Genomic DNA, 53,597 nt, shown 5'->3' with positions numbered 1-53,597 from the left:
CATGCTGGCGGACCTGATCCTGCTCGACGTCGACCAGATGAAGTTCGCCATGATGGACGCCACGGACTTCGGCTCCGTCGCGTCGTTCGTGACGAACCACGCGAACGGCAACGACGTCGCCTCGACGATGGTGGCCGGCGAGTTCGTCATGCTGAACGGCGAGCTCACCCGTGTCGACGAGCGGGAGATCAAGGCGAACCTGCGCAGCTCCATGGCCGCGGCCTTCTCACGCGCGTAGTGCGACGGACGCGACGGTCCGCTCCAGGGTGGGAGCCGTCAGGAGCTCGAGCCGCTCGGCGACGTCGAGCACCAGGAGGTCGCGCGCCCAACCACCGACGACCTGGAGCCCGACAGGGAGTCGGCCCGGCCCCAGGTCCACCGGCACGGTGACGGCCGGCTGGCCCGTGATGTTGAACGGATACGTGTAGGGCGTCCACGTGATCCAGGGGAGCTTCGCGTCGGCCTCGCCGCCGGCCGGGACCTCCTGATCCGCGCCGAAGGCCACGAGCGGCATGGTCGGCATGATCAGGGCGTCGTACCGTTCCAGGAGGGTGAACATCTCCGCGTTGAAGGCGCGGCGCAGTTGCAGGCCCTCCAGGTAGTCGGCGACGTCGTACTCGCGCGCGAGCGGCAGGAGCCGCGTCAGCCCGGGGTCCATGGCATCGCCCCTGTCCTCGATGAGCTCCGCGAACGTGAGCCCCCGCCCCGAGACCCACAGGCGCTCGAACACCTCTCGAGGCACCGCGGTCGCGACATCGACGTCCTCGACGAGCGTGCCCTGGGCGGTCCAGCCGCGCAGCGCGGAGAGCGTGGGCTCGAGCCGCTCCGAGACCTCCGACGACGGCGCGATGCCGAACGGCGCGCGCACGACGCCGATCCTCAGGTGTCCCGTGAGCGTACGGGCGGCAGGCGTCGCGAAGAACGACTGCGGGTCGCGAGGGTCGGGACCGGCGGTGATCTCGAGCACCGCCCGCGCGTCCGCGACGGAGCGCGTGATCGGTCCTGCGTGCGAGAGAGACTCGTTGGCGGTGCCGGGCCACACCGGGATCGCGCTGAGCGTGGGCTTGAGGCCCACCGCTCCGCAGAACGCCGCAGGGATGCGGATCGAGCCGCCCGCGTCGGACCCGGTCGCGATCGGCACGGCGCCGGCGCCCACCGTCGAGCCGGAGCCGGCGGACGAGCCGCCCGAGTTCCGCGACGTGTCCCACGGGTTGCGGGTCACCCCGGTCAGCGGCGAGATGCCGGTGCCCTTCCAGCCGAACTCCGGCGTCGTGGTGCGGCCGATGATCACCGCGCCCGCCGCCTGCAGGCGCTCGACCATCGGCGCGGCGTAGGTCGAGGGCTTCGCCGCGGAGGTGCGGGAGCCCTTGAGGCACGGCTCGCCGATGATCGGCATGTTGTCCTTCGACGCGATCGGCACGCCGTGGAGCGCGCTCCTCACGCGCCCGTCGCGTGCCTCAGCCTCGAGCTGGGACGCCTCGGCGAGCGCGGCGTCACGGCGCAGCTCGACGTACGCGTTGAGATCGGCGTCGTCACGCGCCGCCAGCTCGAGCGCGGACTCGGCCAGGTGGACGGGCGAGACCTCACGCGCGGCGACCATCCGCCCCAACTCGACGCCGGAGAGTGCCTGGTACTCGGCCAGCTCGAGCTCTCGGAACCCCGTCATCGCGCCGCCTCCTGCGCCAGCGTGGTCCACGCCTCGCTGAAGCGGTCCACCCAGTGCTCGGGCACGGAGGTGGAGATCTTGACGAACCGTGCGCCGAAATGCGGCGACTGGTAGGTGCCCGGCCTGATGAACACGTCCTGCGCGAGCACCCTGGCGCAGACCTCCTCGGAGTGCAGCCCGGTCGCGGAGACGTCCACGGCGAGGAAGTTCGCCTGCGACGGGGAGACGACGATCGAGCCGAACCCGGTGTCGGCCACCACCCTCTCGACGGCGGCGATGTTGCGCCGGTTCACCTCGCGCAGCATCTGGAGCCACGGCCCGCGGCCCTCGAGTCCTGCGATCGCCGCGCGCTGCGCGAGGATCGGTGCGCCCAGCGGGTTGGCGGGCACGGCCGTGAGGCGGGTGAGCAGCTCGGGCGCGGCGACGACCGCTCCCAGGCGCAGTCCCGCGAGGCCAAGCCACTTGGAGAAGCTGTAGGTGGTGAAGGTGCGCTCCGGGTAGAGCTCGGCCACCAGGCTGTGCCCCTCGGCGAAGTGCCGGTACGTGCAGTCGTGGACGATGTACGACTCCGTCTCGCGCGCCAGGGCGACGATCGCCTCCAGCTCCGAGCGCGAGTAGAGGCTGCCGAGCGGGTTCAGCGGATCGATCAGGTAGATCAGGCTGCGAGGCTCGATGACCTCGGCGATCTGGGCAGCGGAGAGCTTCGCGCCCGGCTGGTCGTACACGTCGAGCACGGTGAGGGGCCGTCCGCCGATCCCGACGAACCTGCCGGGCCACGGCCAGCCGGGGTCGGAGGTGATGAGCTGCGAGATCTCCGGAGCGAGCACCGTGCACAGGTGGTAGAGGCCGCCCACGGCGCCGTCGGTCACCCACGCGTCGGCCTCGGCGAGACCGAGGTCCTCGAGGATCAGCTCACGGAGCCGCTCGAAGCCGAGCGGCGGCGCATAGAGCTGGAACTCCCGCGACGCGACGCTTGCCGTCATCGCCGCGACCACCGCGGCGGGCGGCTCGAGGTGGGTGGTGTTCTGCCCCATCCACGCGAGCGTGGGCCGCGCGAGGAGCTCTTCGAAGGTGGGTGCCGGCATGGGTGTGCCTCATCTCTGGCTGGGGACTGGCGGGGAGGGGGTGTGGTCAGGGCTCGACGAGCTCGCCGGCGACGATGCGGGGCACGCCGTCCAGGTGGACCGTCGCGTCGCGCATCACGCAGTCGAGGTGCGCTGCCGCGTCCACGGTGCCGCCGTAGGCGATCGAGTTGCCGAAGGCGATGTGCGCGCTGCCCTTGGTCGACTCGGTCTCCATCGGGACCGAGCAGACGGAGCCCCGCGGGTTCAGCCCGACGGAGACCTCCGCCAGGTTCACCATGCGGGGGTCGTCGACGCGCGCCATCATCTCGAGCAGGCGGGACGCCTCGGAGCCCTCGGTCGCGAAGAGCGCGCCGTCGCGGATGTCGAGCGACACCGGCGCGGCGACGGGTCCGGGACCCATGAAGAGGAAGTCGCCGTCGATCACGACGGTGCCGTGCGACGACAGCTCGACCGGCGCGGTGCCCGACTCGATGTCAGGAGGGGCCATGTACGACCCGGGCTCCCGGGCGACGCCGGTGAGCGCGCGCCCCTTCCGCCCGCGCACGGATCCGTGCAGATCGGTGCCGGCCGGCGTGGTGATGCGAAAGGTGTCGGCCTCCTCCCATGCGCGGGCCAGGCGGCGCACCGTCGTGGCGATCGCGTCGAAGTCCACGTCGTACGGGCCTCCGAGCCGGAAGGTGTCTGCGATCACGGCGGGCATGCTCACGTACCGGGTGCCCTGGCGGCACGCCTCCTGCCGCGCGCGGCTCGAGCCGATGAACGCCGTCGTGAGCTCGATGCCCGCCGCCGCATCGGCCAGGTCGGCGGCGATCGGTGCCGGGGGCTCGGCGCCTGGCATCGGGATCTCAGGGAGCGCACGCACCAAGGCGATCGCGCGTCGATCCTCGAGCCCCGCGACGATCCCGGCGACGACCGCGGGGTCGCTCCCGGGGTCGGTGAGCACGACGACCTTCTCGCCCGGTGCGACGCCGAGGCAGGTGTCGAGCACCCGGGAGACGGTGCGGTCGGGCAGCGGTGTCAGCACGGTCATCGCCTCACTCCGCGCGGAAGTCGTCCACGCACTGCGCGAAGGCCTCGATCGTGGCCGTGCGCGTGTGGATGTCGCCGCCGATCGGGAAGAGCGTCATGCAGTCGACGCCCAGGCCTTCGAGCGTGCGCATGTGCTCCAGCACGGACGCACGGTTGCCTGCGAGAGCCATGCGCCGCACGAAGTCGTCGGGCAGCATCTCTGCGACCTTGCCGGCTTCCTGGAACTCGCCGCCGGAGTACTCGCGTTGCACACGCGCGATCAGCTCCTTGTCGAGGCCGGCGATCTCGCAGTACATGGGTGCGGTCTGGGGGAACCATGCGGCGATCGTGCGCGCGGATGCGAGCGCCTTGTCCTCGTCCTCGTTGATCTCGCCGTAGGCGAAGACCGAGATCTGGGGACGCTCGCTGCGTCCCGCGGCCTCGACGCCGCGGTCGATGTGCTCGAGCGCGTACGTCAGGCCGTCGGGGTGCAGACCTGCCAGGAGCACGACGCCGTCGGCGACGCGTCCCGCCATCTCGAGCGTCCTGGGACCTGAGGCCGAGACGTACACGGGGATGTCCGCGGGCACGTCGAAGCGCATGTGCGCGTCGTCCAGCTCGAAGCCGGCGCCCTTGAACGTGACGTGCTCGCCCGTCCACAGCGCTCGCATGGCGTGGATCGAGTCCTCGAGCTGCTGGAGCCGCGCGGGCTTGTGGCCGAGCGCGAGGAGCGGGCGGTCTCCCGCACCGATGCCCATGATGGCGCGCCCTCCGGAGATCTCGTCGAGCGTGGTGGCGGCGACGGCGGCGAGCGCAGGGTGGCGCGTGACCGGGTTGGTCACGGCCGTTCCCAGCGTCATCCGGCTCGTCCTCATCGCCGCGATCGTGAGGTACATGTAGCTGTACCGCGAGTGCAGCGAGGAGTCGGTGAGCCAGAACTCGTCGAAGCCGAGGCCCTCGATCCGCTCGACCAGATCTCCGAACTGGTCGGACGGGTAGACGGGTTGGAGGGCGACGCCAGCGCGCATCAGGACTCCGCGGTGAGCGCGAGCGCGGCGAACGTGGCGTAGACCTTGGTGGCCTCCACGATGTCGTCGATCGACAGGTGCTCGTCGGGGCAGTAGACGGGCTCTCCGCCAGGGCCGAAGATGATCGTGGGGATGTCGCCGCCGAAGCTGGCGGTGTCGCCCAGCCAGCCTGCGACCTGGAGCTCGGCCTTCTCGCCGCGGACGGACTCGACGGCCTCGCGCATCAGCATCGTGACCTTGGCCTCGGGCTCGGCGAGGTAGCCGGACTTGACGTCGGCCAGCACGACCTCGGCCTCGAAGCGGGGCTCCCGCTCCTTCGCCTTGGCGAGGCAGCGGTCGATCTCGGCGCGCACCTCCTCGAGCGTGACGCCCGGCTGAGGGCGGCAGTCGACGCGGATGACGCACTCGTCGGGGATCATCGACGGGCCGCCCGGCGGAAGGCCGCCGTAGACGCGGCCGGGCGACATGTACGTCTCAGGGCCGAAGAGCTCCGTCACCCATTCCTCCAGCTGCGGCTCGAGCTTGGACTGGTCGAGCTCGATGATCGCATGCGCGGCGAGCATGTTCGCGTTGACGGCGAGCGGCTTGTGGCAGGTGTGGGCGGAGATGCCGCGGACGATGATGTCGTAGTAGTAGCGGCCGCGGTGACCCAGGAAGATCTCGTTGTCCGAGAGCTCGCCGAGGACGCAGAGGTCGCCGGGGTGCTCCTTGAAGTAGGTGATGGCGCCGGTCTGGTCGCCCATGTGGTCGGAGACGGCGGCGAACGAGACTCGGCCGTCGAGCTCGAGGCCTGAGGCGCGCAGCGCCTCCATCGCGATGATCTGGCAGACGAGCGCGGCCTTCATGTCCATGATGCCGTGACCGTAGATCGAGCCGTCGATGAGGTCGCCGGAGAAGGGCTGGCTGACCTCCCAGCCGTGGGACACGGGCTTGGTGTCCATGTGGCCGGTGAGGACCACGTTGGGGCCGTCGCCGGTGCCGAAGTCGAGGTGGCCGATCGCGTTGGGCCGGTCACCGATCACGGGCTGGAGCTCGACGCCCGCGAAGCCGGAGTCGTTCATGACGCCTGCCAGGTAGGTGGCCAGGGGGCCTTCCTCGCCGAGGATGCTGGGGATCCGGCACACCTCCTGGACGAGGCGGACGAGGCGGTCCTCGTCGATGTGCTGGGCGACCTTGGCGGCGAGGCCTGCGTCGATCTCGGTGGTCATGTTCCATCCTCTCGGACTTCGATCTGGTACATGAGATCTTATATACCGAGCGAGCGACGTCAAGACGATTCCGGCGACGGGGCTGTTAACTCTGTGTAACGTCTGTGCGCGTCAGGCGGACGGGTCCTCGCCTGACGCCGCCGACAGCTCGGCGATCTGCACCTCGAGCACGCTCGCCAGGTGGGAGTCCAGCACCGCGATCGCCTCGTCCGTACGGCCCGCCTCGAGGGCGCCGACGATCGCAGTGTGCTGCGCGAGCGACTCCTCGAAGCGGCGCTGGCCGGCGCCCATCTTGCCCAGACGTCGCAGGTGGAGCGACAGCCGGTCGATCAGCTCGCCGAGCATGCGGTTGTCGAGCGCCGCGAACATGATGTCGTCGAACTCGTCGAGCCCCACCGCGGCCGCTGCGAGGTCGCTCGACTCCAGCGCCTCGCGGGTCGCGTCGATGTTGGCGCGAAGGCGGCTGAGGTGGCCGTCGCCTGCGGCGGCGACCAGGCGGACGCATTCGCGTTCGAGGATGCCGCGCGCGGCGAACAGCTCCCGCGCGTCCGCGACCGAGTACACCCGGGCGCGGGCGCCGCGGTATGGCGCCACCTCCACGAGGCCGTCGTGCTCGAGCCGGACGAGCGCCTCGCGGATCGGGGTCTTGCTCACGCCGTAGCGAGCGGAGAGCGTCACCTCGCGAAGGGAGGTGCCGGGCGGGAACTCGTGCTCCACGAGCGCGTCGCGCAGCTTGCGGTAGACGATCTCCTTGACCTGCAGCGGCTCGACGGTGTCGAAGGTCGTGGTCACCTGGTTCCTCCCCCTGAAGCGGCGTGGGTGCGTCCTGTCACGGGGGTGACGCTACTCCTGCTCTATGGAATATGGAATATCACCCGGGTGTGCCGCCTGACATCGCGCCCGGGGTGCTCGCGTTAAATCCATGTAACGACTTGTTGATATGTCTTGGACCACTCCTTCGGGCGGCCTAGAGTGCGGTTATTGCATATGAGATCTCATCTACCGCCAGGAGGCGCAGTGACCGTCATCGCACCCACCCCTCTGCTGCCGGAGGTGGCGGCCTTCCTCTCCAAGGAGCACGGCCTCCTCATCGACGGCCGCAGCGTCCCCGCGTCCGACGGCGGCACCTTCCCGGTGCACAACCCGGCCACCGGCGAGCTGCTCGCCCACGTGGCCGCGGGCACCGCGTCGGACGTCGATGACGCCGTCGCCGCCGCCCGCGCGGCGCTGCCCGTGTGGAACGCGATGGCGCCCGCCGCGCGCGCCGACCTGCTGTGGCGGCTGGGGGACGAGCTCGAGCGTCGCGCCGACGAGTTCGGCCAGCTCGAGACGCTCGACAACGGCAAGCCCACCGGCGAGGCCGGCGGGCTCGATGTGCCGCTGTGCGCGCAGCTGTTCAAGTACTACGCGGGCTGGGTGACCAAGATCGAGGGTGACACCATGGCGCCGTCGAGCGGCATGGCCATGCACGTCTACACGCGCCGCGAGCCCGTCGGCGTCGTCGGCGCGATCATCCCCTGGAACTTCCCGCTCCTCATGTGCGGCTACAAGCTCGGGCCCGCGCTCGCAGCGGGCTGCACCATGGTGCTCAAGCCCGCCGAGCAGACCCCGCTGTCCGCCCTCAGGCTCGTCGAGCTCATGCACGAGATCGGCTTCCCGGCAGGCGTCGTCAACGTGGTCACCGGAGACGGGCCCGGCGCAGGCGCGCCGCTGTCGGCTCACATGGACGTGGACAAGATCACCTTCACCGGCGAGAACGCCACCGGCCAGAAGATCCTCGAGGCGTCCAAGGGCAACATGAAGCGGCTCTCGCTCGAGCTGGGCGGCAAGTCGCCCAGCCTGGTCTTCGCCGACGCGGACCTCGACGCCGCGGTCGAGGGGACGTTCGGCGCCGTCTACTTCAACCAGGGCCAGTGCTGCATCGCGGGCGCCCGCGTCTTCGTGCAGCGGGACGTCTACGACCGCTTCGTCGAAGGTCTCGCCGGCAAGGTCGCGTCGATCAGGCTCGGGAACGGGCTCGCGGAGGGCACCACCATGGGCCCCGTGGTCAGCGCGGAGCAGCGCGACCGGGTCAACTCGCTCATCGCGTCGGGCGTCGCGCAGGGCGCCGTCCCGGTCGTCGGCGGAGGCACCGTCCAGGCGCCCGAGCTCGCCGACGGCTACTACGTGCAGCCCACCTTGTTCACGGATGTCACCACCGACATGGAGATCATGCGCAAGGAGATCTTCGGTCCTGTCGGGATGGTCGGCGTGTTCGACACCGAGGAGGAGGCGGTCGCGCTCGCGAACGACACGCAGTTCGGGCTCGCCTCCGGAGTGTGGACCACGGACGTCAAGCGCGCGCACCGCGTGGCCGCGCAGATCCACGCAGGCGTGGTCTGGATCAACACCTACGGCATGTTCGACGTGGCGATCCCCTACGGCGGGTTCAAGGCGAGCGGGTACGGCAAGGAGCTGGGTCGTGAGGCCCTCGAGCCGTACCTGCAGACCAAGACCGTCTGGGTCGACCTCGGGTGAGGCTGCGGATCGTGGAGGAGGCTCACTGCAGCGATCGCGGCCAGCAGGCCGGCGTGCAGCCGCTGCTCGGCCCCGACGGGATGCCGTCGCCCGGCGTGCTGGCGTCCGCATGGCTTGGCGACCCGACGCCCGACACTCTGAAGGCCGCCTTCGGTGCGTTCCCTTCCGGTGTCGCGGCGCTGTGCGCGGAGGTCGACGGCATGCGCCGGGGCCTCGCGGCGACGTCCTTCACCGTCGGCGTCTCGTTCGATCCTCCGCTCGTCGTGTGCAGCGTGCAGAACACGTCGACGACGTGGCCGCACCTGCGGACCGCGACGCGGATCGGGGTCTCGGTGCTCGGCGCGGGCCACGAGAGCGTGTGCCTTGAGCTCGCCAAGCGCGCGGAGGACAAGTTCGCGAACCTGTCGTCGGTGTCCAGCGGCTCGGGGGCGGTGTTCATCGCAGGCGCGCCCGTGTGGCTCGAGTGCTCGGTGGTCACGGAGACGCCCGTCGGGGACCACACCCTGGTCGTGCTGAAGGTCGACGCGCTGAGCGTCCTGCCGGAGCAGGACCCGCTCGTCTATCACGCCAAGCAGTTCCGACGCCTGGCCGGGTGACGGGCGCCGTCGGCTCCCGTGCCTCGCGTGAAACCGCGCCGCAACAACTGATCAACACCTGCGCAACAGACGTTGCGCATACTTCAAACCCCGAATCGAGAAGGACATCCCCATGACCGGCTCATCCACCCGCCAGATGCACCTCAACCTGTTCATGAGGATGTACGGGCACCACCCGTCGGCGTGGCGGCGCCCGTCGACGGAGCGGGCGGAGGCCTTCGACCCCGACTACTTCGTGAGCCTTGCGCGGGTGTGCGAGCGCGGGCTCTTCGACGCGGTCTTCCTCGCCGACACGCAGATGCCCATGTGGGGGCGCGCGGACATCTCCATGGGCTCGGTGTTCGAGCCGATGTCGCTCATCTCCTACATGGCCGCGAAGACCGACCGGATCGGTTTCATCGGCACCGTGTCGAGCACGCTCAACGATCCCGCGAACGCCGCCCGCCTGGTCGCGTCCGCGAACCTCATCTCCGGCGGCCGCGTCGGGATGAACCTCGTCACCTCGCAGAGCGACCCCGAGGCGCTGCTGCACGGCATGGATGCGCTTCCCGACCCCGAGAGCCGGTACGCGCGCGCCAAGGAGTTCGCCGAGGTCCTGTTCGCACTGTGGGACTCGTACCCGCGCGACGCGGTCGTGATGGACAAGGAGACCGGCACCTTCTTCGACGAGTCGGCATTCCGCACCGTCGACCACGACGGCGACTTCTACAAGGTCAAGGGAACGCTGTCCGTGCCCGAGTCCGCGCAGGGCCGCCCGGTGCTCGTCCAGGCGGGAGCGTCGCCCGCGGGCCGCGACCTGGCCGCCCGCTACGCCGAGGTGATCTACGGCATCGGCTCCACCCTCGACGACGCGCAGGAGTACTACGCCGACATCAAGCGCCGCACGCTCGGCCACGGCCGCGCAGCGGACTCGATCGCCGTCCTGCCAGGAGTCGTGACCGTCGTGGGAGACACCGAGGCGGAGGCCAAGGACAAGAAGGCCTACCTCGACTCGCTCAAGGAGCTGTCCAAGCAGCTCGACACGCTCGGCACCTACATCGGGATGGACGTCTCGCGCCTGAAGCCGGACGACACGATGCCGGCGCTGCCGTCGATCGAGGAGTTCGCGGGGCCGAAGGGCCGCTACGTCATGATGCAGACCCTGTCGCGCGGGGCCGACGGCCGGCTCGTGACGGTCGGCGAGATGCTGTCCAGGATCTCGGCGGGCGGCGGCCACTTCACGACCGTCGGCACGCCCTCCCAGATCGCCGACGAGCTGGTGACGTGGTTCCAGGGCGGCGCCGCGGATGGCTTCAACGTCAACGCCTCCACCATGCCTGAGGGCATCGAGGACTTCGTCGATCTCGTGGTCCCCGAGCTGCAGGAGCGTGGTGTGTTCCGCACGGAGTACACCGGATCGACCTTGCGTGGGCACCTGACGCAGGACGGGGCCGCCTGATGCGGGGCCTCGGCTCGTCCCACGAGATGCGTGACGCCGCCGGTGTCGCGTGGACCGCGCTGCTGACGCACGGATTCCCGGTCGCGCTCGCCGACGCCACGCTCCCGCCCGAGCGCTTCCGCTTCTACGTCTCGCAGAACCTGCTGTACCTGCCCGAGTACGCCCGCGTCATCGCGTTCGCGGCGGCACGCAGCGCGGACGGCGCGGAGCTGGCGGAGCACACCGAGTCGCTCGTGAACATCGTCGCGACGGAGCTTCCGCAGAATCGTCGGCTGCTCGACGCGATCTCGCAGCTTGCGCCCACGGCGATGCCCGGCGAGGGTGTCAAGGCGCCCGCGACGCTGGCGTACACCTCGTGGCTGCTGTCGACAGCCGCGACCGGCACGAGCCTCGACATCGCCGCGGCGATCCTTCCCTGCGCGTGGAGCTACGGCGAGATCGCCAGAGGCCTGGTCGGGGGTGCCGCGGAGCACCCCGTGTACACCGAATGGCTGCGCTTCTTCGCCTCCGACGAGTACGACGCGGTCGTCGTCCGCCAGCGCGGGGCATTCGACGCGGCGCTCGCGACGCAGGACGACGACGCCCGTGCGCGGCTTGCCGACATCTTCCTGATGGGGTGCCGGCTCGAGAGGTCCTTCTGGGATCAGGGGCTCGCCATGCAGCACTGGGACGACGTCGCGGCCTGAGCCGCACCAACAAGGAGGCTCACCGTGCCGATGCAGATCGACGCGCACAACCACATCCTCTCCATGGGCACCGACGCCGAGTTCACGCTCGGCTACGGCCGGGAGGGATCGCTGTGCATCTACCGCTCGCAGGACAAGCTGCCCACCCACCGCATGCCGACCGCGGGGGAGTGGGAGCACATCGAGGCGCAGGACGGCAAGGACGGCTTCGGCGTGATCGGACCGGATGAGATGGTCGCCGCCCACCCGGGCTTCGACAAGATGGTGGTCCTCGCGGTCAGCCCTCAGTACCTGGACGGCCGCCTGATGGGCACCGTCGACGTGTTCGACGTCACGGGCGTCGGAGGGGACCCGTCGCCCGAGCGCTGCAACGAGTACATCGCCGGCTGCGTCGCGATGCAGCCGGACAGGCTCATAGGGTTCGCGTCCGTGAACCCGAGGCTCCGCGGCCCCAAGGTTGCCGTGGAGGAGCTCGGGTACGCCGTCGAGACCTTGGGCCTCAAGGGCGTCAAGCTCTACCCGATGTACCAGCATTGGTCGCCGGCCGACCGCGAGCTGGCCTTCCCCGTCTTCGAGGCCGCCCGGGACCTGGGGATCCCCGTGATGGTCCATCAGGCAGGCTCCACCCGCATCGACGCGAAGATGGAGTACGCGCGCCCCGCGATGCTCGACGACGTCGGCAGGGAGTTCCGCGACCTCAAGGTGATCCTGGCCCACTGCGGCATCCCGTGGATCGACGAGGCGATGTTCATGCTCACGAAGCATCCGAACTTCTACACGGAGATCAGCTATCACATCGCCACGGTGACCCGCCGCGACCTGTTCCAGTTCCTGCACCGCGCGGAGCCGTTCTTCGTGCCGCTTGAGAAGATCATGTTCGGCACCGACTTCCCGGGATTCCTGTACGACCCCGTGATGCTGCGCGAGAAGCTGCTCACGGTCAACGAGGAGGCCGCGCCGCTCGGCCTTCCTGAGATTCCCCAGCACAAGATCGACGGCGTGATGGGCGACAACTTCGCGCGTCTCGTCGGCCTCATGGAGGAGGACGCATGACCAGGCCCCGCATCGTCATCATCGGAGGCGGCAACGGAGGGCTGCTCGCCGCCCACCGCCTCGCGGACCACGCGGATGTCACCATCCTCGAGGCGGGCGTCGATCCCGGCGACCCGGTGCCGTACGAGTTCCTCCACGAGCACGCCTTCCCAGAGCATGACTGGGAGTACACGAACGAGGACTCCGGCCATCACCTGGTGCGCGGGCGCGTGCTCGGCGGCGGTTCGAGCGTCAACGCCGCCGCAGGCTCGCGCGGTCAGCCCGCAGGGTTCGAGGCGTGGGGCGAGGGCTGGCGGTGGGACGACCTGCAGCCGGCGATGCGCGCGCTCGAGACGGACGAGCAGTTCGGCGCAGAGCCGTACCACGGCGACGAGGGGCCGATCCGGATCACGCGGCTCGAGCCGGGCCCGCTGGACCTCTCCTTCTACGAGGCGTCCCGCGTGCTCGGCTACGAGGAGTGCCCCGACCACAACGCGCCCGGCACCCAGGGCTACGGACCGTGGCCCACCAACCGGGTCGACGGCGGCCGCTGGGGTGCGCTCGCGGCGATCGCGCCGCTGGTGCGGGACAGGGTGACCTTGCGTCCGTCGACCGTGGTCGACCGTATCGTCATCGAGGATGGGCGCGCGGTCGGCGTGGAGGTGGACGGGGGAGAGGAGATCATCCCCGCCGACCTGGTGATCCTGTCGGCAGGGGCCTATGGAAGCCCGGAGGTGCTGTGGCGCTCCGGCATCGACGCGCCGCAGATCGGTGAGGGTCTGCAGGACCATCCGTGGGTCATGATGAATGTGCTCGCGCGCGATGAGGACGATGTGATGGCGCGCCCCGTGAGCGGCTCGCTGCTCCGTGCGGGCGTGGCCGACGACCCGTCGGACGAGTTCCAGGTGTTCCCGTTCTCCACGTGGCTGTACGACCGCTCTGCGCCCAGGAACAGCTACAGCGTGTCCGTGGCGCTGATGCAGCCCGAGAGCCGTGGCCGCGTGTTCCAGGGGGCGGATGGCGGTACGCGCATCAGCCTCGCGCACCTCAAGGAGCAGACGGACCTCGATCGGATGGCGGTGGCCGTCTCACGGACGGCGGAGCTCATCGACGCCATGGCGGAGACCGGCATCGTGACCGTGCCGGACGACGCGTGGTGGAAGCAGGGCGACCTCAAGGAGTCGTTGCGGGAGCGGGTGGAGACGTACAACCACCCGGTCGCGTCCTGTGGGATCGGCCGCACCGTGGACCGGCGCCTCAACGTGATCGGCGTGGAGGGGGTGAAGGTGATCGACGCGTCCGTGATGCCGAGGATCCCCGACGGCGGACCCAACCTCGTGACCATGGCGATCGGTTGGATCGGCGGCGGGATCGTGCTGGAGGACCTCGGTCTCTGAGCGTCGCGTTTCGCTCACGTTACGGCGTGTAAACATCTCGCGACATGGCTTGTCGGGCGTTCCGAGCCCCTCTAGGGTAATTGAAATATAAGATCTCAAACTTTCTGACCGGCGGATGTCGCCGGAGAAGAGGAGACCGGCGATGCCACGCACCCTCATCCGTCACGGCATGATCCTCACGCTCGACGCCAAGGGCACGTACCACGAGAGCGGCACGGTCGTGCTCGAGGACGACCGCATCGTCGAGGTGGTGGCAGGGGACATCACGCCGGCGATCGGCGAGACGAGCATCGACGCGACCGACATGATCGTGATGCCGGGTCTGGTGGACCTCCACTTCCACACCGCGCTCGGCAAGGGCTACAACGACCACCTGCCGCTCTGGGAGTACCTGGACGAATGCTGGTACCCCATGATCCGCGCGCTCGACTACGACGCCGCCTACTGGGCAGCGCAGGCGTCGTACACGGAGGCGATCAAGGCGGGCGTCACCACCGTCAACGACATGTACCGCAGGCTCGACGCGCTCGCGGACGCGGCGGACGAGATCGGGATCCGCGCCATCCTGTCCAACGACGTCGCCGACGACGAGCACGACCTCGACACGCTGCAGGACAACGTCGACGCCTTCCATCGGGACCACGGCCGCGCGAACGACCGCATCCAGGTGCGGTTCGGCCTCGAATGGCTCCCGCTCGCCTCGCCCGAGCTGCTCCGCGACATGCGCGGCCTCGCGGACGAGCTCGGCATCGGGATCCACGCCCACCTCAACGAGTCGCTGTCCGAGGTGGAGAACTCCGTCGCGCGCTTCGGCAGGAGGCCCACCGAGATGGCGTACGAGGCGGGCCTGCTCGGCCCCGACCTGGTCGCCGCGCATTGCGTGCACCTCAGCGACGACGAGGTCCGGATGATGGCCGAGACCGGCACTCACATCTCCCACAACCCCAGCTCCAACGCGAAGCTCGGCAACGGCATCGCCCGCGTACCCGAGTACCTCGCCGCAGGCATCAACGTCGGCCTGGGCCACGACGCCGTCGAATGCAACAACAGCGGAGACATGTTCGAGGTCCTCAAGTACGCCTCGCTGATGCACCGCGCCAACCGGATCGACGCGTCGCTCATGCAGGCCGAGCAGGTCCTCCGCATGGCCACGAACAACGGAGCCAAGGCGCTGGGCGTCAACGTCGGCAGCCTCGAGGCAGGCGCCAAGGCAGACATCGTCCTCGTCAACACCAACAGCGTCGAGTTCACCCCGATGCTCCGCGACAGCGCGACCCACCCGATGAGCCACCTCGTGTTCGCCGCCAACGGGTCCGCAGTCGACACCACCATCGTGGACGGGAAGGTGCTGATGCGTGGACGTCAGCTCCTCACCGTCGACGAGGGCCGCGTGGTCGCCGAGGCCAACGCAGCCTTCCGCCGCACCATCGACCGCATGACGGTGGTGCGGCGCGCGCACTAGTCCCGCCCGCTGGTGCCCCACCCCACACGAAAGGTAATCCCCGATGAAGCACACCCGCCGCCTCCAGGCGACGGTCGGTCTCGCAGCGAGCTCCATGCTCGTGCTGGCCGGCTGCTCGTCCACCGACGCCGCCACCACCGACACCGCGAGCGACGGCTCGACCGCCGCCATGACGACCGTCCGCTTCACGCTCGACTGGACGCCCAACACGAACCACACCGGCCTCTACGTCGCGATCGCGAACGGATACTTCAAGGACGCGGGCATCGACGTGGAGGTGCTTCCGTACAACAGCTCATCCGCCGAGACCCTGATCGATGCCGGCAGTGCCGAGTTCGGCATCACGAGCGAGGGCGGACTTCTCTACGCGCACGCCGCGGGCGGCGACGTCGTCTCCGTGATGTCCGTCCTCCAGCACGGCGCGACCGCGCTGAGCATCAGTGCGGACCGTACCGACATCACGAGCCCGGCTGACCTGGACGGCACCGTCTACGGCGGCTTCGGCACGCCGACCGAGGACGCGGTGAACAAGGCCGTGATCCAGGCCGCGGGTGGAACGGGCGACTACTCGTCCGTGATCCTCGGCACGAGCGCATACGAGGCCCTCTACTCGGGTGACGTGGACTTCACCCAGGCATTCGTGACGTGGGAGGGCATCGAGGCTGACCTCCAGGGCACCCCCATGTCGTACTTCTACCCGACCGACTACGGGTTCCCCGACGAGTACTCGATCGTGGTCGCAGGCTCCGAGTCGTGGATCGCGGCGAACCCTGAGGCGGCCTCCGCGTTCGTCGGTGCGCTTCAGAAGGGATACGAGTACGCCGCGGAGAACCCCGACGAGGCGGCGCAGATCCTCATCGACCAGAACCCGGACGTCCTGACCGAGCCGGAGCTCGTCACCAAGAGCCAGGAGCTCATCTCCTCGGACTACCTGCTCGACGCCGACGGCGCGGTCGGGACCCAGACCGCCTCGATGTGGTCGGACCTGGGCAGCTTCTACTTCGACAACGGCCTGCTCGCAGACGCCGACGGGAACGTCCTCACGGAGGAGCCCGACTGGTCCGGGTTCTACACCAACGACCTCATCTCCTGACCCGCGTCCGCCGCTCGGGGCCCATGAGCGCTCTCATGGGCCCCGGGTCGGTGGGCTCCTACAGAAGGATCGCCATGCCCGCACCCGCATCGCTCGCCGCCCAGCTGAAGGCGCGAGTCGAGCAGGCCGCGTCACAGTGGCCCTCGCTCGCTCTGCTGTCCGGGATCACCGACGGGACGCTCGACCCTGCCGTCTTCAGGCACTACCTCGAGCAGGACTACCTGTATCTGCGCTACTACGCGCGTCTGTACTCGCGCCTGGCCGCCGCCGGTCCCGAGCAGGATCTCGAGCATGCGGTCCGTCTGGCGAACGGCATCTTCGCAGTCGAGCTCGACCGACACATCGCGAACGCCAAGCCCTTCGGCTGCGACTTCGCCGCCGCGGTGGCCTCTCAGGAGACCGCGGCATACATGCGCTTCTACGACTCGCTCGCAGACGATCGTGCAGCCACCCTCGTCGCGATGCTCCCGTGCCTCTACGGCTACACGGTCGCGCTCGCCCAGGTCGACGTGGCGGACCCCTCCAGCGCGTACGCAGCGTGGGTCGCGGTCTATGCGAGCGGAGACTACGCGGACATGATCGAACGCCACTGCGCGATGATCGACGACTCCGGCATCGACCCCGCGCTCGCCGAGAGCGTGCTCACCCGAGGTCTCCAGCACGAGATCGCGTTCTGGAACCAGCAACCCGTCCGACTGGAGGCCGTCACGTGACCGCAGCTCCTGCTCAGCAAGGAATCCCGATGACCGACGCACCCGCGCGGAGAGCCCGCCGGGCGCGCCTTCCCGCATGGATCGGCGCGGTGCTCCCGCCGGTGCTGATCACCCTGGCGGTGCTCGCCGCGTGGCAGATCATCGTCGACACGTTCGACGTCCGCCCGCAGATCCTCCCTTCCCCGATCAGGATCGTGACGGCCGGGTGGTCGCAGGCGGACATCATCTGGGGTCACGCCTGGGCCACCCTGCAGGTCACGTTCGTCGGATTCACCGCCGCGCTCGTCGTCGCGTGGGTCATCGCTGTCGCGATCGACTTCTCGCCGTGGCTGCGGCGGGGCCTCATGCCGCTGCTCGTGGCTTCCCAGACCATCCCGATCATCGCGATCGCTCCTCTCATGATCATCTGGTTCGGCTTCGGCCTCCTGCCCAAGGTGATCGTGGTGGCTCTCGTCACCTTCTTCCCCGTGACGGTGGGGCTCATCGAAGGCTTCGCGAAGACCGACCGTGAGGCGGGCGCACTCCTCAGCTCCATGGGGGCAGGACGGTGGAAGCAGTTCCGCTACGCCCGACTCCCTTCCGCGCTGCCGTCGTTCTTCACCGCCCTGCGCATCTCGATCGTCTACGCCGTGACGGGCGCGATCTTCTCCGAGTACGTCGGCGCCCAGAGCGGGCTCGGCATCTACATGTCGATGCAGAAGAACGCGTTCCGCACCGACCTCGTGCTCGCTGCCGTCGCCGTGACCGCCGTCGTCAGCATCACCCTGTACCTGTCCACCTTCCTGGTCGAGCGGCTCGTCATCCCGTGGGCCTCCAAGGAGAGGAGAGCCCGTCGTGGCCACTGAGATCAAGTCCCCGAAGATTGAGCTCGTCGATCTGCACAAGCAGTTCTCCGTCCCCGGCGGTGAGCGACGCGTGGTCGACGGCGTGTCCTTCTCGGTGAACAAGGGCGAGTTCGTCGCGGTCATCGGCCCGTCGGGCTGCGGCAAGTCGACCATGTTCAACATCATGGCCGGGCTCGAGGAGCCGACCTCGGGCGAGCTCAAGGTGGACGGCAAGGACGCCATCGGTGTGCGTGAGAACGTCGCCTACATGCCGCAGAAGGACCTCCTGTTCCCGTGGCGCACGATCGCGGAGAACTGCGCGCTCGGGCTCGAGGTGCAGGGCATGTGGAAGCTCGAGGCCCGCAAGCGGGCACGGGACCTGTTCCCGACGTTCGGCCTGTCCGGCTTCGAGGACTCGCACCCGTTCGAGCTCTCCGGCGGCATGAGGCAGCGCGCGGCGCTGCTGCGCACCGTCGTGCAGGGTCGGGACATCCTGCTGCTCGACGAGCCTTTCGGGGCGCTCGACTCGCTCACGCGCATCGAGATGCAGAACTGGCTCCAGGGCGTCTGGGCCAAGCACGAGTGGACTGCTGTGATGATCACCCATGACATCCGCGAGGCGATCTATCTGGCGGACCGGGTCATCGTGCTGAGCGCCAGGCCCACGCGCGTGCGCCTGAACGTCGAGGTGGATCTTCCTCGCCCGCGGGAGCTGTCGGTGATCACCTCGCCCGAGTTCGCGGCGATCGAGGCCCAGCTCATCGAGACGCTCCACGAGGAGTCGCGCAAGGCGCTCGAGCTGCAGGGGACCCTGCTCTAGCCGTTGACCGCTCGCGTGGACTTCGTGAGCCGACCGTCGGAAGGATCCGTGCCGATGCCCGACCCGTTCGCGCCCTACGTGCTCGGAGGCGTGCCGCTCGCCAACCGCATCGTCATGGCCCCCATGACGCGCTGCCGCGCGGGCTCCGGCGGCACGGCGACCGAGCTGATGGCGCGGTACTACGCGCAGCGTGCCGACGCCGGCCTGATCATCACGGAGGGCATCCAGCCTTCCGAAGTCGGGCAGGGCTACCCGTGGACGCCCGGCCTGCACACGGCCGAGCAGGCGCGCTCCTGGCGGACGGTCACCGAGGCGGTCCATGCCCGCGGGGGGCGGATCGCGGCTCAGCTGATGCATGCCGGCCGAATCTCGCATCCGAGCGTGCAGCGCGGCGGTGCCGTGCCGGTGGCGCCGTCGGCGGTCCGTGCCGACGGCAAGGTCTTCACGCCCGCAGGCATGAAGGACATGGTGACCCCGGTCGCGCTCGACGAGCCGGGGATCCGGGCCACGATCGCGGACTTCGTCGCTGCGGCGAGGGCTGCCATCGGAGCAGGCTTCGACGGTGTGGAAATCCACGGGGCGAACGGTTACCTGGTCCACCAGTTCCTCGCGGAGGGCTCGAACAGCAGGACCGACGCGTGGGGTGGCGGGGTCGCCGGTCGGCTCCGGTTCGCGGTGGAGGTCGCCGCGGCCGTGGCGGGCGAGATCGGCCCTCGACGTGTCGGCATGCGCCTGTCACCCGGAGGCGGGACGTCGAGCGACATCCACGAGGATCCCGAGGACCTGCCCGCCACCTACGTCCCGCTGGCTCACGCGTTGAGCGATGTCGGCCTCGCGTGGCTGCACCTCGTCGACACCGGCGGCCCGGCTCTACGGCTCCGGATCAGGGAAGCCTGGCACGGCGCGCTCATCGTCAACCCTGCCCTCGGAGCGGGCGCGGAGGCGGCACAGGCGGGGCTGCAGGCCGTCGAGGAGGGGCAGGCCGACCTGGTCTCATATGCCGCGCTGTTCCTCGCGAACCCCGATCTGCCCACCAGGCTGAGGCGGGGAGGTCCGTTCAACGCGCCTGACCGCTCCACCTACTACGGTGGCGATGAGCGGGGGTACACGGACTATCCGGAGCTCGCGTCATGAGGTTGCGGCAGGGACGGGGAATGCTCTTCGGCGCCGGCGAGCGCGTGGGAGCGGACGAGGGTAGCATCGTGTTCGCTCCACCTGCGGTAGCCGTGCCCATGAGCCGGCCCGGTCCGCTTTGACGGCGGCCGCCCCTGCAGGTACAGTTGACGTTCGTGCCCGCGTCATCGGGCCCTCACGCGCGCCCTCTCGGGCGCATCCCAACCAGGTTCGACACGCCCGGGCGCGGGGGTCGGACGCCGCCCGCCAAGTTTCAGAAACGATTCGAACAAGTTCGGAGATGTAGTGCCTACGATTCAGCAGCTGGTCAGGAAGGGCCGCCACCCCAAGGCGTCCAAGACCAAGACCCCGGCTCTCAAGTCGAGCCCCCAGCGTCGTGGCGTGTGCACCCGCGTGTACACCACGACCCCCAAGAAGCCGAACTCGGCGCTGCGCAAGGTGGCTCGTGTCCGCCTGTCGTCCGGCATCGAGGTCACGGCCTACATCCCGGGCGAGGGCCACAACCTGCAGGAGCACTCGATCGTGCTGGTGCGCGGCGGCCGTGTGAAGGACCTTCCCGGTGTCCGCTACCGCATCGTCCGTGGCTCGCTCGACACCCAGGGCGTCAAGGGCCGTCAGCAGGCGCGTAGCCGCTACGGCGCGAAGAAGGAGAAGAAGTAGTGCCTCGCAAGGGACCGGCGCCCAAGCGCCCCATCATTAACGACCCCGTCTACGGCGCGACCGTCGTCACCCAGCTGATCAACAAGGTCCTGCTGGACGGCAAGAAGTCCGTCGCCGAGTCCATCGTCTACGGCGCCCTCGAGGGTGTCCGTGAGAAGTCCGGTCAGGACCCCGTCGTCGTGCTCAAGCGCGCGCTCGAGAACATCCGTCCCGCGCTCGAGGTCCGCTCTCGCCGCGTCGGTGGCGCCACCTACCAGGTGCCGGTCGACGTCCGTCCGGTGCGTGCGACCACCCTCGCGCTGCGCTGGCTGGTGGACTTCGCGCGTCAGCGTCGCGAGCACACCATGACCGAGCGCCTGATGAACGAGATCCTCGACGCCTCCAACGGCCTCGGTGCCGCGGTGAAGCGCCGTGAGGACATGCACAAGATGGCCGAGTCGAACAAGGCGTTCGCCCACTACCGCTGGTAGTGGCGAGCAGTCCTCGACCGAAGACCCAAGGAGAACCACTCGTGGCACAGGACGTGCTCACGGACCTCAAGAAGGTCCGCAACATCGGCATCATGGCCCACATCGATGCCGGCAAGACCACCACCACCGAGCGCATCCTGTTCTACACGGGTGTGAACTACAAGATCGGTGAGACCCACGACGGTGCGTCGACGACCGACTGGATGGAGCAGGAGCAGGAGCGCGGCATCACCATCACCTCCGCCGCGGTGACCTGCTTCTGGAACGACAACCAGATCAACATCATCGACACCCCTGGCCACGTGGACTTCACGGTCGAGGTGGAGCGTTCGCTGCGAGTGCTCGACGGCGCGGTCGCCGTGTTCGACGGCAAGGAGGGCGTGGAGCCCCAGTCCGAGACCGTGTGGCGTCAGGCCGACAAGTACGACGTTCCCCGCATCTGCTTCGTCAACAAGATGGACAAGCTGGGCGCCGACTTCTACTTCACGGTCGACACGATCATCAACCGCCTCGGCGCCAAGCCGCTGGTCATCCAGCTGCCCATCGGCTCGGAGAACGACTTCGTCGGCATCGTCGACCTGGTCGAGATGAACGCCAAGGTGTGGCCCGGCGACGCCAAGGGCGACGTGACCATGGGCGCCAAGTACGACGTCACCGAGATCCCCGCCGACCTCAAGGACAAGGCGGACGAGTACCGCGCCGCCCTGCTCGAGGCCGTGGCCGAGGCCGACGACGAGCTGCTCGAGAAGTACCTGGGCGGCGAGGAGCTGACCACCGCTGAGATCAAGGGCGCGATCCGCAAGCTCACGATCTCGTCGCAGCTCTACCCGGTGCTGTGCGGCTCGGCGTTCAAGAACCGTGGCGTGCAGCCCATGCTCGACGCCGTGATCGACTACCTGCCGGCCCCGGTCGACGTGCCTGCCATCCAGGGTCACGACGTCCGCGACCCCGAGGTCGTCATCGAGCGTCACGCCGACGCGAGCGAGCCCTTCTCGGCCCTCGCCTTCAAGGTCGTCGCTCACCCGTTCTTCGGTCGCCTCACCTACGTCCGCGTCTACTCGGGTCACCTCGAGACCGGTGCCCAGGTCGTCAACTCGACCAAGGGCAAGAAGGAACGCATCGGGAAGCTGTTCCAGATGCACGCCAACAAGGAGAACCCGGTCGACTCGATCCACGCCGGTCACATCTACGCGGTCATCGGCCTCAAGGACACGACCACCGGTGACACGCTGTGCAACCCGGACCACCAGGTGGTCCTCGAGTCCATGACGTTCCCGGACCCGGTCATCGACGTGGCCATCGAGCCCAAGACCAAGGGCGACCAGGAGAAGCTCTCGCTCGCCATCCAGAAGCTCGCCGAGGAGGACCCCACCTTCCGCGTGCGCCTGGACGACGAGACCGGCCAGACCGTCATCGGCGGCATGGGCGAGCTCCACCTGGACATCCTCGTGGACCGCATGAAGCGCGAGTTCAAGGTCGACGCGAACGTCGGCAAGCCGCAGGTCGCGTACCGCGAGACCATCCGCAAGACGGTCGAGAAGTACGACTACACGCACAAGAAGCAGACCGGCGGCTCCGGCCAGTTCGCGAAGGTCCAGATCACGCTCGAGCCGCTCGAGGCCGACTCCGAGGTGCAGTACGAGTTCGTGAACGCCGTCACCGGTGGTCGCGTGCCCCGTGAGTACATCCCGTCGGTCGACGCAGGCATCCAGAACGCCATGGAGCTGGGCATCCAGGCCGGTTACCCGGTCGTCGGTGTCAAGGCCACCCTGGTGGACGGCGCCTACCACGACGTCGACTCGTCGGAGATGGCGTTCAAGATCGCCGGTTCGATGGCCTTCAAGGAGGCCGCTCGCAAGGCCAGCCCCGTGCTGCTCGAGCCGATGATGGCCGTCGAGGTCCGTACGCCCGAGGAGTACATGGGTGACGTCATCGGCGACATCAACTCCCGCCGTGGACAGATCCGCCAGATGTCCGACGCCCAGGGCGTCAAGGTCATCGACGCGCTGGTTCCGCTGTCGGAGATGTTCGGCTACGTCGGTGACCTGCGCTCCAAGACCTCTGGTCGCGCCGTGTACTCGATGCAGTTCGACAGCTACTCCGAGGTCCCGAAGGCAGTCGCCGACGAGATCATCGCAAAGACCCGGGGCGAGTAGTCCCACCGGTCGCAAAAACAGGTAAGAATAACGACCAGTAGGGATGAAGCCCCCGATGGCCATGCGCCATCGATCGGACTAGCATTCTTACCCGAGTCTCATCAATTCAGGAGGAACACCTCATGGCTAAGGCCAAGTTCGAGCGGTCCAAGCCGCACGTGAACATCGGTACCATCGGTCACGTCGACCACGGCAAGACCACGCTGACCGCTGCGATCTCCAAGGTCCTGCACGACATGTACCCGGACCTGAACCCGTTCACCCCGTTCGAGGACATCGACAAGGCTCCTGAGGAGCGCGAGCGCGGTATCACGATCAACATCGCGCACATCGAGTACGAGACCGCGAAGCGCCACTACGCCCACGTCGACGCCCCGGGTCACGCTGACTACATCAAGAACATGATCACCGGTGCCGCCCAGATGGACGGCGCGATCCTCGTGGTCGCCGCGACCGACGGTCCGATGGCCCAGACGCGTGAGCACGTGCTGCTCGCCAAGCAGGTGGGCGTCCCCTACCTGCTCGTCGCGCTGAACAAGTCCGACATGGTCGACGACGAGGAGATCCTCGAGCTCGTCGAGGTCGAGGTCCGTGACCTCCTGTCCTCGCAGGGCTTCGACGGTGACAACGCGCCCGTCATCCAGGTCTCGGCGCTCAAGGCGCTCGAGGGCGACGAGAAGTGGGTCAAGTCGGTCCAGGACCTCATGAACGCCGTGGACGAGAACGTCCCGGAGCCCGTCCGTGACATGGACAAGCCCTTCCTCATGCCGATCGAGGACGTCTTCACGATCACCGGTCGTGGCACCGTCGTCACCGGCAAGGTGGAGCGCGGCAAGCTCAAGATCAACTCCGAGGTCGAGATCCTCGGTATCCGTGAGCCCCAGAAGACCACCGTCACCGGCATCGAGATGTTCCACAAGTCGATGGACGAGGCGTGGGCCGGCGAGAACTGCGGTCTGCTGCTCCGCGGCACCAAGCGTGAGGACGTCGAGCGCGGCCAGGTCGTGGTCCAGCCCGGCACCACCACGCCGCACACCTCGTTCGAGGGCAAGTGCTACATCCTCAACAAGGACGAGGGCGGCCGCCACAACCCGTTCTACACGAACTACCGCCCGCAGTTCTACATCCGCACCACGGACGTCACCGGCGTCATCTCGCTGCCCGAGGGCACCGAGATGGTCATGCCTGGTGACACCACCGAGATGACTGTCGAGCTCATCCAGCCCATCGCCCTCGAGGAGGGCCAGGGCTTCGCGATCCGCGAGGGTGGCCGCACCGTGGGTTCGGGCACCGTCACCAAGATCCTGAAGTAGTTTCAGAGTCTGCCGCAGCGTCACACGCTGCTCACGAAGGCCCCCGGCGTATGCCGGGGGCCTTCGTCGTATCTGGAGCCCATTCGCGCCTTCGGTGGATTCTGAGGAACCTCTCAGAACCATTCGCTATCTTCTTCTCAGCGCGTCCCCCAGTGCGAAAGGTGCTCATGTTCCCGTTCCGCGTCCCCGCCGAGTGCCATGGCCTGGTGATGAGGGGGAGACCGTGCCCGCGTTGCTGACCCGGGCGGAGCGGCTCGCGCGATCAGTCGCGGTATGGGACCCGTACCACGACACGGCGCATGCTGCGCTTCTCAGCGGCAGCGGCAGGTCCGGCACCACATGGCTTCTCGAGGCGTACTCGCGCGCGGGGGAGCTGCGACCGGTCTTCGAACCCTTCCGACCTGACCTCGACGCGCGGTTCAGCGATCTGCGGCCCGGTCGCTACGTGCCGGTGGACGCTGCACGCCTGCCGTCGCAGGAGGCGGTCGAGGATGTGCTGACGGGCCGTTACAGGCATCCGTGGGCGGATCAGGAGGCCTCGCTCAACCCGTTGAAGCGGTATCGAGGCAGGCTCATCAAGGAGATCCGCTTCCCGATGTGGGCAGGATGGGTCGCTCACCGGCATCCCGACGTTCGGATCGTCCACGTGATCCGGCATCCCCTAGCGACCCTGGCGAGCCAGAGCGTGCTCGGGTGGTCTCCCGAGCGGATGCATTACATGATGGCGCAGCCGGAGCTCGTCGACGGGCTGCTGGGGGATCTGCCGCTCCGGGAGCTGGCGGTCGTCGACGATGCGACGGCGCTCGTGACGCGCTGGGCGGTGGAGAACGTCACAGCCGCGCGCACCTACGGTGCCGACAGGTCGGCGCTAGTGTCCTACGACGTCGCGGTGGAGGACCGGCGGGAGCTGGGCCTCGGGGCGGAGCGCCTCGGCATCGCCCCGGACCGGCTGACCGACCTCGACAAGCCGTCGAAGATGACTCACGCGAAGAGCTCGAATGCTCATGCCACCAAGGACCCGCGTGGCTGGATGAGACGGATCGACGACTCGCAGAAGGCGGTGGTCGCCCGGGTGCTCGACGCCGTGGGTCTGGAGGAGGCGTTCCCGACCGATGGCACCGTCGATCGGGGCGCTCTTCAGCGGTGGTGGGACGCCTGCGGGCGACCGTGACGGTACTGGCTCAGGTCCAGCCCTCTGCGGCCTCCCGCTCGTGCACCAGCAGAGACACCTCGCCTTGCGACCCGCCCAGCACGCTCGCTGAGGCCGCCTCCAGTCCTGCCGCGAGCAGCACGCCTGCGGCGTCCACGTCCCTGACGGTCTGACCCGGAAGCAGGCGGGCTCGAGCGACCACGCCGTCGCCGTGCTGGGCGACGCCCGTGAGCACCGGGCCCGAGTAGATGCCGCGCTCGTCGTATCTGCCGAGCTCCGCGACGACCATCGCATGCTCCCACCGCCACCGCAGGTCACGCGCGTAGACCTTGAGCCGCGGGTCGGTCACGGTGTTCGGGAACCGGTCGACCCGATGGGGAAGCCACGGCTCGATGCCGGAGCCGTGGAGGCGCCAGCCGACCACCGTGGCCGGCGCCAGGACGGCGAGCGAGGCGACGGGGTGGAGCAGGCCGAGGAGCGTCGCCGGGATGGCGACGGCGAGCGCTGTGGCGACGGGGCGGCGCCATGCCAGAAGGCCGTCCCCACGACGCGTGGGTCCCGCGTCGACAGCGCTGTGCAGGGTCGTCATCAGGAGCCTCCGTCTCAAACGATGCGCGATGTGCGCATCACGCTCGATCACGATACCCTGGAGCACGTTCGCCAGAACGGTCGCCGTGTTGCGGGAGACCCGTTGATCTGGCACACTATTCAGGTTGCCCATTGCGGGTAGCCACACGCCACCCACGACTCACCGAGAGATCGGCAGGTCGGAAGTGCGCCGAAGTCTGGCGACACGCCCGAGCGCGGGGGTCGGGGGTGGAGACCACAGTTGTACGAGAGAAAAGGCAGAACCACGCCATGGCGGGACAGAAGATCCGCATCAGGCTGAAGAGCTACGACCACGAGGTCATCGACTCTTCCGCCCGCAAGATCGTCGAGACGGTCACGCGTGCTGGTGCGTCGGTGGTGGGCCCCGTCCCGCTGCCTACCGAGAAGAACGTGTTCTGTGTGATCCGTTCGCCCCACAAGTACAAGGACTCCCGCGAGCACTTCGAGATGCGCACCCACAAGCGCCTCATCGACATCGTGGACCCCACGCCCAAGGCCGTCGACTCGCTCATGCGTCTCGACCTGCCCGCGGTCGTGAACATCGAGATCAAGCTCTAACGCTTCGTTAAGGACTTTTACCATCATGACTACGACTTCCAATGCCCAGCGCAACGTCACTGCGCTGCTTGGTACGAAGCTGGGCATGACGCAGGTGTGGGACGACGAGGGGCGCATCGTGCCCGTCACCGTCGTCCAGGCTGACACCAACGTCGTGACCCAGGTGCGAACCGCTGACGCCGACGGCTACGAGGCCGTCCAGCTCGCGTTCGGCACCGTCGACCCCCGCCGTGTCACCGACCCCCTGAAGGGCCACTTCGAGAAGGCTGGCGTGACCCCGCGCCGCCACGTCGCCGAGGTCCGGACCGCCAACGCCTCCGAGTTCACGCTCGGCCAGGAGCTCACCGTCGAGGTGTTCGAGGCAGGCCAGAAGGTCGACGTCACGGGCACGACCAAGGGCAAGGGCACCGCTGGTGTCATGAAGCGCCACGGCTTCAAGGGTGTCGGCGCCTCCCACGGTGCACACCGCAACCACCGCAAGCCCGGTTCCATCGGTGGCGCGTCCTACCCGGCCCGAGTCTTCCGCGGCATCAAGATGGCCGGCCGTATGGGCAACGCGCGCAAGACCGTGCAGAACCTGACCATCCACTCGGTCGACGCCGAGAAGGGCCTGGTGCTCGTCAAGGGCGCCGTCCCCGGCAACAAGGGCGGCGTGGTCCTCATCCGCACCGCCGTGAAGGGTGCGTGAATCCCATGGCTGACACGCTGACTGTCGACGTGGTCGACGCGAAGGGCAAGAAGTCCGGCACCGCCGAGCTTCCCGCCGAGATCTTCGACGCCGTCACCAACGTCCCGCTGATCCACCAGGTCGTCGTCGCCCAGCGCGCCGCGGCTCGTCAGGGCACGCACGCCACCAAGACCCGCGGCGAGGTCCGCGGTGGTGGCCGCAAGCCCTACAAGCAGAAGGGCACCGGCCGCGCCCGCCAGGGCTCGACTCGCGCACCGCAGTTCGCCGGCGGTGGCACCGTGCACGGCCCGCAGCCGCGTGACTACGCGCAGCGGACCCCCAAGAAGATGAAGGTCGCCGCTCTTCGCGGTGCGCTGTCGGATCGCGCCCGCGCCGGTCGCGTGCACGTCCTGACCTCCATCGTCGCGGGCGAGGTGCCTTCGACCAAGGCCGCCATCGCCGCCCTCAACGCGGCGACCGCCGGACGCTCGGCCCTCGTGGTGCTCGAGCGCACGGACGAGGTCTCGTGGAAGTCGCTGCGCAACGCGGTCGACGTCCACGTCATCGCGGTCGACCAGCTCAACACCTACGACGTGCTCGTCAACGACGACACGGTGTTCACCTCGGGTGCGCTCGAGGCGTTCCTCGCCGGTCCGGCCACGGGCAAGTCTGCCAAGGCCGTCGCGACCGCGTCCGAGGCGGAGGAGAACTAATCATGACCGCTCTGAACAAGGACCCCCGTGACATCCTCATCCGACCGATCGTGTCGGAGAAGAGCTACGGCCTGATGGACGAGGGCAAGTACACGTTCGAGGTCGCGCCGAGCGCCAACAAGACGGAGATCAAGATCGCCGTCGAGCAGGTCTTCGGCGTCAAGGTGACCTCGGTGAACACCATCAACCGCAAGGGCAAGGCGCGTCGCACGCGCTTCGGGCTCGGCAAGCGCAAGGACGTCAAGCGCGCGATCGTCACCGTCGGTGGCGGCGCTGCGCTGGACATCTTCAGCGGCCGGGTCGGCTAGGCAAGGAACAGGACTCGAACCCATGGCTATTCGCAAGTACAAGCCGACGACGCCGGGACGCCGCGGCTCCTCTGTCGCCGACTTCGTCGAGGTGACCCGTTCGGAGCCCGAGAAGTCGCTGGTCCGCCCGCTTCACAAGAAGGGCGGCCGCAACAACACGGGCCGTATCACCACCCGTCACCAGGGTGGTGGCCACAAGCGTGCCTACCGCGTGATCGACTTCCGTCGCCACGACAAGGACGGCGTTCCCGCCACCGTCGCTCACATCGAGTACGACCCCAACCGCACGGCTCGCATCGCGCTGCTGCACTACGCGGACGGCGAGAAGCGCTACATCATCGCGCCGGACAAGCTGAAGCAGGGCGACCCGATCGAGGCCGGTGCCACGGCTGACATCAAGCCCGGCAACAACCTGCCGCTGCGGAACATCCCCACCGGTACGGTCATCCACGCGATCGAGCTCAAGCCCGGTGGCGGCGCCAAGATCGCGCGTTCCGCCGGTGCCTCGGTCCAGCTCGTCGCGAAGGACGGCCCGTACGCCCAGCTGCGCATGCCGTCCGGCGAGATCCGCAACGTCGACGCGCGCTGCCGCGCGACGATCGGCGAGGTCGGCAACGCCGAGCAGTCGAACATCAACTGGGGCAAGGCCGGCCGCATGCGCTGGAAGGGCAAGCGCCCGACCGTCCGCGGTGTCGTCATGAACCCGGTCGACCACCCGCACGGTGGTGGTGAGGGCAAGACCTCTGGTGGTCGTCACCCTGTCTCGCCGTGGGGCAAGCCCGAGGGCCGGACCCGCAAGGCAAACAAGGAAAGCGACAAGCTCATTGTTCGTCGCCGCAAGACTGGCAAGAACAAGCGTTAAGGAGCACCTGAGACATGCCTCGCAGTTTGAAGAAGGGCCCCTTCGTCGACGACCACCTTCAGAAGAAGGTGGACTCGCAGAACGAGGCGGGCACCAAGAACGTCATCAAGACCTGGTCGCGCCGCAGCGTCATCACGCCGGACTTCCTGGGTCACACCTTTGCCGTGCACGACGGCCGCAAGCACGTCCCGGTGTTCGTCACCGAGGCGATGGTCGGTCACAAGCTGGGCGAGTTCGCCCCGACGCGCACGTTCAAGGGCCACGTGAAGGACGACCGCAAGGGCCGCCGCTAAGGCGCCCGAGCGTAGGTAAGAGGAGTTAGAGATGGAAGCCAAGGCGCAGACGCGGTACCTCCGCGTGACCGCCCAGAAGGCTCGCCGCGTCGTGAACCTCGTCCGTGGTCAGAACGCCGTCGAGGCAGCAGCCTCGCTGAAGTTCCAGCCTCAGGCCGTGGCGCCCGACGTGCGCAAGCTCATCGAGTCCGCGATCGCGAACGCTCGTGTGAAGGCCGACCAGGCCGGCGAGCGCTTCGATGAGCGCGAGCTCGTCATCAAGGAGATCTTCGTGGACGAGGGTCCGACCATGAAGCGCATCCAGCCGCGCGCCCAGGGTCGTGCCAACCAGATCCTGAAGCGCTCGTGCCACATCACCGTGACCGTCGCGACCCCGGTCGCCGTCAAGGAAGGGGTGTAACCCGATGGGCCAGAAGGTCAACCCCCACGGCTACCGCCTGGGTATCACCACCGACCACCGTTCGCGCTGGTTCGCCGACTCGACCAAGCCGGGCGAGCGCTACCGCGACTACGTGGCCGAGGACGTCAAGATCCGCAAGCTCATGTCGCAGGGCCTCGAGCGCGCCGGTGTCTCCAAGGTGGAGATCGAGCGCACGGGCGGCCGTGTCCGCGTGGACCTGCACACCGCACGTCCGGGCATCGTCATCGGTCGCCGCGGTGCGGAGGCCGACAAGCTGCGCGCCAACCTCGAGAAGCTGACCGGCAAGCAGGTTCAGCTCAACATCCTCGAGGTCAAGAACGCCGAGGTCGACGCTCAGCTCGTCGCCCAGGGCATCGCCGAGCAGCTCGCGTCCCGCGTCTCGTTCCGTCGCGCCATGCGCAAGGGCATCCAGTCGGCGCTCCGCGCTGGCGCCAAGGGTGTCCGCGTGCAGTGCTCGGGTCGCCTCGGCGGCGCCGAGATGTCGCGCTCGGAGTTCTACCGCGAGGGTCGTGTGCCGCTGCACACGCTCCGCGCCAACATCGACTACGGCTTCTTCGAGGCCCGCACCACGTTCGGTCAGATCGGCGTGAAGGTGTGGATCTACAAGGGCGACATGACCGAGAAGGAGTGGGCTGCCGAGCAGGCGAAGGCCCCGCGTCCCCAGCGCGGTCGTGGCGACCGCGGTGGCCGCGGCGACCGCGGCCCGCGCCGTGACTCGGCTCCGCGCTCTGACGCCCCGAAGGCCGACGCGCCCGCCGAGGCCCCTGCGGCCGACGCTGGGAAGGAAGGCTAGACATGCTCATCCCTCGTCGAGTCAAGTACCGCAAGCAGCACCACCCGGGTCGTTCGGGCGCTGCGACGGGCGGCACCGAGGTGTCGTTCGGCGACTTCGGCATCCAGGCTCTTGAGCCCGCCTACGTCACCAACCGCCAGATCGAGGCGGCCCGTATCGCGATGACCCGTCACATCAAGCGTGGCGGAAAGGTGTGGATCAACATCTACCCGGACCGTCCGCTGACCAAGAAGCCTGCCGAGGTCCGTATGGGTTCCGGTAAGGGTTCGCCGGAGTGGTGGGTCGCCAACGTGAAGCCGGGCCGTGTGATGTTCGAGCTCGCCGGTGTCCCGGAGGAGCTGGCCCGTGAGGCCATGCGTCGTGCGCAGCACAAGCTGCCGATGAAGACCCGTTTCGTTTCCCGTGAGGGTGGTGACATCTGATGGCTATCGGTACCAAGGGCCTCCAGCCCACCGAGCTGGACGCCATGGAGGACGAGCGCCTCGTCGAGGAGCTGAAGAAGGCCAAGGCCGAGCTCTTCAACCTGCGCTTCCAGTCGGCCACGGGTCAGCTCGAGAACCACGGCCGCCTCAAGGCCGTCAAGCGCGACATCGCCCGCATCTACACCATCCTGCGCGAGCGCGAGCTCGGTATCCGCACCGCCCCGACGGCGAAGCAGTAAGGCGAAGGTAAGAGACAATGTCGACCAAGCACACGACTGCCACCGAGAGCCACCGCGCGAACCGCAAGACGCGCCGCGGCTATGTGGTGTCCGACAAGATGGACAAGACGATCACCGTCGAGGTGGAGGACCGCGTCAAGCACCCCCTCTACGGCAAGGTGATGCGTCGCAGCAGCAAGATCAAGGCCCACGATGAGGCCAACACCGCCGGCATCGGCGACCTCGTCGTCGTGATGGAGACCCGCCCGCTTTCCGCTTCCAAGCGGTGGCGCCTGGTCGAGATCGTCGAGAAGGCCAAGTAACTAGGTTCGACCAGGCTCGTGGCGTGAACCGCCGCGAGAACCAGACGACAGGAGACAGACATGATTCAGCAGGAGTCGCGACTGCGAGTCGCCGACAACACGGGTGCGAAGGAAGTCCTCTGCATCCGTGTGCTCGGTGGCTCCCACCGTCGCTACGCCGGCATCGGTGACGTCATCGTCGCCACCGTCAAGGACGCGATCCCCGGCGGAAATGTGAAGAAGGGCGACGTCGTCAAGGCGGTCGTCGTGCGCACCACCAAGGAGCGCCGCCGGCCCGACGGCTCGTACATCAAGTTCGACGAGAACGCTGCTGTGATCCTCAAGGGCAACGACAGCACGGACCCTCGCGGTACCCGTATCTTCGGGCCGGTCGGTCGCGAGCTGCGTGACAAGAAGTTCATGAAGATCATCTCGCTGGCACCGGAGGTCATCTGATGGCGAAGATCAAGAAGGGCGACCTCGTGGTCGTCATCGCCGGACGCGACCGTGGCCAGCAGGGCCGCGTGCTCGAGGTCCTCACCGAGACCGACCGCGTGGTCGTCGAGGGTGTCCAGCGCGTCACCAAGCACATCAAGCCTGGTACGCGTCGCGACAACCAGCAGGGTGGCCTCGTGACCGTCGAGGCGCCGATCCACATCTCCAACGTGATGCTCGTGGACCCGGAGACCAAGAAGGGCACCCGTGTGGGCTTCCGCACGGAAGAGGTCGAGCGTGACGGTCGCAAGCGCCAGGTGCGCGTGCGTGTCGCCAAGCGCTCGGGGAAGGACGTCTGATGGCCACCACCACCAGCACGCTGCCGCGTCTCAAGGAGAAGTATCGTGGCGACATCGTCGCGGCGCTCCGCGAGGAGTTCGGCTACGAGAACATCAACCAGGTCCCCGGCCTGACCAAGATCGTGGTCAACATGGGTGTGGGCGACGCCGCCAAGGACTCGAAGCTCATCGAGGGCGCCATCGCCGACCTCACCGCGATCACCGGTCAGAAGCCGCAGGTCACCAAGGCCCGCAAGTCCATCGCGCAGTTCAAGCTGCGTGAGGGTCAGCCGATCGGCGCGCACGTCACGCTGCGCGGCGACCGCATGTGGGAGTTCCTTGACCGCCTGCTCTCGATCGCGCTTCCGCGTATCCGCGACTTCCGCGGGCTCTCGCCCAAGCAGTTCGACGGCAACGGCAACTACACCTTCGGTCTCAACGAGCAGTCGATGTTCCACGAGATCGACCAGGACAAGATCGACCGCGTGCGCGGCATGGACATCACCGTGGTGACCACCGCGACGAACGACGCCGAGGGCCGCTCGCTGCTGAAGCAGCTGGGCTTCCCGTTCAAGGAGAAGTAAGCATGGCGAAGACCGCGCTGAAGAACAAGGCGGCTGGCAAGCAGAAGTTCGCCGTCCGCTCCTACACCCGGTGCCAGAAGTGCGGACGTCCGCACTCGGTGTACCGCAAGTTCGGCCTGTGCCGCGTGTGCTTCCGTGAGATGGCGCACGCGGGCGAGCTGCCGGGTATCACCAAGAGCAGCTGGTAACTACTACGTCGCAGGTCCGTCCACGACGGAAACCACGGCGAGGAAGAGTGATTCACTCATGACGATGACTGACCCCATCGCAGACATGCTGACGCGTCTGCGCAATGCGAACGCGGCCTACCACGAGACCGTGTCGATGCCGCACTCGAAGCTCAAGGCGAACATCGCCAAGATCCTCGAGTCCGAGGGCTACATCGCCGGCTCGAGCGTCGAGGACGCCGAGGTCGGCAAGACCCTGACCCTCACCCTGAAGTACGGCAACAGCCGCGAGCGTGCGCTCGCCGGTGTCCGCCGCATCTCGAAGCCGGGCCTGCGCGTGTACGCGAAGTCCACCAACCTGCCGAAGGTTCTCGGCGGACTCGGCGTCGCCATCCTGTCCACCTCCTCGGGTCTGCTGACCGACCGCGAGGCCGAGAAGAAGGGCGTCGGCGGCGAGGTCGTCGCCTACGTCTGGTAACCGGAAAGGAGAACGCAGAACTATGTCGCGTATCGGCAAGTACCCCGTTCCGGTTCCCGCCGGAGTGGATGTCACCATCGACGGCGCCGTCGTCACGGTCAAGGGGCCCAAGGGCACCCTGACCCACACGGTCGCCGAGCCCATCACCGCTGAGCAGGGTGCCGACGGCATCGAGGTCAAGCGTCCCGACGACGAGCGCATCTCGAAGTCGCTGCACGGCCTCACCCGCACGCTCATCGCCAACATGGTGCAGGGCGTCACCGAGGGCTACGAGAAGAAGCTCGAGATCGTCGGCACGGGTTACCGTGTCGCGCTCAAGGGCTCGGACCTCGAGTTCGCCCTGGGCTTCTCGCACCCCGTCGTCGTGAACCCGCCGGAGGGCATCACGTTCGCCGTGGAGTCCCCGACCAAGTTCTCGGTCTCGGGCATCAGCAAGCAGCAGGTCGGCGAGGTCGCCGCGAACATCCGCAAGATCCGCAAGCCCGAGCCGTACAAGGGCAAGGGTGTGCGTTACGCGGGTGAGCAGGTCCGTCGCAAGGCCGGAAAGACGGGTAAGTAAGCCATGGGTATCACTGTCAAGGGCAAGGGCAAGGCGATCTCGCGCAAGCGTCGTCACTTCCGCCTGCGCAAGAAGATCTCGGGCACCACGACGCGTCCGCGTCTGGTCGTGACCCGCTCGAGCCGCCACATGGTCGCGCAGATCGTGGACGACACGGTGGGCAAGACCCTCGTGTCCGCCTCGACCCTCGAGGCCGACGTCCGTGCGCTGGATGGCGACAAGACGGCCAAGGCCACCAAGGTGGGCTCGCTCGTCGCCGAGCGTGCGAAGGCTGCTGGCATCGACTCCGTCGTGTTCGACCGTGGCGGCAACAAGTACCACGGCCGTGTGGCTGCGGTGGCCGACGGCGCCCGAGAGGGCGGCCTGGCCCTCTAGGCCCGGACCGGTTAGGAAAGAGATATGGCTGAGAACAACAACGGCCGTCGCAGCAACCGCCGCGACAGCGAGCCGGACAACAAGTTCCTCGAGCGCGTCGTCACCATCAACCGCGTGTCCAAGGTCGTCAAGGGCGGCCGTCGCTTCAGCTTCACCGCTCTCGTGGTGGTGGGCGATGGCGAGGGCAACGTCGGCATCGGCTACGGCAAGGCGAAGGAGGTGCCCGCTGCGATCTCCAAGGGTGTCGAGGAGGCGAAGCGCAACTTCTTCCGCGTGCCTCGTATCCAGGGGACGATCCCGCACGTCGTGCAGGGTGAGGCCGCAGCAGGCGTCGTGTTCCTTCGTCCCGCGTCGCCGGGTACCGGTGTGATCGCCGGTGGTCCGGTGCGCGCGGTCCTCGAGTGCGCTGGCATCCACGATGTGCTGAGCAAGTCGCTCGGCTCGTCGAACGCCATCAACATCGTCCACGCGACCGTCGATGCCCTCAAGCGCCTCGAGCGCCCCGAGGCCGTTGCGGCTCGTCGCGGCAAGTCCGTGGAGGACGTGGCCCCGGCCGCGATGCTCCGCGCCCAGGCAGCGGGGGTGGCGCACTGATGGCACGCCTGAAGGTCGTTCAGAAGAAGTCCACGATCGGTACGAAGCCGCAGCACCGTGAGACCATGCGTTCGCTCGGTCTCAAGCGCATCGGCGACATCGTCGTGAAGGAGGACCGTCCCGAGATCCGCGGGATGGTCAAGGCGGTGGACCACCTGGTCTCCGTCGAGGAGGTTGAGTGATGGCTGACGAGACGACGGAGCCCAAGAAGGCTCCCGCCAAGAAGCCGGCCGCCAAGAAGCCGGCCGCCAAGAAGCCTGCCGCGGAGAAGGCGGAGGCTCCCAAGGCCGCTGCCAAGACCGCAGCTGCGAAGTCGACGGCCGCCGACAAGAAGCCGGCTGCCAAGACCGCTGCCGCCAAGAAGCCTGCCGCGGAGAAGGCGGAGGCTCCCAAGGCCGCTGCCAAGACCGCAGCTGCGAAGGCCGACGCGGCCGAGGCCCCTGCGGCCAAGGTCTCGACGCTGAAGATGCACCACCTGCGTCCCGCCGATGGCGCCCACACCAAGAAGACCCGCGTGGGTCGCGGTGAGGGCTCCAAGGGCAAGACCGCGGGCCGTGGCACCAAGGGCACCGGCGCGCGCTACCAGGTGTCGGCTGCGTTCGAGGGTGGCCAGACGCCGCTGCACATGCGCATCCCCAAGCTGCGTGGCTTCAAGAGCCCGTTCAAGATCACGTACCAGGTCGTGAACGTGTCGCAGATCGCGGAGCTGTTCCCGAAGGGCGGCGAGGTCACCAAGGCCGAGCTCGTCTCGAAGGGCGCTGTGCGCAAGAACCAGCCCGTGAAGGTGCTGGGCAACGGCGACATCGCCGTCAAGGTGACGCTGGTCGACGCGGACAAGGTCTCCGAGTCCGCGAAGGCCAAGATCGAGGCCGCCGGCGGCTCGGTCGCCCAGGGTTAACATCGGTGTCGGGCCCGCTCCACATGCGAGCGGGCCCGCTCCGTGCCCTGACCCCTTGCATCTGACGCCACCAACGGAGGACATATGCTGTCCGGCTTCATGAGTGCGTTCCGCACGCCAGACCTGCGCAAGAAGCTTCTTTTCACCCTCGGCATCATCGCCGTATACCGGCTTGGCGTCGCGGTGCCCACCCCGGGCATCGACTACAACGCCGTGCAGCAGTGCCTGACCGTCACCGGCGGCACCACCGGCGCGTTCGCGATCCTGAACCTGTTCACTGGCGGCGCGCTGCAGCACCTCTCGATCTTCGCGCTCGGCATCATGCCGTACATCACCGCGTCGATCATCGTGCAGCTCCTGCGCGTGCTGATCCCTCGCTTCGAGACCCTGTACCGCGAAGGCGCGGAGGGGCAGGCGAAGCTGACCCAGTACACCCGTTACATCACCATCGGTTTCGCGGTCCTGCAGTCAGCGTCCTACGTGACCCTGGCGCGCACCGGGCAGTTCTTCCCCGGTTGCTCGTACGACATCGTGCCCGACGACTCGTGGCTCCGTATCGCGATCATGATCATCACCATGACCGCGGGCACCGTCCTGATCATGTGGTTCGGCGAGCGCATCAGCGAGCGCGGCGTCGGCAACGGCATGTCGCTCCTGATCTTCACGTCGATCGCGGCGGGCTTCCCCAAGGTCTTCGGCATCGTCTACGCCGCAGGCTGGGGCACCCTGTTCGCCTTCTCGCTCGTGACCGTCGCCGTGATCGCCGGCGTGGTGTTCGTCGAGCAGTCGCAGCGTCGCATCCCCGTCCAGTACGCGAAGCGCGTGGTCGGTCGTCGCACGCTCGGCGGTTCGTCGACGTACATCCCGCTCAAGATCAACATGGCCGGCGTGATCCCCGTGATCTTCGCGGCGTCGCTGCTGTCGCTGCCGACCGTCATCCTGCAGTTCTCGGGAAGCAACCCGCCGAACTGGGTGGTCTGGATGCGCGACAACATCGCGTCGTCCACCTCGCCCTGGCACATCGGGCTCTACATCCTCCTGATCGTGTTCTTCGCGTACTTCTACACGGCGATCACCTTCAACCCGGAGGAGGTCGCTGACAACATGAAGAAGTACGGCGGCTTCATCCCGGGTATCCGCCCGGGCAAGCCGACCGCAGACTTCCTGGACTACGTCCTGTCGCGCATCACGGCAGCCGGCTCCCTGTACCTCGCGATCGTCGCGCTCGTGCCGACCGTGATGTTCGCGGTCCTCAAGCTCAGTCAGAGCATCCCGCTGGGCGGCACCTCGGTGCTGATCCTCGTCGGAGTCGGCCTCGACACCGTCAAGAGGATCGAGTCCCAGCTGGAGCAGCGCCACTACGAAGGGTTCCTCAAGTGATGCGAGCAGTTCTCCTCGGACCTCCCGGAGCAGGAAAGGGCACCCAGGCGGCACGCCTCGCCGAGCAGTGGGGCATCCCGGCGATCTCGACGGGTGACATCTTCCGGGCGAACATCAAGGGGCAGACGGAGCTGGGCCGCAAGGCGCAGGAGTTCACCCACGCGGGCACGCTGGTGCCGGACGAGATCACTAACGCGATGGTGCGTGACCGGCTCGCCCAGGACGACGTGGTCAACGGCTTCCTGCTGGACGGCTATCCGCGCAACCCTGACCAGGCTGTCGAGCTCGATTCGATGCTGGTCGAGCTGGATGTCGCACTCGACGTCGCGATCGAGATCACCGCGGACTCGGAGCTCGTCATCGAGCGCCTGCTGAAGCGCGCTGAGATCGAGGGCCGGGCGGATGACACCGAGCCGGTGATCCGCAAGCGTCTCGAGGTGTATGCCACCTCGACCGCGCCGCTCACCGCGTTCTACGCAGGCCGTGGCCTGCTGGTTCAGGTCGACGGCATCGGTCAGGTCGCCGAGGTGACCGACCGCATCGTCGCGGCTGTCGAGTCTCGCTGATCTCGCGCGTTCCCGCGAGGAAGTCGCATGGCTGACCGGATCGAGTACAAGACGCGCGAGCAGATGCGCGTGATGGCTCGCGCCGGACTCGTGGTCGAGTCGGCTCTTGCCGCTGCACGTGGCGCCGCGGTGGCAGGAGCGACGACCGCGGACGTGGACGCGGCGGCCGCCTCAGCGATCGCTGCGGGAGGCGCGACGTCGAACTTCCTGGGGTATCACGGTTTCCCAGCGTCGAGCTGCGTCTCCGTCAACGATGAGGTCGTGCACGGGATCCCCGGACCGCGCGTGCTGCGTGAAGGCGATCTGGTGTCGATCGACTGCGGTGCGGTCGTCGACGGATGGCACGGCGACTCCGCGATCAGCCTGTCGATCGGGGCGCCGGCTCAGCCGCGTGACGTCGACCTGATCGAGGCGACCCGCCGTGCACTGTGGGCGGGCATCGCGGCACTCGCGTCCGCGAGGAGGCTCGACGAGGTGGCGGCCGCGATCGAGGATGTCGCGATCGCCGCGGATCTTCATCCCATCGACGGCTACGTCGGGCACGGGATCGGCACCGCGATGCATCAGGCGCCCGACGTGCTGAACTACCGCACCCGAGGTCGCCTTGCAAAGGTGCGTCCTGGCATGTGCGTCGCCATCGAGCCCATGTTCGTCGTCGGAACGTCGGACAGCGCGGTCCTTGAGGACGACTGGACGGTGGTGTCTGCGGACGGCTCGCGGGCTGCGCACTGGGAGCATTCGATCGCCGTTCATGATGACGGGATCTGGGTTCTGACGGCGTCTGACGGTGGCGCCTCCGAGCTCGCCGAGCACGGGATCACGCCCGTCGCTCCGTGACCATTGCACGCTCGCGTCGGCCGGTATCAGCCCTGGTGAGCGGATGCGAAGGTTGTCACAACCTGTCGTAGGGCCCTTGCGGCGGCAGCGTGTGCCACGTACGGTTGTGCCCAGCGCGTCGATGCCTCGCCACCGACTGGCGAGACACATCGTCGCATGGGGTTCTCGAGGGAGGTGGCTTGATGGCACGCGGCTTCAACTACGCGCCTGGGGCGAGCGACGATGTGTCACGCGCAGCCGACCCCGCCCTCACTCGGGAGAGTGTCACCGAGCTCTGCTCATCGAAGAACGCGGTCGTCCGGGAGACGCTTGCTCGCCGTTCTGACCTGACCCTCGGGCAGTCGGTGATGCTCACGCATGACAGCGCGGCCGACGTCCGGGCGGCGCTCGGTGCGAATACCGCCGTCGGTGGCACGATCCTCGAGCATCTCTCCGAGGACCGTCATCGCGCAGTCGTGCTCGCGGTCGCCTGTAACCCCCGCACGCCCCTACCTGTCCTCGAGAGGCTCGCGCTCCACAAGCGCGCCGACGTTCGCGACGCGGCCGCCACCACGCTGGAGCGTGTGCTGGCCGCAGTCGAGGCCGTCGACGCTCCGGTCGCGCCCGACGCTCAGGTCGTCCCCATCCACACGGTCGTGGCGGAGCCCGCGCCGCGAGTCGGCTCGGAGTCTGGCGCAGCTCAGCCGCCAGCGCCCGAACCGATGACGCTGCCGTTCTCTGCTCACGGCTGACCACTGCACCAGAGCGGCGCCTGGTAGCAGGACGCCGCATGAACAAGGAATACAGAACCCATGGCATTCTCGTTCTCCCGCTCCAAGGCGGAGGATCTCGCACGCGCTCAGGACCCGAGCACCGTCCCCGCAGACCTCGTCGCGCTCGCGATGCACAAGGACGACGGCGTCCGCGCCGCCGTCGCAGGTCGCGCCGACTGCCCGATGGCAACCATGCTCGTGCTCGCACAGGACAAGGATGGGGACGTGCTCGACGCGCTGGTGCAGAACCCCTCCGCAAGCGTCACGGTGCTGCAGATGCTCGCCGACTCGCGCCGCGGCGGCGTCCGCAACGCTGCTCGCAGGCGCCTCGGCGTCACCTCGTGATGTAGCCCACACCATCACCGGTCTGCCATCCGGCGGCCACGTGATCGACATCTTGCCTCACTAGCCTCCTCAGCATCTCCCTCCCATCCGGGCGGGACATGCTGAGGGGAGTCATCGTGGCCGATGACGAGAGGTCGTGGGCCCGCGCGCTCATGGTGAGCAGCGGCGTAGCGCTCGACCACCGGGACCGTGCGGCTGGCCCTAGCCATGAATGGCTCGAAGCGGGTGCGGCGGACCTTGCGCGCGCACGCCTGCTTCAGTTCGCCTCGCACCCCGATCCGCGGATCCGGGAGACGATCGCGTTACGGCCGGACTGTCCCGTGGGCGTGCTCGCGACACTCGCGTTCGACGGCGACCGGACGGTGCGACGGGGTGTCGCCTCGAGCCCTCGGATCCCGCAGGCCGTCAGCACGGAGCTGGCAGGGGACCGGGACCAGGCGGTCCTCAAGGCTCTGCTGCGCAACCCCGCGACCGACGAGGCGACGGTGCGGGCGCTTGCCGGTCACCGGAGGGCCGAGATCCGCGAGATCGCGCGCGCGGCGATCGAACGCCGTGCCGCGGCGCTGCCGACGTCCCGTGACGCGGCGGCCGACCCTGACGAGCACATTCCCATGGAGCTCAGGGACCGTTGGCGCCCGCCTCAGGCGGAGGTGAGTCCCGCTACCCCGCAGGCCGCGCGCACCTACGCTCCCCGACCCGTCGTGCCCGCTCGTGCCGTGATCCGCGCGAGTCAGGCGTGAGTGCCCGGATGTAGCATTCTTCACATACCGTCGCGGATCGAGGCCCTCGCTCAGTAACCTGTGCAGATCACCGATGGACACGTCGCAGTGAACTTTGCCGAGGGGCGTGAGATGTCCGAGAACCGAGAGCCGTTCCGCGGTTTCGCGCGTCCGGCCGCCGCATCCGATGCGCAGCGCGCGACTGCGCTCCTCGACACGGCAGCGGTTCGCGCGCTCAGAGTGGTCCATCTCGGTGGCGCGACGCCGTCTCAAGGCATACCGACCGTCTCCCCGCAGGCATCCGCCCTGATCGCAAGCGCGACCACCCCGCTGACGTCCTCGATCCCCGTGGTGACGGAGCAGACCGCCGCGCAATCATCGACGCCGACGGCATCCAGCCCCGCACCCCGCGATGAGGTTCCTGCAGCTGCGACGCCATCGGCCGTACCTGCGGCGCCTTCCGCACCGACCGCGGCGCCTTCCGCACCGCCTGCGACTGCGTCGGCACCCCTTGCGGAGGCCGCTCGGGCCGAGCCGCCCCTCCGCGAGGTGGCGACTGCCACGCCCGCCGCGCGGCCCGCACCCGCAGTGGCTCCGTTCGCAGCTGAGGCGTTCGAGGCGTTCACCTCAGCGGCGTCCATGCCCTCCTCGGAGCCCGCTGTCGCCGTGCCGTCCCAGTTCGTGTCGGAACCGGCTGCAGCCGTCGAGGTCGCGCCTGCGTCGCGTACGCCGCTCGGCGTTGACATCGAGCTCGTCGATCATCCTGAGGAGGGCACTCCTGCTCTCGCGCCCGACGAGGCGAGCCCCGCGGAACCCGCCGGTGCCAGCTCTGCTGTGCTCACCGCGTCGCAGGCCGAGGACGTGCTCACGCACGAGCCGGTGCTCATCTCCGGTGGTGAGATCATCCGCCCGCAGTCCATGCCGGCTGCCATGCCTGGCCGCGGTGCCGCAGGGGCGTACGCCCCCCAGGAGACTGCCGATGCCCGGGACGATCTGACGCTCGCCTCTGACCCGAACGTCTCGGGTCAGCAGCTCATGGCGCTGGCCACCCATCGCAGGGCAGCCGTCCGCACCGCCGTGGCGTGCCGTCCGGACCTGCCGGCGACAGTGGTGGTGTTCCTCAGCCGCGATCATTCGACCGAGGTCCTCACGGCGCTGCTGGGCAATGCCCGCGTGCCGGCCTCGACGGTGCGCTTCCTCGCGGACCACCGTGACCCCCGCGTCGCGGACCTCGCGGTCCAGCGCCTGCGCAACGACTTCCGCTGACACCAGGCGGCTTGTGAGCCGCGCGCGGAGGGACTATACTCGTCCGTCGGGCCATTTCTGTGCGCCCGAAAATTCATGTCCACCAAAGTTAGCGGAGTCCATGGCTAAGAAAGACGGCGTCATCGAGGTCGAAGGCACCGTGGTCGAGGCATTGCCGAACGCGTCGTTCCGTGTGGAGCTGACCAACGGTCACCTCGTCCTCGCCCACATCTCAGGCAAGATGCGCCAGCACTACATCCGAATCCTCCCCGAGGATCGTGTGGTGGTGGAGCTGAGCCCGTATGACCTGTCCCGCGGCCGGATCGTCTACCGCTACAAGTGAACGTCGCTGCCGGCTCCGGTAGGAACCGGGACCGACAGCGAAGGAAAGAACCATGAAGGTTAAGCCCAGCGTCAAGCCGATCTGCGACAAGTGCAAGGTCATTCGACGGGGTGGCCGTGTGATGGTCATCTGCGAGAACCTGCGCCACAAGCAGCGTCAGGGCTAGACAAGAGAAGTAGACCTCGTTCAGGACCGGGACACCGGAACCCTCGGCTCGGAGGCCGAGGCCCGCGCAGACAATCAGCGGGGACCTGAGCGTCAGACCTCCGACTACTGATGGAGTAGCAGCTACATATGGCACGCATTGTCGGTGTCGACCTCCCGCGCGAGAAGCGCATGGAGATCGCACTCACCTATATCTACGGAATCGGGCGCACTCGCGCCCACGAGATCCTCGCCGCCACCGGTGTGAGCGCGGACCTTCGCGTCAAGGACGCTGAGGAGTCCGACCTCGTCGCCCTGCGCGAGTACATCGAGGCCCACTTCACCGTCGAGGGCGATCTGCGCCGCGAGGTGCAGGCTGACATCCGCCGCAAGGTGGAGATCGGCAACTACCAGGGTCTGCGCCACCGCCGTGGCATGCCGGTCCGTGGCCAGCGCACCAAGACCAACGCGCGTACCCGCAAGGGCCGCAAGAAGACCGTCGCCGGAAAGAAGAAGTAAGCCATGGCAGCTCCCGCACGTAAGCCGCGCAAGAAGATCAAGAAGACCGTCGCGCACGGTCAGGCGCACATCAAGTCGACCTTCAACAACACGATCATCTCCATCACGGACCCCTCGGGCGCCGTGGTGTCGTGGTCGTCGTCGGGCCAGGTGGGCTTCAAGGGTTCGCGCAAGTCGACGCCGTACGCCGCGCAGATGGCCGCCGAGGCCGCCGCACGCCGTGCCCAGGACGCCGGCATGAGCAAGGTGGACGTCTTCGTCAAGGGTCCGGGTTCCGGTCGCGACACGGCCGTCCGCTCGCTGACCGCCGCCGGCCTCGAGGTGACCTCCATCAAGGACGTCACCCCGCAGGCTCACAACGGCTGCCGCCCCCCGAAGCGCCGCCGCGGCTAGCAGCATCGCGACCGGGGCACAGGCCCCGGTCGCGATCGCCGCGCGCCGCCACACTCACTTCCCTACGCTGACCCTGGCGCCTCAGACGGGCACCAGGTTTGCGAGCATCAAATAGCGGGTGCTCGGAAAGGAAACAACCGTGCTCATCGCACAGCGTCCCACCCTCACCGAGAAGGTCATCTCGGAGAACCGTTCGCAGTTCTCGCTCAAGCCGCTGGAGCCGGGCTTCGGCTACACGCTGGGCAACTCGCTGCGCCGCACGCTGCTGTCGTCCATCCCGGGCGCCGCTATCACGTCCGTGCGCTTCGAGGGTGTCCTCCACGAGTTCACGACCATCGAGGGCGTGAAGGAGGATGTCACCGAGATCCTGCTGAACCTCAAGACCCTGGTCGTCTCCTCGGAGCACGACGAGCCCGTCGTCATGTACCTGCGCAAGTCGGGTGCTGGTGCCGTGACCGCCGCGGACATCGCCCCGCCGGCCGGTGTCGAGATCCACAACCCGGACCTCCACATCGCGACGCTGAACTCCAAGGCGAAGTTCGAGGTCGAGCTGACCGTCGAGCGTGGCCGTGGCTACGTGCCCGCCTCGCTCAACAAGGTCTACGACGCGGAGATCGGCCAGATCCCCGTGGACTCGATCTACTCGCCGGTGCTGAAGGTCACGTACAAGGTCGACGCCACCCGCGTCGCCCAGCGCACCGACTTCGACGAGCTCATCATCGACGTCGAGACCAAGTCGTCCATCTCCCCGCGTGACGCGCTCGCCTCGGCCGGATCGACCCTCGTCGAGCTGTTCTCGCTGGCGAAGGCGCTGAACGAGGACGCCGAGGGCATCGAGATCGGCCCGTCGGACACCGACGAGGCGCTCGAGGAGGACTACAACCAGCCCATCGAGGAGCTGAACCTCACGCAGCGTTCGTACAACTGCCTCAAGCGCGAGGGCATCCACACCGTGGGTGAGCTCACCGCGCGCAGCGAGACCGACCTGATGGACATCCGCAACTTTGGCCAGAAGTCGATCACCGAGGTCAAGGAGAAGCTGGCCGAGCTCGGCTTCTCCCTGAAGGACTCGGGCATCGAGTACGACGGTGGCGCGGCCGCCGGCGTGTACTTCTCGGGCAGCGAAGACTAAGAGGAGAACACCCCTATGCCTACCCCCACCAAGGGAGCCCGTCTCGGCGGCGGCCCGGCCCACGAGCGTCAGATCCTGGCGAACCTGGCCCAGAGCCTCTTCGAGCACGGTCGCATCACCACCACCGTCACCAAGGCGAAGCGCCTGCGTCCCTACGCTGAGCGCCTCATCACCTTCGCGAAGCGTGGCGACCTCGCCTCGCGCCGTCGCGTGCTCGGCATCATCTCGGACAAGGGCGTCGTGCACGCCCTGTTCACCGAGATCGGACCCGGCTTCGCGGAGCGCGAGGGCGGCTACACCCGCATCACCAAGGTCGGCAACCGCAAGGGCGACAACGCCCCCATGGCCGTGATCGAGCTCGTCGAGTTCGGCACCCCTGCCAAGAAGGCCGTCTCCAAGGAGGCCGAGAAGGCCACCAAGAAGGCTGCCAAGGCTGCGCCGAAGGCTGAGAAGGTCGAGGAGGCCCCCGCCGAGGAGGTCGTCGAGACCGAGGCCGTCGTCGAGGAGACCGCGGAGGAGGCCGTCGAGGCCGCGACCGAGGCTCCCGCCGAGGCCGACGACAAGTAAGCCACGACGCGACGCTCAGCGCGCCGCGCGAATCACGGGACGGGCCCGCATGACCGAGCTGCTCAGCAGTGACGTCGTGCGGGCCCGTCTCGATTTCTCGTACGACGGGACGTCGTTCCACGGGTGGGCCGCGCAGCCGGGCCTCAGGACCGTCCAGGACGTCCTGGAGACGTCCCTGGCGCGCGTGGTGCGCAAGGCCGACGGGTCGCCCGCCGCTGCTCTGCGCGTGACCGTGGCAGGCCGCACGGACGCCGGCGTGCATGCTCGAGGGCAGGTGGCTCACGTCGACCTGCCCGTGGACGCCTGGACCCGTCTGCCTGGACGTTCGGATCGGGAGCCGGGCGAAGCGCTCCGCGTGAGGCTCGCGGGGGTCCTGCCGCCCGACGTGGCGATGCGAGCGGTGACCGCGGCCGCCCCGGGCTTCGACGCGCGGTTCTCGGCGCTCGAGCGCCGCTACGCCTACCGGCTGTGCGACGATCCGGCGTCGCGGGATCCGTTGCGGCGCGCCTTTGTCGTGGAGCATCGACGTTCCTTGGACGCTGGTGTGCTCGATGCAGCCTCCGCCACGCTCACGGGCCTTCGCGACTTCGCTGCCTTCTGCAAGGCGCGTGAGGGCGCGACCACGATCCGCGACCTCGTCGAGTTCTCGTGGACGCGGCCCTCGCAGGGGCCCGACACGGGCCTGGTCGTCGCGACGGTGCGTGCCGATGCCTTCTGCCATTCGATGGTCCGTGGCCTCGTGGGCGCCGTGCTCGCCGTAGGCGAGGGACGCCGGGATCTCGCGTGGCTCGGCGGCGTGGCTGGTCACCGTGAGCGCTCCCAGGCGATCGCTGTGGCGCCACCCCACGGCCTCACCCTCGAGGAGGTCGTGTACCCACCGGACGACGAGCTGGCCGCGCGGGCCGAGCGTACGAGGGATCGCCGTGCGGAGTCCGAGCTTCTCTGAGAGCGGCTGCACATGGCCGGCCGGTCGGGTGGCGGGAACGGCCTCGATGGACGCATGATGGTGCCGACGACGCGGGACCCAGCCGACTGACGGTGCGGTCGTGCGGGCTCTGCCACGCGCCACGGTTTGACCCGGGTACCGACACGCCGGTAAACTCGGTCGTCGTTGTGCGCTCCCCGTGGAACGGTGCCTCCCACTCGCCTTTCGCAGGTACGCCGACCGAACCTCAGCGGGCCTCTGCCCGCGCTCAGAACTCCGAAAGTTAAGGCTTCACAGTGCGTACGTATTCTCCCAAGGCGGGTGACGTCACCAAGGACTGGTACGTCATCGACGCGACGGACGTGGTTCTCGGTCGTCTTGCCTCGCAGGCTGCTCAGCTGCTTCGTGGCAAGCACAAGGCGACCTTCGCCCCTCACATGGACCTCGGTGACTTCGTGATCATCATCAACGCTGAGAAGGTTGCCCTCACCGGCAACAAGCTCACCGACAAGATGGTCTACCGTCACTCCGGCTACCCGGGCGGCCTCAAGACCAAGGCGATCGGCGACCTCCTCGCGAGCCAGCCCGAGCGCGTGATCGAGAACGCCGTCAAGGGCATGCTGCCCCACACCAAGCTGGGCGCCGCTCAGTTCACCAAGCTGAAGGTCTACGCCGGTGCCGAGCACCCGCACGCCGCGCAGCAGCCCAAGACGTTCACCATCGCGCAGGTCGCGCAGTAGTCCTGAAGGAACCTAGAACCATGGCAGATGTGACGACCGACGTCGACAACGAGACCCCCACCGAGTACACGACCGAGACCGCGCCTGAGCGCGGCAAGGGCACCTCGGAGATCGCCCCCGGCGCCGGCCTCGGCCGCCGCAAGGAGGCCATCGCCCGCGTGCGCCTGGTCCCCGGTACCGGCAAGTGGGTCATCAACGGCCGCGACCTCGAGACGTACTTCCCGAACAAGGTGCACCAGCAGCTCGTGAACTCCCCGTTCGCGCTCCTGGACATCGAGGGCAAGTTCGATGTGCACGCCCGCATCCAGGGTGGCGGCCCGTCCGGTCAGGCCGGTGCGCTCCGCCTCGGTGTGTCCCGCGCGCTCAACGAGATCGACGCCGAGACGAACCGTCCGACCCTCAAGAAGGCCGGCTTCCTGACCCGCGACGCTCGCGTCGTGGAGCGCAAGAAGGCGGGTCTCAAGAAGGCCCGCCGCGCGCCGCAGTACTCGAAGCGCTAAGCGGTCACGCCGTCCACATGGCGCGACTCTTCGGCACGGACGGTGTCCGGGGCCTTGCCAACCGCGACCTCACGGCGGAGCTGGCGGTCGACCTTGCGGTCGCCGCGGCTCACGTGCTGGCCGAGCGGGGCGAGTTCTCCGGTCACCGACCGCGTGCCGTCATCGGCCGCGACCCCCGCGTCTCAGGCGAGTTCCTGAGCGCGGCGGTCGCGGCCGGTCTTGCGTCTGCGGGCGTGGACGTCCTCTCGGTTGACGTGCTGCCCACTCCTGCCGTCGCGTTCCTCACCGCGTCGAGCGGTGCGGACCTGGGCGTGGTGGTCTCCGCCTCCCACAACGCCATGCCGGACAACGGCATCAAGTTCTTCGCCCGAGGTGGCCACAAGCTCGACGACGCCGTCGAGGAGGCCATCGAGGCCCGGCTCGGCGAGAGTTGGGAGCGGCCCACGGGGTCGGACGTCGGCAGGCTGGTGCGGGCCGAGGGTCTCGCCGCCGAGTATGTCTCCCATGTGGTGGGCGCTGTCCGCGAGTTCACCGGGGTGGATGCTCCGCTGGCGGGCGTCACCATGGTCGTCGATGCCGCGCACGGTGCCGCGAGCGTCGTCGGCCCGGAGGCTCTGCGTGCCGCTGGCGCGGTCGTGATCGTCATCAACGCCGAGCCCGACGGCGTCAACATCAATGAGGGGGTCGGCTCGACCCACCTGGGCCCGCTCCAGGCCGCAGTGCTGGAGCACGGTGCGGACATGGGCGTCGCATTCGACGGCGACGCGGATCGGTGCCTGGCGGTCGACGCGACGGGAGCCATCGTCGACGGCGACCGCATCATGGGCCTGCTCGCGATCGCGATGCAACGGGCGGGCACGCTGTACCGCGACACCCTGGTCGCCACCGTCATGAGCAACCTGGGGCTGCATCACGCGATGCGTGCCGCAGGGATCGAGATCGTCGAGACCGCTGTGGGAGACCGCTACGTCCTCGAGGCGATGCGTGAGAACGGCTACGTGCTCGGCGGCGAGCAGTCGGGCCACGTGATCCTCTCGAAGTACGCGACCACGGGGGACGGGGTCCTCACCGCGCTCATGCTGGGCGCGCGCGTGGCCGCCGACGGCTCCCTCCACGAGCAGTGCGCTGCGATCGCCACGCTGCCGCAGGTGCTCGTGAACGTGCCGGGCGTGGACCGCAGCCGCGTCCACACCGACGCAGCGCTCGCGTCGGCGGTCGCCGACTCCCGTGCCGCGCTCGGCGACTCGGGCCGGGTGCTCCTGCGCCCGTCGGGCACCGAGCCGCTCGTCCGGGTCATGGTCGAGGCGGCGACCCAGGACGACGCCCAGCGGCACGCCGACGCGCTGGCCGCGGTCGTGAAGGAGCGACTCGCCTTCTAGGCCTGGACGGGTCATCCCGAGCCTGGTTCGCGAGCATCCGTCGCGCAGCCTCCGGTGCGTTGCTCGTCGCTCCACCTTGCGCTCTTCGCGGAATCCGGGACATGCCCTATCGCCCTGCCAGGTCGCACCTGGAAGACTGGCCGGGTGAACACGGCTCTCGACTGGATCCTGCATCTCAGCGCTCGGTTGAACGAGTGGATCCTCCTCTTCGCCGAGTCTCTGTGGATCTATCCGCTCACCTTCCTGATGGCGCTGATCGACGGCTTCTTCCCCCTGGTGCCGTCCGAGTCGATCATCATCGCGACGTCGACGGCATCGGTGCAGACCGGCACGCCCATCCTGGTGCTCATCTTCGTGGCAGGTGCGGTGGGCGGATGGTGCGGCGACCAGATCGCGTACTTCCTCGGCTCGCGCTTCGACGTGCGCAACTGGAACCTGTTCACGCGCGACAAGCCGCGCCAGTCGCTCGACTGGGCGGAGCATCAGCTCGAGCGGCGCGGCACCTCGTTCATCATCGCTGCGCGGTTCATCCCGATGGGCCGCGTCGCGGTCAACCTCACCGCCGGCGCGTTGCGGTATCCGCGGAGGCGCTTCATGACGATCGACGCCGTGGCGGTGTCCATCTGGGCGCTCTGGTCGATCCTGCTGGGAACGGTCGCCGCCTCGCTGTTCTCGGACAACCTCCTGGTGTCGATCGTCGTCGGAGTCGTCGCGGGAACGGTCCTGGGCTTCTTCGTCGACAAGATCCTGTCGCTCCTGGGCTTCGGCGCGCCCGAGCTGCCTGACCTTGCCGCGGACATCGAGGAACGGATTGAGACCGGTCAGATCGAGGTGCGGCCGACGATCCGCGAGCGGCGCGCGGAACGGCACGGCGCGCATCCCCGCGACGGGGACGACGAATGAACGAGGAGCTACCGCAGCCGGTCGACGGCGTGGATGTCGCTTGGAACGACGCCCGTGAGACGAACCTCGCCAACTGGGAGGACCGCGTCGGCCTGCATGTCGCCGCGTATGGGCTCGACGCGTACCGGAAGGACCCGCGGCACGTGTCGACCGTGGTCAGGGATGATCTGGAGGCCCTCGCACCGCATCTGCCCGGCGGAACACTCGACGGCCTGGACGTGTGCCATCTGCAGTGCCACATCGGGACCGACACGGTGTCGCTTGCGCGCGCTGGTGCGCGGAGCGTCGTCGGCGTGGACTTCTCTCCGGCGGCGCTCGAGGCCGCGAGCGGCTTCGCCGCCGAGCTGGGGATCGCCGCGCAGTGGGTCGAGGGGGATGTCCTCGACGCACGGTCGCTCGTGGATCGCGCGCTCGGCGCCGACCGTGCCTTCGACGTGGTGTACACGAGCATCGGAACGGTCGGCTGGCTCCATGACCTGCGGGCGTGGGCGCGGCAGGTCGAAGCGCTGCTGCGGCCCGGAGGCATCCTCTACTTCAGGGATGGGCACCCGTTCCTCTTCACGCTGGACGAGGAACGCGCCGAGCTGGTCGCCAGATACCGCTACTTCTCCGATGGGCTGGCGCTCCAGTGGGACGACGGAGCCACCTACGTAGGTGAAGGAGTGGTCCAGGCCACCCGCACCTACGAATGGGCGCACCCGATCTCAGAGATCGTCATGGCGCTTCTCGATGCCGGGCTCACGCTCGTCGCCATGGACGAGGGCCGGACGCTGCCGTGGAGGTTCGCGGAGCGGATGGTCGCGCTTCCAGGAGGCGACTTCGCGTGGCCAGGAGGCGACGCCGGCGTGATGCCGTGCACCCTCACGCTCGTCGCACGCAAGCCGAACTGAGGAGCGGCCCTCTACAGCTTGCGCAGCCGCACAGACTCGATGCTGTGGTCGGCGCCCTTGCTCAGGATGATCGTGGCGCGCGCGCGGGTCGGTGCGATGTTGCGAGCCAGGTTCGGGGCGTTGATGGTGTCCCAGATGTACGACGCGCGCTCGACCGCCTCGTCGTCGGTGAGATCCGCGTAGCTGCGGAAGTACGAGTCGGGGCGCGAGAACGCGGTGGACCGCAGGGTGAGGAATCGGTCGATGTACCAGCGCCGCACGTCGTCCGTACGGGCGTCGACATAGATCGACGCGTCGAAGTAGTCGGACAGTGCGAACGCCGATGAGCCGGGCTCCCGCAGGATCGGAGGCGCGAGCACGTTGAGACCTTCGACGATCAGGACATCGGGACTGCGCACCACGACCCGCTCGTCGGGCACGATGTCGTAGGTCACGTGCGAGTACACCGGCGCCGTCACCGCGGGCAGGCCGGACTTGACGTCCGCGACGAAGCGCCGCAGAGCGCGGCGGTCATACGACTCGGGGAAGCCCTTGCGGGACATCAGGCCGCGACGCTCCAGCTCGGCGTTGGGCAGGAGGAACCCGTCCGTCGTGACGAGCTCGACACGCGGAGAGGCGGGCCACCGTGCCATCAGCTCGCGGAGCACGCGCGCAGTCGTGGACTTGCCGACCGCAACCGAGCCTGCCACACCGATCACGAAGGGCGTGCGTCTGGCCCGCTCGCCCAGGAACTCGGTGGTCGCGCGGTGCAGGCCGCCTGTGGCCTGCGAGTACAGGTCGAGCAGGCGGGAGAGCGGCCGGTAGATCACGTCGACCTCCTCGAGGGAGATCGGATCGGCGACGCCGCGCACCCGGCGCACGTCATCCTCCGTGAGAGGCAGGGGAGTCGCGTCGGCGAGCGCCGCCCACTCGTCCCGTGACAGGGTGACGAACGGGGTGCGCGAGGACGCATCGATCGGGGCCACGGGACCATTCTGGCGCATGCTGTGGACCTGCCGTGGTCCGGTCCGGGCGCCGCCTAGACTGACCGCATGTGCGGAATCGTGGGTTATGTCGGTTCGGGCGCGCCGAGCGCAAGGCCTGAGGGCGTCGTGATGGCCGGTCTGGCACGGCTCGAGTACCGGGGCTACGACTCCGCGGGGCTCGCCGTCGTGACCGAGGATCCGACGCACGTGGACATGGCCAAGAAGGCCGGCAAGCTCGTCAACCTGGGCAAGGAGCTCGCCGAGCATCCCCTCCGGCCGGGCACCGCGGCGATCGGCCACACGCGGTGGGCGACGCATGGCGCTCCGACGGACGCGAATGCGCACCCGCACCTGGCCGCCGACGGGCGCATCGCGATCATCCACAACGGCATCATCGAGAACTACAGCCCCCTGCGGGCCGAGCTGCGCTCCGAGGGCGTGCGCTTCCTCTCCGACACGGACACGGAGGTCGTGGGGCACATGCTGGCCCGCGAGGTGCTCGCGGGGCACGACCTGGTGCATGCCATGCGCCTGGTCGCCGCCCGACTCGAGGGTGCGTTCACGCTGCTGGCGGTCGATTCGCATGAGCCGCGCGTCGTCGTGGGTGCGCGCCGCAACTCGCCGCTCGTCGTCGGGCTCGGCGAGGGTGAGAACTTCCTCGGTTCCGACGTGGTGGCGTTCATCGAGCACACCCGCACCGCCCTGGAGCTGGGGCAGGACGAGGTCGTGGAGATCACGCCGGACGGCGTCAGCGTCTCCGACTACGCGGGCAATCCGATCGAGCGGGAGCCGTACAGGATCGACTGGGACTCGGAAGCCGCCCAGAAGGGAGGCTTCTCCACGTTCATGGACAAGGAGATCCACGACCAGCCGACGGCGGTCGCGGACACCCTGCGCGGCCGGATCGACGAGCACGGGAAGCTGAAGCTCGACGAGGGACTGATCGCCGACTCCGTCCTCAACTCGATCGACAAGATCGTCGTGATCGCATGCGGGACCGCCGCCTATGCGGGCCTGGTCGCGCGTTACGCCATCGAGCACTGGACGCGCATCCCGGTCGAGGTCGAGCTCGCGCACGAGTTCCGGTATCGGGACCCGGTGGTCAACGTCCGCACGCTCGTCGTGGCGCTGAGCCAGTCGGGCGAGACGATGGACACGATCATGGCGCTGCGCCACGCGCAGCAGCAGGGCGCGCCTGTCATCGCGATCGTCAACGCCCAGGGCTCCACGATCGCTCGCGAGTCCGACGCGGTGCTCTACACCCGCGCCGGGCCCGAGATCGCGGTGGCGTCCACCAAGGCGTTCCTCGCGCAGATCACTGCGGCGTACCTGCTGGGCATCTACCTGGCTGAGCTGCGCGGCAACAAGTTCCCCGACGAGATCCGCACCCTGCTCGCGCAGCTGGACGAGATGCCCGGCAAGATCCAGCGGGTGCTCGATTCCGCCGAGCCGGTGCGCGAGCTCGCGCGGTCGCTGGTCGACGAGGGGAGCGTGCTGTTCCTGGGCCGGCACGTGGGCTACCCGGTGGCGCTCGAGGGCGCGCTCAAGCTCAAGGAGATCGCCTACATCCATGCGGAGGGCTTCGCGGCGGGCGAGCTCAAGCATGGCCCGATCGCCTTGATCGACGAGGGTCAGCCGGTGTTCATCATCCTTCCCAGTCCGCGCGGTCGCGAGTCGCTGCACAGCAAGGTGATCTCCAACGTGCAGGAGGTGCGTGCGCGCGGCGCCCGCACGTTCGTGATCGCGGAGGAGGGTGACACCGAGGCGGCGGAGCACGCGGAGCAGGTGTTCTACGTGCCCGCCTCGCCCGTGCTCATGAGTCCGCTGCTGACCGTCGTGCCGTTGCAGATCTTCGCCCACGAGCTCGCCTCCGCCAAGGGCCTCGACGTGGACCAGCCGCGCAACCTGGCGAAGTCCGTCACGGTGGAGTGAGACGTGGCCGTCGTGGGTCTGGGCATCGACGTGGTCGCGATCGAGCGGTTCGAGGACGCGCTCGAGCGTTCGCCCGGCTTTCTCGAGAGGGTCTTCACGCCGGCCGAGCGCGCGCTCGGCCATCATTCGCTCGCGGCTCGCTGGGCCGCGAAGGAGGCGCTCGCGAAGGCGCTCGGAGCGCCCGGCGGGCTGTCGTGGCAGGACTGCGAGGTCGCCCGCGAGGACGGTCGCCCGCCTCGCTTCAGCCTGACCGGCACCGTCGCGGCGCGCGCGGCCGAGCTGGGCATCGTCACCCTTCACCTCTCGCTGACGCACGACGCGGGCATCGCCTCCGCGGTCGTCGTCGCGGAGAGCTGACCCGCACCTGAGGA

Annotated in this window: 68 protein-coding genes (1 of these 68 only partly in view); 60 read left to right on the top strand and 8 right to left on the bottom strand. The window is 68.3% G+C overall.

Features of this window, described 5'->3' with window-relative positions; all coding sequences use genetic code 11:
- Window positions 1–238, top strand: partial view of an amidohydrolase family protein gene (locus RN607_RS11975; RefSeq protein WP_313542801.1) — the 3' portion only. Its footprint begins 1,073 nt before the window's first position; 238 of the gene's 1,311 nt are visible here — the last part of the coding sequence; the start codon falls outside the window, past its left edge; its stop codon occupies window positions 236–238.
- Here the strand turns inward: RN607_RS11975 and RN607_RS11970 are convergent.
- The 6 genes from RN607_RS11970 to RN607_RS11945 all read right to left on the bottom strand — a co-directional run bounded on the left by RN607_RS11970 (window position 227) and on the right by RN607_RS11945 (window position 6,787).
- Window positions 227–1,666 (bottom strand): amidase, encoded by a 1,440-nt coding sequence (locus RN607_RS11970; protein WP_313542799.1) that lies wholly within the window; start codon window positions 1,664–1,666, stop codon window positions 227–229. The genes RN607_RS11975 and RN607_RS11970 overlap by 12 nt on opposite strands.
- Window positions 1,663–2,751: a pyridoxal phosphate-dependent aminotransferase gene (locus tag RN607_RS11965; protein ID WP_313542797.1), complete on the bottom strand. Its 1,089-nt coding sequence runs from the start codon at window positions 2,749–2,751 to the stop codon at window positions 1,663–1,665. The genes RN607_RS11970 and RN607_RS11965 overlap by 4 nt, the downstream gene beginning before the upstream one ends.
- Before the next feature lie 46 nt (window positions 2,752–2,797).
- Entirely contained in the window at window positions 2,798–3,781 is a 984-nt protein-coding gene (locus RN607_RS11960; RefSeq protein ID WP_313542795.1) for a 2,5-dihydroxypyridine 5,6-dioxygenase NicX family protein, read from the bottom strand.
- Between the two features lie 4 nt (window positions 3,782–3,785).
- Window positions 3,786–4,787 (bottom strand): LLM class flavin-dependent oxidoreductase, encoded by a 1,002-nt coding sequence (locus RN607_RS11955; RefSeq protein WP_313542793.1) that lies wholly within the window; start codon window positions 4,785–4,787, stop codon window positions 3,786–3,788.
- Window positions 4,787–5,995: a M20 family metallopeptidase gene (locus tag RN607_RS11950; RefSeq protein ID WP_313497490.1), complete on the bottom strand. Its 1,209-nt coding sequence runs from the start codon at window positions 5,993–5,995 to the stop codon at window positions 4,787–4,789. The genes RN607_RS11955 and RN607_RS11950 overlap by 1 nt, the downstream gene beginning before the upstream one ends.
- A gap of 111 nt (window positions 5,996–6,106) precedes the next feature.
- Window positions 6,107–6,787, bottom strand: coding sequence for a GntR family transcriptional regulator (locus RN607_RS11945; RefSeq protein ID WP_313497487.1), 681 nt, complete (start codon window positions 6,785–6,787; stop codon window positions 6,107–6,109).
- 225 nt (window positions 6,788–7,012) lie between these two features.
- Between RN607_RS11945 and RN607_RS11940 the strand changes: the two genes are divergently transcribed.
- The 17 genes from RN607_RS11940 to RN607_RS11860 all read left to right on the top strand — a co-directional run bounded on the left by RN607_RS11940 (window position 7,013) and on the right by RN607_RS11860 (window position 25,477).
- A complete protein-coding gene (locus RN607_RS11940) occupies window positions 7,013–8,512 on the top strand; it encodes an aldehyde dehydrogenase family protein (RefSeq protein WP_313542790.1) in 1,500 nt (499 codons plus the stop codon).
- 11 nt (window positions 8,513–8,523) lie between these two features.
- Window positions 8,524–9,108 carry a flavin reductase family protein gene (locus RN607_RS11935; RefSeq protein WP_313542788.1) on the top strand — a complete coding sequence of 195 codons (585 nt, stop codon included), beginning with the start codon at window positions 8,524–8,526 and terminating at the stop codon, window positions 9,106–9,108.
- A 112-nt stretch (window positions 9,109–9,220) separates the two neighbouring features.
- Window positions 9,221–10,546, top strand: coding sequence for an LLM class flavin-dependent oxidoreductase (locus RN607_RS11930; RefSeq protein ID WP_313497481.1), 1,326 nt, complete (start codon window positions 9,221–9,223; stop codon window positions 10,544–10,546).
- The gene (locus tag RN607_RS11925; RefSeq protein ID WP_313542786.1) at window positions 10,546–11,232 is read left to right on the top strand and encodes a TenA family protein; all 687 of its coding nucleotides are present in this window, start codon (window positions 10,546–10,548) and stop codon (window positions 11,230–11,232) included. The genes RN607_RS11930 and RN607_RS11925 overlap by 1 nt, the downstream gene beginning before the upstream one ends.
- A gap of 30 nt (window positions 11,233–11,262) precedes the next feature.
- On the top strand, window positions 11,263–12,285 hold the full coding sequence (locus RN607_RS11920; protein ID WP_313545438.1) for an amidohydrolase family protein: 1,023 nt from the start codon (window positions 11,263–11,265) through the stop codon (window positions 12,283–12,285).
- Window positions 12,282–13,661 carry a GMC family oxidoreductase gene (locus RN607_RS11915; protein ID WP_313542784.1) on the top strand — a complete coding sequence of 460 codons (1,380 nt, stop codon included), beginning with the start codon at window positions 12,282–12,284 and terminating at the stop codon, window positions 13,659–13,661. Before RN607_RS11920 ends, RN607_RS11915 begins: the two co-directional genes overlap by 4 nt.
- A gap of 142 nt (window positions 13,662–13,803) precedes the next feature.
- Window positions 13,804–15,123, top strand: coding sequence for an amidohydrolase family protein (locus RN607_RS11910; RefSeq protein WP_313542782.1), 1,320 nt, complete (start codon window positions 13,804–13,806; stop codon window positions 15,121–15,123).
- Between the two features lie 43 nt (window positions 15,124–15,166).
- A complete protein-coding gene (locus tag RN607_RS11905; RefSeq protein ID WP_313497474.1) occupies window positions 15,167–16,216 on the top strand; it encodes an ABC transporter substrate-binding protein in 1,050 nt (349 codons plus the stop codon).
- A gap of 74 nt (window positions 16,217–16,290) precedes the next feature.
- Window positions 16,291–16,929, top strand: a complete 639-nt coding sequence (locus RN607_RS11900; RefSeq protein WP_313497472.1) for a TenA family protein — start codon at window positions 16,291–16,293, stop codon at window positions 16,927–16,929.
- A 29-nt stretch (window positions 16,930–16,958) separates the two neighbouring features.
- Window positions 16,959–17,774 (top strand): ABC transporter permease, encoded by an 816-nt coding sequence (locus RN607_RS11895; RefSeq protein WP_313542780.1) that lies wholly within the window; start codon window positions 16,959–16,961, stop codon window positions 17,772–17,774.
- A complete protein-coding gene (locus RN607_RS11890) occupies window positions 17,764–18,573 on the top strand; it encodes an ABC transporter ATP-binding protein (protein WP_313542778.1) in 810 nt (269 codons plus the stop codon). The genes RN607_RS11895 and RN607_RS11890 overlap by 11 nt, the downstream gene beginning before the upstream one ends.
- A 54-nt stretch (window positions 18,574–18,627) precedes the next feature.
- Window positions 18,628–19,707 (top strand): alkene reductase, encoded by a 1,080-nt coding sequence (locus tag RN607_RS11885; RefSeq protein ID WP_313542777.1) that lies wholly within the window; start codon window positions 18,628–18,630, stop codon window positions 19,705–19,707.
- A 285-nt stretch (window positions 19,708–19,992) separates the two neighbouring features.
- Window positions 19,993–20,367: a 30S ribosomal protein S12 gene (rpsL, locus tag RN607_RS11880; protein WP_301125188.1), complete on the top strand. Its 375-nt coding sequence runs from the start codon at window positions 19,993–19,995 to the stop codon at window positions 20,365–20,367.
- On the top strand, window positions 20,367–20,837 hold the full coding sequence (gene rpsG / locus RN607_RS11875) for a 30S ribosomal protein S7 (RefSeq protein WP_313497463.1): 471 nt from the start codon (window positions 20,367–20,369) through the stop codon (window positions 20,835–20,837). Before rpsL ends, rpsG begins: the two co-directional genes overlap by 1 nt.
- A 41-nt stretch (window positions 20,838–20,878) precedes the next feature.
- Entirely contained in the window at window positions 20,879–22,993 is a 2,115-nt protein-coding gene (gene fusA / locus RN607_RS11870) for an elongation factor G (protein ID WP_313497461.1), read from the top strand.
- Window positions 22,994–23,115: 122 nt separating this feature from the next.
- On the top strand, window positions 23,116–24,306 hold the full coding sequence (tuf, locus tag RN607_RS11865) for an elongation factor Tu (RefSeq protein ID WP_313497459.1): 1,191 nt from the start codon (window positions 23,116–23,118) through the stop codon (window positions 24,304–24,306).
- 223 nt (window positions 24,307–24,529) lie between these two features.
- Window positions 24,530–25,477, top strand: a complete 948-nt coding sequence (locus RN607_RS11860) for an N-formylglutamate amidohydrolase (RefSeq protein ID WP_313542775.1) — start codon at window positions 24,530–24,532, stop codon at window positions 25,475–25,477.
- A gap of 10 nt (window positions 25,478–25,487) precedes the next feature.
- Here RN607_RS11860 and RN607_RS11855 read toward each other — a convergent pair whose 3' ends face one another.
- Window positions 25,488–26,045 carry a hypothetical protein gene (locus RN607_RS11855; RefSeq protein ID WP_313497455.1) on the bottom strand — a complete coding sequence of 186 codons (558 nt, stop codon included), beginning with the start codon at window positions 26,043–26,045 and terminating at the stop codon, window positions 25,488–25,490.
- A gap of 269 nt (window positions 26,046–26,314) precedes the next feature.
- On the opposite strand from RN607_RS11855, the gene rpsJ reads away from it, so the two are divergent.
- The 40 genes from rpsJ (at window position 26,315) to RN607_RS11655 (ending at window position 50,329) form a co-directional block, all read left to right on the top strand.
- Window positions 26,315–26,623, top strand: a complete 309-nt coding sequence (gene rpsJ / locus RN607_RS11850; RefSeq protein WP_062200749.1) for a 30S ribosomal protein S10 — start codon at window positions 26,315–26,317, stop codon at window positions 26,621–26,623.
- A 25-nt stretch (window positions 26,624–26,648) separates the two neighbouring features.
- Window positions 26,649–27,311: a 50S ribosomal protein L3 gene (gene rplC / locus RN607_RS11845; RefSeq protein WP_313497452.1), complete on the top strand. Its 663-nt coding sequence runs from the start codon at window positions 26,649–26,651 to the stop codon at window positions 27,309–27,311.
- 5 nt (window positions 27,312–27,316) lie between these two features.
- A complete protein-coding gene (gene rplD, locus RN607_RS11840; protein WP_313542774.1) occupies window positions 27,317–28,003 on the top strand; it encodes a 50S ribosomal protein L4 in 687 nt (228 codons plus the stop codon).
- Window positions 28,004–28,005: 2 nt separating this feature from the next.
- Window positions 28,006–28,311, top strand: a complete 306-nt coding sequence (gene rplW, locus RN607_RS11835; RefSeq protein ID WP_313497449.1) for a 50S ribosomal protein L23 — start codon at window positions 28,006–28,008, stop codon at window positions 28,309–28,311.
- Window positions 28,312–28,333: 22 nt separating this feature from the next.
- A complete protein-coding gene (gene rplB, locus RN607_RS11830; protein WP_313497447.1) occupies window positions 28,334–29,173 on the top strand; it encodes a 50S ribosomal protein L2 in 840 nt (279 codons plus the stop codon).
- Between the two features lie 14 nt (window positions 29,174–29,187).
- A complete protein-coding gene (gene rpsS / locus RN607_RS11825) occupies window positions 29,188–29,466 on the top strand; it encodes a 30S ribosomal protein S19 (RefSeq protein WP_313497445.1) in 279 nt (92 codons plus the stop codon).
- Window positions 29,467–29,497: 31 nt separating this feature from the next.
- Window positions 29,498–29,866 (top strand): 50S ribosomal protein L22, encoded by a 369-nt coding sequence (gene rplV / locus RN607_RS11820; RefSeq protein ID WP_313497443.1) that lies wholly within the window; start codon window positions 29,498–29,500, stop codon window positions 29,864–29,866.
- Window positions 29,867–29,870: 4 nt separating this feature from the next.
- Window positions 29,871–30,680: a 30S ribosomal protein S3 gene (gene rpsC / locus RN607_RS11815; RefSeq protein WP_313497442.1), complete on the top strand. Its 810-nt coding sequence runs from the start codon at window positions 29,871–29,873 to the stop codon at window positions 30,678–30,680.
- 2 nt (window positions 30,681–30,682) lie between these two features.
- Window positions 30,683–31,102 carry a 50S ribosomal protein L16 gene (rplP, locus tag RN607_RS11810; RefSeq protein WP_313497440.1) on the top strand — a complete coding sequence of 140 codons (420 nt, stop codon included), beginning with the start codon at window positions 30,683–30,685 and terminating at the stop codon, window positions 31,100–31,102.
- Window positions 31,102–31,341, top strand: coding sequence for a 50S ribosomal protein L29 (rpmC, locus tag RN607_RS11805; RefSeq protein ID WP_313497438.1), 240 nt, complete (start codon window positions 31,102–31,104; stop codon window positions 31,339–31,341). The genes rplP and rpmC overlap by 1 nt, the downstream gene beginning before the upstream one ends.
- A 17-nt stretch (window positions 31,342–31,358) precedes the next feature.
- The gene (gene rpsQ, locus RN607_RS11800) at window positions 31,359–31,643 is read left to right on the top strand and encodes a 30S ribosomal protein S17 (protein WP_313497436.1); all 285 of its coding nucleotides are present in this window, start codon (window positions 31,359–31,361) and stop codon (window positions 31,641–31,643) included.
- A 60-nt stretch (window positions 31,644–31,703) separates the two neighbouring features.
- Complete coding sequence (rplN, locus tag RN607_RS11795; RefSeq protein WP_313497435.1) at window positions 31,704–32,078, top strand: 50S ribosomal protein L14; 375 nt, start codon at window positions 31,704–31,706, stop codon at window positions 32,076–32,078.
- Window positions 32,078–32,416, top strand: a complete 339-nt coding sequence (gene rplX / locus RN607_RS11790; RefSeq protein ID WP_313497433.1) for a 50S ribosomal protein L24 — start codon at window positions 32,078–32,080, stop codon at window positions 32,414–32,416. The genes rplN and rplX overlap by 1 nt, the downstream gene beginning before the upstream one ends.
- Entirely contained in the window at window positions 32,416–32,979 is a 564-nt protein-coding gene (gene rplE, locus RN607_RS11785; protein WP_313497432.1) for a 50S ribosomal protein L5, read from the top strand. The genes rplX and rplE overlap by 1 nt, the downstream gene beginning before the upstream one ends.
- A 2-nt stretch (window positions 32,980–32,981) precedes the next feature.
- Window positions 32,982–33,167, top strand: a complete 186-nt coding sequence (locus RN607_RS11780; RefSeq protein ID WP_313497431.1) for a type Z 30S ribosomal protein S14 — start codon at window positions 32,982–32,984, stop codon at window positions 33,165–33,167.
- Between the two features lie 58 nt (window positions 33,168–33,225).
- Window positions 33,226–33,624 carry a 30S ribosomal protein S8 gene (rpsH, locus tag RN607_RS11775; protein WP_313497429.1) on the top strand — a complete coding sequence of 133 codons (399 nt, stop codon included), beginning with the start codon at window positions 33,226–33,228 and terminating at the stop codon, window positions 33,622–33,624.
- 22 nt (window positions 33,625–33,646) lie between these two features.
- Window positions 33,647–34,183: a 50S ribosomal protein L6 gene (rplF, locus tag RN607_RS11770; RefSeq protein WP_313497427.1), complete on the top strand. Its 537-nt coding sequence runs from the start codon at window positions 33,647–33,649 to the stop codon at window positions 34,181–34,183.
- A 3-nt stretch (window positions 34,184–34,186) separates the two neighbouring features.
- Entirely contained in the window at window positions 34,187–34,558 is a 372-nt protein-coding gene (gene rplR, locus RN607_RS11765; protein ID WP_313497425.1) for a 50S ribosomal protein L18, read from the top strand.
- A 24-nt stretch (window positions 34,559–34,582) separates the two neighbouring features.
- A complete protein-coding gene (gene rpsE / locus RN607_RS11760) occupies window positions 34,583–35,152 on the top strand; it encodes a 30S ribosomal protein S5 (protein ID WP_084124475.1) in 570 nt (189 codons plus the stop codon).
- Window positions 35,152–35,334, top strand: a complete 183-nt coding sequence (rpmD, locus tag RN607_RS11755; protein ID WP_062200766.1) for a 50S ribosomal protein L30 — start codon at window positions 35,152–35,154, stop codon at window positions 35,332–35,334. The genes rpsE and rpmD overlap by 1 nt, the downstream gene beginning before the upstream one ends.
- Window positions 35,334–36,050, top strand: a complete 717-nt coding sequence (gene rplO / locus RN607_RS11750; protein ID WP_313542772.1) for a 50S ribosomal protein L15 — start codon at window positions 35,334–35,336, stop codon at window positions 36,048–36,050. The genes rpmD and rplO overlap by 1 nt, the downstream gene beginning before the upstream one ends.
- An 84-nt stretch (window positions 36,051–36,134) precedes the next feature.
- The gene (gene secY / locus RN607_RS11745) at window positions 36,135–37,430 is read left to right on the top strand and encodes a preprotein translocase subunit SecY (protein WP_313497418.1); all 1,296 of its coding nucleotides are present in this window, start codon (window positions 36,135–36,137) and stop codon (window positions 37,428–37,430) included.
- Window positions 37,430–37,996 carry an adenylate kinase gene (locus RN607_RS11740; RefSeq protein WP_313497417.1) on the top strand — a complete coding sequence of 189 codons (567 nt, stop codon included), beginning with the start codon at window positions 37,430–37,432 and terminating at the stop codon, window positions 37,994–37,996. The genes secY and RN607_RS11740 overlap by 1 nt, the downstream gene beginning before the upstream one ends.
- A gap of 27 nt (window positions 37,997–38,023) precedes the next feature.
- Window positions 38,024–38,833, top strand: a complete 810-nt coding sequence (map, locus tag RN607_RS11735) for a type I methionyl aminopeptidase (protein ID WP_313542770.1) — start codon at window positions 38,024–38,026, stop codon at window positions 38,831–38,833.
- 182 nt (window positions 38,834–39,015) lie between these two features.
- The gene (locus RN607_RS11730; RefSeq protein WP_313542768.1) at window positions 39,016–39,564 is read left to right on the top strand and encodes a hypothetical protein; all 549 of its coding nucleotides are present in this window, start codon (window positions 39,016–39,018) and stop codon (window positions 39,562–39,564) included.
- Between the two features lie 60 nt (window positions 39,565–39,624).
- Window positions 39,625–39,930, top strand: a complete 306-nt coding sequence (locus tag RN607_RS11725) for a hypothetical protein (protein WP_313497412.1) — start codon at window positions 39,625–39,627, stop codon at window positions 39,928–39,930.
- A gap of 116 nt (window positions 39,931–40,046) precedes the next feature.
- The gene (locus tag RN607_RS11720; protein ID WP_313497410.1) at window positions 40,047–40,670 is read left to right on the top strand and encodes a hypothetical protein; all 624 of its coding nucleotides are present in this window, start codon (window positions 40,047–40,049) and stop codon (window positions 40,668–40,670) included.
- A gap of 111 nt (window positions 40,671–40,781) precedes the next feature.
- Window positions 40,782–41,915, top strand: coding sequence for a hypothetical protein (locus RN607_RS11715; protein ID WP_313542766.1), 1,134 nt, complete (start codon window positions 40,782–40,784; stop codon window positions 41,913–41,915).
- 100 nt (window positions 41,916–42,015) lie between these two features.
- Complete coding sequence (gene infA / locus RN607_RS11710; RefSeq protein ID WP_061960952.1) at window positions 42,016–42,237, top strand: translation initiation factor IF-1; 222 nt, start codon at window positions 42,016–42,018, stop codon at window positions 42,235–42,237.
- A gap of 52 nt (window positions 42,238–42,289) precedes the next feature.
- Complete coding sequence (gene rpmJ / locus RN607_RS11705) at window positions 42,290–42,403, top strand: 50S ribosomal protein L36 (protein WP_062200775.1); 114 nt, start codon at window positions 42,290–42,292, stop codon at window positions 42,401–42,403.
- A gap of 128 nt (window positions 42,404–42,531) precedes the next feature.
- Window positions 42,532–42,900 carry a 30S ribosomal protein S13 gene (rpsM, locus tag RN607_RS11700; RefSeq protein WP_313497402.1) on the top strand — a complete coding sequence of 123 codons (369 nt, stop codon included), beginning with the start codon at window positions 42,532–42,534 and terminating at the stop codon, window positions 42,898–42,900.
- Between the two features lie 3 nt (window positions 42,901–42,903).
- Complete coding sequence (rpsK, locus tag RN607_RS11695) at window positions 42,904–43,293, top strand: 30S ribosomal protein S11 (RefSeq protein WP_062200777.1); 390 nt, start codon at window positions 42,904–42,906, stop codon at window positions 43,291–43,293.
- Between the two features lie 139 nt (window positions 43,294–43,432).
- Window positions 43,433–44,425: a DNA-directed RNA polymerase subunit alpha gene (locus RN607_RS11690; RefSeq protein WP_313497399.1), complete on the top strand. Its 993-nt coding sequence runs from the start codon at window positions 43,433–43,435 to the stop codon at window positions 44,423–44,425.
- A 15-nt stretch (window positions 44,426–44,440) separates the two neighbouring features.
- Window positions 44,441–44,992: a 50S ribosomal protein L17 gene (rplQ, locus tag RN607_RS11685; protein ID WP_313497397.1), complete on the top strand. Its 552-nt coding sequence runs from the start codon at window positions 44,441–44,443 to the stop codon at window positions 44,990–44,992.
- Between the two features lie 49 nt (window positions 44,993–45,041).
- Window positions 45,042–45,938: a tRNA pseudouridine synthase A gene (locus RN607_RS11680; RefSeq protein ID WP_313542764.1), complete on the top strand. Its 897-nt coding sequence runs from the start codon at window positions 45,042–45,044 to the stop codon at window positions 45,936–45,938.
- A gap of 275 nt (window positions 45,939–46,213) precedes the next feature.
- Window positions 46,214–46,657, top strand: coding sequence for a 50S ribosomal protein L13 (gene rplM, locus RN607_RS11675; RefSeq protein WP_313497393.1), 444 nt, complete (start codon window positions 46,214–46,216; stop codon window positions 46,655–46,657).
- A gap of 20 nt (window positions 46,658–46,677) precedes the next feature.
- A complete protein-coding gene (rpsI, locus tag RN607_RS11670) occupies window positions 46,678–47,157 on the top strand; it encodes a 30S ribosomal protein S9 (RefSeq protein WP_313497391.1) in 480 nt (159 codons plus the stop codon).
- A 17-nt stretch (window positions 47,158–47,174) separates the two neighbouring features.
- Window positions 47,175–48,536, top strand: a complete 1,362-nt coding sequence (glmM, locus tag RN607_RS11665; protein WP_313542762.1) for a phosphoglucosamine mutase — start codon at window positions 47,175–47,177, stop codon at window positions 48,534–48,536.
- Window positions 48,537–48,680: 144 nt separating this feature from the next.
- Window positions 48,681–49,439: a DedA family protein gene (locus RN607_RS11660; protein WP_313497387.1), complete on the top strand. Its 759-nt coding sequence runs from the start codon at window positions 48,681–48,683 to the stop codon at window positions 49,437–49,439.
- Window positions 49,436–50,329, top strand: coding sequence for a class I SAM-dependent methyltransferase (locus RN607_RS11655; RefSeq protein ID WP_313542760.1), 894 nt, complete (start codon window positions 49,436–49,438; stop codon window positions 50,327–50,329). The genes RN607_RS11660 and RN607_RS11655 overlap by 4 nt, the downstream gene beginning before the upstream one ends.
- Window positions 50,330–50,340: 11 nt before the next feature.
- Here RN607_RS11655 and coaA read toward each other — a convergent pair whose 3' ends face one another.
- On the bottom strand, window positions 50,341–51,312 hold the full coding sequence (gene coaA, locus RN607_RS11650; protein ID WP_376784168.1) for a type I pantothenate kinase: 972 nt from the start codon (window positions 51,310–51,312) through the stop codon (window positions 50,341–50,343).
- A gap of 48 nt (window positions 51,313–51,360) precedes the next feature.
- Here coaA and glmS point away from each other — a divergent pair, with 48 nt between their 5' ends.
- Entirely contained in the window at window positions 51,361–53,226 is a 1,866-nt protein-coding gene (gene glmS, locus RN607_RS11645) for a glutamine--fructose-6-phosphate transaminase (isomerizing) (RefSeq protein ID WP_313497380.1), read from the top strand.
- Between the two features lie 3 nt (window positions 53,227–53,229).
- Complete coding sequence (locus tag RN607_RS11640) at window positions 53,230–53,583, top strand: holo-ACP synthase (protein WP_313497378.1); 354 nt, start codon at window positions 53,230–53,232, stop codon at window positions 53,581–53,583.
- Window positions 53,584–53,597: the final 14 nt, after the last annotated feature.

The sequence above is a fragment of the Demequina capsici genome (assembly GCF_032102965.1).
GTDB classification, from domain to species: Bacteria; Actinomycetota; Actinomycetes; order Actinomycetales; family Demequinaceae; genus Demequina; species Demequina capsici.
Note: the sequence above shows the minus strand (reverse complement) of the source record. Positions and strands in the feature narration are given on the sequence as shown.

Excerpts from the sequence above, each read along its gene's own strand:
- RN607_RS11970 (WP_313542799.1), bottom strand. The coding sequence starts at position 1,666 with ATGACGGGGTTCCGAGAGCTCGAGCTGGCCGAGTACCAGGCACTCTCC.
- RN607_RS11965 (WP_313542797.1), bottom strand. The coding sequence starts at position 2,751 with ATGCCGGCACCCACCTTCGAAGAGCTCCTCGCGCGGCCCACGCTCGCG.
- RN607_RS11960 (WP_313542795.1), bottom strand. The coding sequence starts at position 3,781 with ATGACCGTGCTGACACCGCTGCCCGACCGCACCGTCTCCCGGGTGCTC.
- RN607_RS11955 (WP_313542793.1), bottom strand. The coding sequence starts at position 4,787 with ATGCGCGCTGGCGTCGCCCTCCAACCCGTCTACCCGTCCGACCAGTTC.
- RN607_RS11950 (WP_313497490.1), bottom strand. The coding sequence starts at position 5,995 with ATGACCACCGAGATCGACGCAGGCCTCGCCGCCAAGGTCGCCCAGCAC.
- RN607_RS11930 (WP_313497481.1), top strand. The coding sequence starts at position 9,221 with ATGACCGGCTCATCCACCCGCCAGATGCACCTCAACCTGTTCATGAGG.
- RN607_RS11925 (WP_313542786.1), top strand. The coding sequence starts at position 10,546 with ATGCGGGGCCTCGGCTCGTCCCACGAGATGCGTGACGCCGCCGGTGTC.
- RN607_RS11920 (WP_313545438.1), top strand. The coding sequence starts at position 11,263 with ATGCAGATCGACGCGCACAACCACATCCTCTCCATGGGCACCGACGCC.
- RN607_RS11915 (WP_313542784.1), top strand. The coding sequence starts at position 12,282 with ATGACCAGGCCCCGCATCGTCATCATCGGAGGCGGCAACGGAGGGCTG.
- RN607_RS11910 (WP_313542782.1), top strand. The coding sequence starts at position 13,804 with ATGCCACGCACCCTCATCCGTCACGGCATGATCCTCACGCTCGACGCC.
- RN607_RS11905 (WP_313497474.1), top strand. The coding sequence starts at position 15,167 with ATGAAGCACACCCGCCGCCTCCAGGCGACGGTCGGTCTCGCAGCGAGC.
- RN607_RS11900 (WP_313497472.1), top strand. The coding sequence starts at position 16,291 with ATGCCCGCACCCGCATCGCTCGCCGCCCAGCTGAAGGCGCGAGTCGAG.
- RN607_RS11895 (WP_313542780.1), top strand. The coding sequence starts at position 16,959 with ATGACCGACGCACCCGCGCGGAGAGCCCGCCGGGCGCGCCTTCCCGCA.
- RN607_RS11885 (WP_313542777.1), top strand. The coding sequence starts at position 18,628 with ATGCCCGACCCGTTCGCGCCCTACGTGCTCGGAGGCGTGCCGCTCGCC.
- tuf (WP_313497459.1), top strand. The coding sequence starts at position 23,116 with ATGGCTAAGGCCAAGTTCGAGCGGTCCAAGCCGCACGTGAACATCGGT.
- RN607_RS11855 (WP_313497455.1), bottom strand. The coding sequence starts at position 26,045 with ATGACGACCCTGCACAGCGCTGTCGACGCGGGACCCACGCGTCGTGGG.
- rpsJ (WP_062200749.1), top strand. The coding sequence starts at position 26,315 with ATGGCGGGACAGAAGATCCGCATCAGGCTGAAGAGCTACGACCACGAG.
- rplC (WP_313497452.1), top strand. The coding sequence starts at position 26,649 with ATGACTACGACTTCCAATGCCCAGCGCAACGTCACTGCGCTGCTTGGT.
- rplD (WP_313542774.1), top strand. The coding sequence starts at position 27,317 with ATGGCTGACACGCTGACTGTCGACGTGGTCGACGCGAAGGGCAAGAAG.
- rplW (WP_313497449.1), top strand. The coding sequence starts at position 28,006 with ATGACCGCTCTGAACAAGGACCCCCGTGACATCCTCATCCGACCGATC.
- rplB (WP_313497447.1), top strand. The coding sequence starts at position 28,334 with ATGGCTATTCGCAAGTACAAGCCGACGACGCCGGGACGCCGCGGCTCC.
- rpsS (WP_313497445.1), top strand. The coding sequence starts at position 29,188 with ATGCCTCGCAGTTTGAAGAAGGGCCCCTTCGTCGACGACCACCTTCAG.
- rplV (WP_313497443.1), top strand. The coding sequence starts at position 29,498 with ATGGAAGCCAAGGCGCAGACGCGGTACCTCCGCGTGACCGCCCAGAAG.
- rpsC (WP_313497442.1), top strand. The coding sequence starts at position 29,871 with ATGGGCCAGAAGGTCAACCCCCACGGCTACCGCCTGGGTATCACCACC.
- rplP (WP_313497440.1), top strand. The coding sequence starts at position 30,683 with ATGCTCATCCCTCGTCGAGTCAAGTACCGCAAGCAGCACCACCCGGGT.
- rpmC (WP_313497438.1), top strand. The coding sequence starts at position 31,102 with ATGGCTATCGGTACCAAGGGCCTCCAGCCCACCGAGCTGGACGCCATG.
- rpsQ (WP_313497436.1), top strand. The coding sequence starts at position 31,359 with ATGTCGACCAAGCACACGACTGCCACCGAGAGCCACCGCGCGAACCGC.
- rplN (WP_313497435.1), top strand. The coding sequence starts at position 31,704 with ATGATTCAGCAGGAGTCGCGACTGCGAGTCGCCGACAACACGGGTGCG.
- rplX (WP_313497433.1), top strand. The coding sequence starts at position 32,078 with ATGGCGAAGATCAAGAAGGGCGACCTCGTGGTCGTCATCGCCGGACGC.
- rplE (WP_313497432.1), top strand. The coding sequence starts at position 32,416 with ATGGCCACCACCACCAGCACGCTGCCGCGTCTCAAGGAGAAGTATCGT.
- RN607_RS11780 (WP_313497431.1), top strand. The coding sequence starts at position 32,982 with ATGGCGAAGACCGCGCTGAAGAACAAGGCGGCTGGCAAGCAGAAGTTC.
- rpsH (WP_313497429.1), top strand. The coding sequence starts at position 33,226 with ATGACGATGACTGACCCCATCGCAGACATGCTGACGCGTCTGCGCAAT.
- rplF (WP_313497427.1), top strand. The coding sequence starts at position 33,647 with ATGTCGCGTATCGGCAAGTACCCCGTTCCGGTTCCCGCCGGAGTGGAT.
- rplR (WP_313497425.1), top strand. The coding sequence starts at position 34,187 with ATGGGTATCACTGTCAAGGGCAAGGGCAAGGCGATCTCGCGCAAGCGT.
- rpsE (WP_084124475.1), top strand. The coding sequence starts at position 34,583 with ATGGCTGAGAACAACAACGGCCGTCGCAGCAACCGCCGCGACAGCGAG.
- rpmD (WP_062200766.1), top strand. The coding sequence starts at position 35,152 with ATGGCACGCCTGAAGGTCGTTCAGAAGAAGTCCACGATCGGTACGAAG.
- rplO (WP_313542772.1), top strand. The coding sequence starts at position 35,334 with ATGGCTGACGAGACGACGGAGCCCAAGAAGGCTCCCGCCAAGAAGCCG.
- secY (WP_313497418.1), top strand. The coding sequence starts at position 36,135 with ATGCTGTCCGGCTTCATGAGTGCGTTCCGCACGCCAGACCTGCGCAAG.
- RN607_RS11740 (WP_313497417.1), top strand. The coding sequence starts at position 37,430 with ATGCGAGCAGTTCTCCTCGGACCTCCCGGAGCAGGAAAGGGCACCCAG.
- map (WP_313542770.1), top strand. The coding sequence starts at position 38,024 with ATGGCTGACCGGATCGAGTACAAGACGCGCGAGCAGATGCGCGTGATG.
- RN607_RS11730 (WP_313542768.1), top strand. The coding sequence starts at position 39,016 with ATGGCACGCGGCTTCAACTACGCGCCTGGGGCGAGCGACGATGTGTCA.
- RN607_RS11725 (WP_313497412.1), top strand. The coding sequence starts at position 39,625 with ATGGCATTCTCGTTCTCCCGCTCCAAGGCGGAGGATCTCGCACGCGCT.
- RN607_RS11715 (WP_313542766.1), top strand. The coding sequence starts at position 40,782 with ATGTCCGAGAACCGAGAGCCGTTCCGCGGTTTCGCGCGTCCGGCCGCC.
- infA (WP_061960952.1), top strand. The coding sequence starts at position 42,016 with ATGGCTAAGAAAGACGGCGTCATCGAGGTCGAAGGCACCGTGGTCGAG.
- rpmJ (WP_062200775.1), top strand. The coding sequence starts at position 42,290 with ATGAAGGTTAAGCCCAGCGTCAAGCCGATCTGCGACAAGTGCAAGGTC.
- rpsM (WP_313497402.1), top strand. The coding sequence starts at position 42,532 with ATGGCACGCATTGTCGGTGTCGACCTCCCGCGCGAGAAGCGCATGGAG.
- rpsK (WP_062200777.1), top strand. The coding sequence starts at position 42,904 with ATGGCAGCTCCCGCACGTAAGCCGCGCAAGAAGATCAAGAAGACCGTC.
- rplQ (WP_313497397.1), top strand. The coding sequence starts at position 44,441 with ATGCCTACCCCCACCAAGGGAGCCCGTCTCGGCGGCGGCCCGGCCCAC.
- RN607_RS11680 (WP_313542764.1), top strand. The coding sequence starts at position 45,042 with ATGACCGAGCTGCTCAGCAGTGACGTCGTGCGGGCCCGTCTCGATTTC.
- rpsI (WP_313497391.1), top strand. The coding sequence starts at position 46,678 with ATGGCAGATGTGACGACCGACGTCGACAACGAGACCCCCACCGAGTAC.
- glmM (WP_313542762.1), top strand. The coding sequence starts at position 47,175 with ATGGCGCGACTCTTCGGCACGGACGGTGTCCGGGGCCTTGCCAACCGC.
- RN607_RS11655 (WP_313542760.1), top strand. The coding sequence starts at position 49,436 with ATGAACGAGGAGCTACCGCAGCCGGTCGACGGCGTGGATGTCGCTTGG.
- coaA (WP_376784168.1), bottom strand. The coding sequence starts at position 51,312 with ATGCGCCAGAATGGTCCCGTGGCCCCGATCGATGCGTCCTCGCGCACC.
- glmS (WP_313497380.1), top strand. The coding sequence starts at position 51,361 with ATGTGCGGAATCGTGGGTTATGTCGGTTCGGGCGCGCCGAGCGCAAGG.